The sequence below is a fragment of the Streptomyces azureus genome (assembly GCF_001270025.1).
GTDB classification, from domain to species: domain Bacteria; phylum Actinomycetota; class Actinomycetes; order Streptomycetales; family Streptomycetaceae; genus Streptomyces; species Streptomyces azureus.
On sequence record NZ_DF968218.1, the window covers coordinates 1 to 57,113 of the forward strand.

At 70.9% G+C, this 57,113-nt stretch carries 48 protein-coding genes and 2 pseudogenes (1 of these 50 running past the window's edge); 19 read left to right on the forward strand and 31 right to left on the reverse strand.

From position 1 onward, the window contains the following. A pseudogene (locus AOQ53_RS06375) lies at window positions 1–244 on the forward strand (lipopolysaccharide biosynthesis protein); the annotation flags it as partial. Next, window positions 241–1,365, forward strand: a complete 1,125-nt coding sequence (locus tag AOQ53_RS06380) for a GNAT family N-acetyltransferase (RefSeq protein WP_236711613.1) — start codon at window positions 241–243, stop codon at window positions 1,363–1,365. The pseudogene AOQ53_RS06375 and the gene AOQ53_RS06380, both read left to right, overlap by 4 nt. A 40-nt stretch (window positions 1,366–1,405) precedes the next feature. On the opposite strand, the gene AOQ53_RS06385 is transcribed toward AOQ53_RS06380, so the two are convergent. The 14 genes from AOQ53_RS06385 to iolC form a co-directional block, all read right to left on the reverse strand. Continuing rightward, window positions 1,406–2,659 (reverse strand): glycoside hydrolase family 26 protein, encoded by a 1,254-nt coding sequence (locus AOQ53_RS06385; RefSeq protein ID WP_059415740.1) that lies wholly within the window; start codon window positions 2,657–2,659, stop codon window positions 1,406–1,408. 242 nt (window positions 2,660–2,901) lie between these two features. Next, a complete protein-coding gene (locus AOQ53_RS06390; RefSeq protein WP_107084000.1) occupies window positions 2,902–3,696 on the reverse strand; it encodes an LPXTG cell wall anchor domain-containing protein in 795 nt (264 codons plus the stop codon). A gap of 657 nt (window positions 3,697–4,353) precedes the next feature. Next, on the reverse strand, window positions 4,354–4,605 hold the full coding sequence (locus AOQ53_RS06395; RefSeq protein ID WP_148640294.1) for a hypothetical protein: 252 nt from the start codon (window positions 4,603–4,605) through the stop codon (window positions 4,354–4,356). A gap of 92 nt (window positions 4,606–4,697) precedes the next feature. After that, on the reverse strand, window positions 4,698–4,958 hold the full coding sequence (locus AOQ53_RS06400) for a hypothetical protein (RefSeq protein ID WP_063888866.1): 261 nt from the start codon (window positions 4,956–4,958) through the stop codon (window positions 4,698–4,700). 201 nt (window positions 4,959–5,159) lie between these two features. Continuing rightward, complete coding sequence (locus AOQ53_RS06405) at window positions 5,160–5,420, reverse strand: hypothetical protein (RefSeq protein WP_063888867.1); 261 nt, start codon at window positions 5,418–5,420, stop codon at window positions 5,160–5,162. 274 nt (window positions 5,421–5,694) lie between these two features. After that, on the reverse strand, window positions 5,695–5,952 hold the full coding sequence (locus AOQ53_RS06410; protein WP_063888868.1) for a hypothetical protein: 258 nt from the start codon (window positions 5,950–5,952) through the stop codon (window positions 5,695–5,697). A gap of 205 nt (window positions 5,953–6,157) precedes the next feature. Next, complete coding sequence (locus AOQ53_RS06415; protein WP_148640295.1) at window positions 6,158–6,502, reverse strand: hypothetical protein; 345 nt, start codon at window positions 6,500–6,502, stop codon at window positions 6,158–6,160. 470 nt (window positions 6,503–6,972) lie between these two features. Continuing rightward, window positions 6,973–7,845: an ABC transporter permease gene (locus tag AOQ53_RS06420; RefSeq protein WP_059415747.1), complete on the reverse strand. Its 873-nt coding sequence runs from the start codon at window positions 7,843–7,845 to the stop codon at window positions 6,973–6,975. After that, on the reverse strand, window positions 7,842–10,496 hold the full coding sequence (locus AOQ53_RS06425) for an alpha/beta fold hydrolase (RefSeq protein ID WP_059415750.1): 2,655 nt from the start codon (window positions 10,494–10,496) through the stop codon (window positions 7,842–7,844). The genes AOQ53_RS06420 and AOQ53_RS06425 overlap by 4 nt, the downstream gene beginning before the upstream one ends. A 215-nt stretch (window positions 10,497–10,711) precedes the next feature. Next, window positions 10,712–12,214: a CoA-acylating methylmalonate-semialdehyde dehydrogenase gene (mmsA, locus tag AOQ53_RS06430; RefSeq protein ID WP_059415752.1), complete on the reverse strand. Its 1,503-nt coding sequence runs from the start codon at window positions 12,212–12,214 to the stop codon at window positions 10,712–10,714. A gap of 14 nt (window positions 12,215–12,228) precedes the next feature. Beyond that, complete coding sequence (gene iolD, locus AOQ53_RS06435) at window positions 12,229–14,106, reverse strand: 3D-(3,5/4)-trihydroxycyclohexane-1,2-dione acylhydrolase (decyclizing) (RefSeq protein WP_059415753.1); 1,878 nt, start codon at window positions 14,104–14,106, stop codon at window positions 12,229–12,231. Continuing rightward, window positions 14,103–14,924 carry a 5-deoxy-glucuronate isomerase gene (gene iolB, locus AOQ53_RS06440; protein WP_059415754.1) on the reverse strand — a complete coding sequence of 274 codons (822 nt, stop codon included), beginning with the start codon at window positions 14,922–14,924 and terminating at the stop codon, window positions 14,103–14,105. Before iolB ends, iolD begins: the two co-directional genes overlap by 4 nt. 10 nt (window positions 14,925–14,934) lie before the next feature. Further along, window positions 14,935–15,816: a Cgl0159 family (beta/alpha)8-fold protein gene (locus tag AOQ53_RS06445; RefSeq protein WP_059415756.1), complete on the reverse strand. Its 882-nt coding sequence runs from the start codon at window positions 15,814–15,816 to the stop codon at window positions 14,935–14,937. Continuing rightward, window positions 15,813–16,763 (reverse strand): 5-dehydro-2-deoxygluconokinase, encoded by a 951-nt coding sequence (gene iolC / locus AOQ53_RS06450; protein WP_059415757.1) that lies wholly within the window; start codon window positions 16,761–16,763, stop codon window positions 15,813–15,815. Before iolC ends, AOQ53_RS06445 begins: the two co-directional genes overlap by 4 nt. A 1,028-nt stretch (window positions 16,764–17,791) precedes the next feature. Here iolC and AOQ53_RS06465 point away from each other — a divergent pair. Next, complete coding sequence (locus tag AOQ53_RS06465) at window positions 17,792–17,992, forward strand: helix-turn-helix transcriptional regulator (protein ID WP_059415762.1); 201 nt, start codon at window positions 17,792–17,794, stop codon at window positions 17,990–17,992. Window positions 17,993–18,049: 57 nt separating this feature from the next. On the opposite strand, the gene AOQ53_RS06470 is transcribed toward AOQ53_RS06465, so the two are convergent. Next, window positions 18,050–19,093, reverse strand: coding sequence for a zinc-dependent alcohol dehydrogenase family protein (locus AOQ53_RS06470; RefSeq protein ID WP_059415764.1), 1,044 nt, complete (start codon window positions 19,091–19,093; stop codon window positions 18,050–18,052). Window positions 19,094–19,196: 103 nt separating this feature from the next. Continuing rightward, window positions 19,197–21,404, reverse strand: a complete 2,208-nt coding sequence (locus AOQ53_RS06475) for an MMPL family transporter (protein WP_059415765.1) — start codon at window positions 21,402–21,404, stop codon at window positions 19,197–19,199. A 163-nt stretch (window positions 21,405–21,567) separates the two neighbouring features. On the opposite strand from AOQ53_RS06475, the gene AOQ53_RS06480 reads away from it, so the two are divergent. The 3 genes from AOQ53_RS06480 (at window position 21,568) to AOQ53_RS06490 (ending at window position 24,971) form a co-directional block, all read left to right on the forward strand. After that, complete coding sequence (locus AOQ53_RS06480) at window positions 21,568–22,233, forward strand: TetR/AcrR family transcriptional regulator (protein ID WP_059415766.1); 666 nt, start codon at window positions 21,568–21,570, stop codon at window positions 22,231–22,233. 78 nt (window positions 22,234–22,311) lie between these two features. Continuing rightward, window positions 22,312–22,551, forward strand: a complete 240-nt coding sequence (locus tag AOQ53_RS06485) for a heavy-metal-associated domain-containing protein (protein WP_059415768.1) — start codon at window positions 22,312–22,314, stop codon at window positions 22,549–22,551. A gap of 164 nt (window positions 22,552–22,715) precedes the next feature. After that, a complete protein-coding gene (locus tag AOQ53_RS06490; protein ID WP_059415771.1) occupies window positions 22,716–24,971 on the forward strand; it encodes a heavy metal translocating P-type ATPase in 2,256 nt (751 codons plus the stop codon). A gap of 620 nt (window positions 24,972–25,591) precedes the next feature. Here AOQ53_RS06490 and AOQ53_RS06495 read toward each other — a convergent pair. From AOQ53_RS06495 to AOQ53_RS06510, 4 genes are all read right to left on the reverse strand, one after another. Further along, window positions 25,592–26,881 (reverse strand): citrate synthase, encoded by a 1,290-nt coding sequence (locus AOQ53_RS06495; RefSeq protein ID WP_059415773.1) that lies wholly within the window; start codon window positions 26,879–26,881, stop codon window positions 25,592–25,594. 178 nt (window positions 26,882–27,059) lie between these two features. Then, complete coding sequence (gene recD2 / locus AOQ53_RS06500; protein WP_059415774.1) at window positions 27,060–29,336, reverse strand: SF1B family DNA helicase RecD2; 2,277 nt, start codon at window positions 29,334–29,336, stop codon at window positions 27,060–27,062. A gap of 29 nt (window positions 29,337–29,365) precedes the next feature. Further along, window positions 29,366–29,566: a DUF397 domain-containing protein gene (locus tag AOQ53_RS06505; protein ID WP_059415775.1), complete on the reverse strand. Its 201-nt coding sequence runs from the start codon at window positions 29,564–29,566 to the stop codon at window positions 29,366–29,368. Beyond that, entirely contained in the window at window positions 29,556–30,377 is an 822-nt protein-coding gene (locus AOQ53_RS06510; protein ID WP_059415777.1) for a helix-turn-helix domain-containing protein, read from the reverse strand. The genes AOQ53_RS06505 and AOQ53_RS06510 overlap by 11 nt, the downstream gene beginning before the upstream one ends. Before the next feature lie 338 nt (window positions 30,378–30,715). On the opposite strand from AOQ53_RS06510, the gene AOQ53_RS06515 reads away from it, so the two are divergent. Next, entirely contained in the window at window positions 30,716–30,994 is a 279-nt protein-coding gene (locus AOQ53_RS06515) for a hypothetical protein (protein WP_059415779.1), read from the forward strand. 19 nt (window positions 30,995–31,013) lie between these two features. Here AOQ53_RS06515 and AOQ53_RS06520 read toward each other — a convergent pair whose 3' ends face one another. Together AOQ53_RS06520 and AOQ53_RS06525 are read right to left on the reverse strand one after the other, a co-directional pair. After that, on the reverse strand, window positions 31,014–31,274 hold the full coding sequence (locus AOQ53_RS06520) for a hypothetical protein (protein WP_059415780.1): 261 nt from the start codon (window positions 31,272–31,274) through the stop codon (window positions 31,014–31,016). A gap of 34 nt (window positions 31,275–31,308) precedes the next feature. After that, window positions 31,309–31,910 (reverse strand): annotated as a pseudogene (locus AOQ53_RS06525) (CGNR zinc finger domain-containing protein). 79 nt (window positions 31,911–31,989) lie between these two features. Between AOQ53_RS06525 and AOQ53_RS06530 the strand changes: the two are divergent. Then, window positions 31,990–32,778, forward strand: a complete 789-nt coding sequence (locus AOQ53_RS06530; RefSeq protein WP_059415782.1) for an MBL fold metallo-hydrolase — start codon at window positions 31,990–31,992, stop codon at window positions 32,776–32,778. Window positions 32,779–32,785: 7 nt separating this feature from the next. Here AOQ53_RS06530 and AOQ53_RS06535 read toward each other — a convergent pair whose 3' ends face one another. Both AOQ53_RS06535 and AOQ53_RS06540 read right to left on the reverse strand, forming a co-directional pair. Next, window positions 32,786–33,433 carry a dihydrofolate reductase family protein gene (locus tag AOQ53_RS06535; RefSeq protein WP_059415784.1) on the reverse strand — a complete coding sequence of 216 codons (648 nt, stop codon included), beginning with the start codon at window positions 33,431–33,433 and terminating at the stop codon, window positions 32,786–32,788. Between the two features lie 207 nt (window positions 33,434–33,640). Further along, window positions 33,641–33,817, reverse strand: a complete 177-nt coding sequence (locus tag AOQ53_RS06540; RefSeq protein WP_236711614.1) for a hypothetical protein — start codon at window positions 33,815–33,817, stop codon at window positions 33,641–33,643. Window positions 33,818–34,129: 312 nt separating this feature from the next. Between AOQ53_RS06540 and AOQ53_RS06545 the strand changes: the two genes are divergently transcribed. From AOQ53_RS06545 to rbsD, 5 genes are all read left to right on the forward strand, one after another. Beyond that, on the forward strand, window positions 34,130–35,197 hold the full coding sequence (locus AOQ53_RS06545) for a LacI family DNA-binding transcriptional regulator (protein WP_059415785.1): 1,068 nt from the start codon (window positions 34,130–34,132) through the stop codon (window positions 35,195–35,197). Next, window positions 35,194–36,726: a sugar ABC transporter ATP-binding protein gene (locus tag AOQ53_RS06550; RefSeq protein WP_059415788.1), complete on the forward strand. Its 1,533-nt coding sequence runs from the start codon at window positions 35,194–35,196 to the stop codon at window positions 36,724–36,726. Before AOQ53_RS06545 ends, AOQ53_RS06550 begins: the two co-directional genes overlap by 4 nt. Beyond that, entirely contained in the window at window positions 36,716–38,665 is a 1,950-nt protein-coding gene (locus AOQ53_RS06555; protein ID WP_059415790.1) for an ABC transporter permease/substrate-binding protein, read from the forward strand. Before AOQ53_RS06550 ends, AOQ53_RS06555 begins: the two co-directional genes overlap by 11 nt. Before the next feature lie 75 nt (window positions 38,666–38,740). Next, window positions 38,741–39,643: a ribokinase gene (locus AOQ53_RS06560; protein ID WP_059415792.1), complete on the forward strand. Its 903-nt coding sequence runs from the start codon at window positions 38,741–38,743 to the stop codon at window positions 39,641–39,643. After that, window positions 39,640–40,029, forward strand: a complete 390-nt coding sequence (rbsD, locus tag AOQ53_RS06565) for a D-ribose pyranase (protein WP_059415793.1) — start codon at window positions 39,640–39,642, stop codon at window positions 40,027–40,029. Before AOQ53_RS06560 ends, rbsD begins: the two co-directional genes overlap by 4 nt. A 380-nt stretch (window positions 40,030–40,409) precedes the next feature. On the opposite strand, the gene AOQ53_RS06570 is transcribed toward rbsD, so the two are convergent. The 4 genes from AOQ53_RS06570 to AOQ53_RS06585 form a co-directional block, all read right to left on the reverse strand. Next, window positions 40,410–41,213: a sugar phosphate isomerase/epimerase family protein gene (locus tag AOQ53_RS06570; RefSeq protein WP_059415794.1), complete on the reverse strand. Its 804-nt coding sequence runs from the start codon at window positions 41,211–41,213 to the stop codon at window positions 40,410–40,412. Window positions 41,214–41,257: 44 nt separating this feature from the next. Then, entirely contained in the window at window positions 41,258–42,190 is a 933-nt protein-coding gene (locus AOQ53_RS06575) for a bifunctional helix-turn-helix transcriptional regulator/GNAT family N-acetyltransferase (protein WP_059415795.1), read from the reverse strand. 73 nt (window positions 42,191–42,263) lie between these two features. Then, window positions 42,264–42,860, reverse strand: coding sequence for a dihydrofolate reductase family protein (locus AOQ53_RS06580; RefSeq protein WP_059415796.1), 597 nt, complete (start codon window positions 42,858–42,860; stop codon window positions 42,264–42,266). Between the two features lie 180 nt (window positions 42,861–43,040). After that, a complete protein-coding gene (locus AOQ53_RS06585) occupies window positions 43,041–44,090 on the reverse strand; it encodes a LacI family DNA-binding transcriptional regulator (protein ID WP_059415797.1) in 1,050 nt (349 codons plus the stop codon). A 380-nt stretch (window positions 44,091–44,470) separates the two neighbouring features. On the opposite strand from AOQ53_RS06585, the gene AOQ53_RS06590 reads away from it, so the two are divergent. The 5 genes from AOQ53_RS06590 (at window position 44,471) to AOQ53_RS06610 (ending at window position 50,771) form a co-directional block, all read left to right on the forward strand. Then, window positions 44,471–45,622 (forward strand): Gfo/Idh/MocA family protein, encoded by a 1,152-nt coding sequence (locus AOQ53_RS06590; RefSeq protein WP_059415798.1) that lies wholly within the window; start codon window positions 44,471–44,473, stop codon window positions 45,620–45,622. After that, window positions 45,619–46,788, forward strand: coding sequence for a dihydrodipicolinate synthase family protein (locus tag AOQ53_RS06595; RefSeq protein ID WP_059415799.1), 1,170 nt, complete (start codon window positions 45,619–45,621; stop codon window positions 46,786–46,788). The genes AOQ53_RS06590 and AOQ53_RS06595 overlap by 4 nt, the downstream gene beginning before the upstream one ends. Next, window positions 46,785–47,621, forward strand: a complete 837-nt coding sequence (locus AOQ53_RS06600) for a sugar phosphate isomerase/epimerase family protein (RefSeq protein ID WP_059415800.1) — start codon at window positions 46,785–46,787, stop codon at window positions 47,619–47,621. The genes AOQ53_RS06595 and AOQ53_RS06600 overlap by 4 nt, the downstream gene beginning before the upstream one ends. A gap of 535 nt (window positions 47,622–48,156) precedes the next feature. Then, on the forward strand, window positions 48,157–50,001 hold the full coding sequence (locus AOQ53_RS06605) for a glycoside hydrolase family 3 protein (RefSeq protein WP_059415802.1): 1,845 nt from the start codon (window positions 48,157–48,159) through the stop codon (window positions 49,999–50,001). Between the two features lie 113 nt (window positions 50,002–50,114). Beyond that, entirely contained in the window at window positions 50,115–50,771 is a 657-nt protein-coding gene (locus tag AOQ53_RS06610) for a hypothetical protein (protein WP_059415803.1), read from the forward strand. Between the two features lie 43 nt (window positions 50,772–50,814). Here the strand turns inward: AOQ53_RS06610 and AOQ53_RS06615 are convergent, their stop codons facing one another. The 3 genes from AOQ53_RS06615 to AOQ53_RS06625 form a co-directional block, all read right to left on the reverse strand. Next, entirely contained in the window at window positions 50,815–52,251 is a 1,437-nt protein-coding gene (locus AOQ53_RS06615; protein WP_059415805.1) for a S28 family serine protease, read from the reverse strand. Window positions 52,252–52,347: 96 nt separating this feature from the next. Then, on the reverse strand, window positions 52,348–52,740 hold the full coding sequence (locus AOQ53_RS06620) for a hypothetical protein (RefSeq protein WP_059415808.1): 393 nt from the start codon (window positions 52,738–52,740) through the stop codon (window positions 52,348–52,350). Between the two features lie 111 nt (window positions 52,741–52,851). Beyond that, a complete protein-coding gene (locus AOQ53_RS06625) occupies window positions 52,852–56,571 on the reverse strand; it encodes an ABC transporter ATP-binding protein (RefSeq protein WP_059415809.1) in 3,720 nt (1,239 codons plus the stop codon). Window positions 56,572–56,746: 175 nt separating this feature from the next. Here AOQ53_RS06625 and AOQ53_RS06630 point away from each other — a divergent pair, with 175 nt between their 5' ends. After that, window positions 56,747–57,113, forward strand: partial view of an acyl-CoA dehydrogenase family protein gene (locus AOQ53_RS06630; RefSeq protein ID WP_059415810.1) — the 5' portion only. The gene runs 791 nt beyond the window's last position; 367 of the gene's 1,158 nt are visible here — the first part of the coding sequence; the start codon lies at window positions 56,747–56,749; the stop codon falls past the right edge of the window.

Genomic DNA, 57,113 nt, shown 5'->3' on the forward strand with positions numbered 1-57,113 from the left:
CCGGCACGCCAACGACGCCAAGCGCGCCACGCACGTCGAACTCCTGCCGTTCTCCCGGGCCGTCAGGCCCACCGAGCCGTCCTCGGCGTCCCCGGCGCTGACCGGCCTGGTGGGCGCGAGCGCGGGCGGCCTGCTGGGCGGTCTCGCGCTGCTGGTCCGTCCCCGGCGCGTCGCCGCCGAGGGCGCGCGCCCGGCCACCGTGCCCGGTCCGGCCCCCGCCGCCGACGCGCAGGGGCAGCTGTGAGCGCGGTGCTGGGGACCGACGTCGGCACGCTGCGGGCCGAACTGTGCACCGACGAGCGAGAGTTCGCCGAGCTGGGCCCCGCCTGGGAGCGCCTGTACCGCAGGTGTGCCGCGGCGACTCCGTTCCAGAGCCACGCCTGGCTGCACTCGTGGTGGACGTCGTACGGAAGCCCCGGTCGCCTGCGGCTGGTGCTGGTGCGCGACGGCGGCGAACTGCGCGCGGCGGCGCCGCTGATGCGGGTCGGGCGGACGCTGCCCCGGCTCGTCCCGCTGGGCGGGGCGATCTCCGACTACGGAGACGTCCTGCTCGACGACGAGCACGCCGACCGGGCGGCACCCGCGCTCGCCGGAGCGCTGTCGGCGGCCGCCCGCACCGCACTGATCGACTTCCGCGAGGTGCGTCCGGGCGGCGCGGCCGAAAGCGTCTACGCGCACTGGCGCGGACCGCGCCGCCGGGTGCGCGACTCACTCTGCCTGGAACTGCCCGCCGTGCCGGTGGAGGAGCTGGCGGCCCGGCTGCCCGGGGCGAAGGCCCGGCGGGCGCGGGCCCACCTGCGCAAACTGACCGCGCTGGGCGTGACGCGCCGGACCGCGCCCCCCGACGAGGTGGGCGCGGCACTCGGGCGGCTCCTCGCACTGCACCGGCTGCAGTGGCAGAGCCGCGGGGTGACGCCGGAGCACCTCCGGGAACGGTTCGCCGCGCACCTCGTGCGCGCGGCCGGGTCGCTGGTGCGCTCAGGAGATGCCGTGATCACCGAGTTCCTGCTGGACGGCGAGGTGGTGGCCGTCGACCTGACGCTGCTGTCGCCACGCCTGGCGGGCTGCTATCTGTACGGCGTCCATCCGCGGCTGCGGGAGCGGAAGGCGGACATCGCCGTGATGCTGCTGGACGCGGGTACCCGGCACGCCGTCGCCGGGGAGCGCGGCACGCTCAGCCTGCTGCGCGGCGACGAACCGTACAAGCGCCGCTGGCGACCCGAGCCCGTGGTCAACCAGCGGCTGCTCCTGGCCCGGCGGCGCACCACCCCGCTGCTCTGGGCGGTCGTCTGCGAGGTCGCCGCGCGCGACCGGGGCAGGGAACTGGTGCGCGGGTGGAAGGAACGGAGCGGCGGCAGGGCCTGAGCCTTCCGCCGCCCCCGTCCGGCCGGTGGGGGCACCGGGGTCACCGGAAGCGCGACCACCAGTCGAAGCGGACGCAGAACCTTCCGCCGAGCCAGTGCTCGACCCAGTCCCCCAGGTTCAGCGGCGAGCAGTCCGGGTGGGGCGGCGCCGTCGGCACCGGCCGGGGCGTCGGCACGGGACTGGGCAACGGCACCGGCACCGGCACGGGCTCGGGCTCGGAGCGACCGGAGAGCACGGTCCGGTACACCTCGGCCGCCTTCGGGTTCTGCCGGCACTGCCACACGCCGTGCGGGCAGTAGTCGGTGATCGTGTGGTACAGCGGCTTGTGTACGTCCATCCAGGCGAGCATGCCCCGCATGTACTCCGGGTTGTCGCCGTTGCGGAACAGACCCCACTCCGGATACGAGATGGGTTTGCCGTGTTCCTTCGCGAACTCCACGTGCTTTTGCAGGCCGTACGGCTCCGTCACCTGTCCGTCGAAGGACAGCCCCTGCGGCTGGTCGTACGCGTCCATGCCGATGATGTCGACCGTGGCGTCCCCCGGGTAGCAGTCGGTCCAGGGGACGGCGTCACGCCCGCGGCTCGGTGTGAAGTCGAACCGGAACCTCTGACCCGGCACCGAGCGCATGGTGGTGACGATTCTGTTCCAGTACCTCTTCCAGGCCTCCGGGTCCGGCCCGCATCGGTGGGTGTACGTGATGCCGTTCATCTCCCAGCCGAGCACGAGGATGGTGTCCGGCACCCCCGACTCGACCAGCCGCTCGGCCAGACGGCGGTAGTGCGGGTCGAACTCCCCGGCCGCGCCTCGGCGCAGCAGGGCACGGACCTCGGCGTCGGAGAGGCCCTCCTCGTTGCGCTCCAGCATGGGCACGTTGAGGACGAACATCCGGTCGGCCCTCTCCCGGCGCCAGTTCGCCCAGGCGTCGAGGAAGCCGGGGGCGCCTTCGATGTTGCTCCAGCGGTCACCCGGCAGATAGGAGCGCCCCACGCGCGGTTGAGGGCCGTCCAGCCACCGGCTGATCTCGGCCATACGGAGCACGCCGAGAGGGCCGTAGTGGAGGTAGGCGCCGAAGGCGGGCTGTGGGTCGGGGGGTGCGGGCAGTGCGGGTGGGACGACGGGGGCCGTCGGCACCGGGACTGCCGGGACCGGCGTCGTCGCAACAGGCGTCTCGGCGGCCTCTCCCACCCCGGCGCCCACGGCGAGTCCGGGTACCTGTGTCAGGGCGGCCGACACGAGAAGACCGGCCGCGACGTACACGGCCCATCTTCTGCGGCGCCGTTGCTGAGCGGCCATGGCTGCTCCTTTTCTCCGCTCACCGGCAGCAGCCGGAGGGTGCGCTGCCACTGGTTCATCCGTATTCGCCCCGTTGACCAGTCATATGTATGCCCACTCCGTCGACTTGGTTCTCTGCCTTCACACACTCCGATCACCCGCACGAGTGAGCCACGGCCGAGGAAGTCAAGGCGGACTACGGGAAGGAGGCCGGAACGCACCAGGGTGCCGGACGCGGTACGTCCGGCACCCTGAGCGCTCTACTACCGGCGGGACGCGGCTCGGCCTCGTCGGTACAGGACGGCGCCGCTCGTCAGCAGCAGCGCGGCGACGCCGGAAGCCGCGAGCACCTGCTGGTCACTGCCGGTCTCGGCAAGAGAGGGCGGCTCGGTCGAGGGCTCGGCGTGCGGTGGGGATGACGCAGGCGGCTTTGTCGGCGGCTTCGACTCCGCCGGCGGCGTGGTGGGCGGTGACGTCGGCGGCTTAGTCTTCGCCGGCGGCTTCGTGGTCGGCGTGTCGCCGTAGCCGTCCTCCTCCTCGCCGTAGCCGCCTTCCTCGTCGCCGTGGCCACCTTCGTCATGGCCGTAGCCACTTTCGTCATGGTCGTAACCGACGTCGCCGCCATCGCCGTCGCCGACGTCACCGTCTCCGTAGCCACTTTCGTCGCGGCCATGGTCGGCGTCGTCGTCGCCGTATCCGCTCTCTTCGCCCGTGGTGGCCCGTGACGTCGACGATGCCGTCTTCACCGACGACGTGGCCGAGGACTGCGTGGCGGAGGCGACGCCAGAGCCGCCGGCGTCGCCGTAACCGGCCCCGTCGGCATCATCGCTGCCGTGGCCGTAACCGTCGTGCTCGCGGTCGTCACCGGAGTCGGAGGCCGGGCCGCTCGTGCACGAGGCCCCGGAGGACGAATCCACCTCGGTCTGCACGCCGATGGATTCGCCGCAGGCCGCGGAAACCTCGGAGTGCGATGCCGCGAACGCCTGGATACCGTACATGGGCAGGATGCTCGTCGCGGCGGCGGCCACGACCATCCCCCTGCTCAGTTTTTTGCGCATTTTCGTCGTCTTCCTGCTTGAAGGGGAAACGCCTGCCCCCGTGCCGGTGCCCACTGCGGGATGGGGGGAGGACTGGCTCTCGTCAGCCCTTGCCCCTTTTCTTACGGCTGTGTCCCGAGACGGCTTCCCGCCTCCCGTAATTCCGCCTCCACCTGATCTTCTGGCTGGTCCAGTGGTGGGATCCGGTGAAGTGCCAGTACCGACAGTCCGAGCATCGGTAGATACGGTCCGGAATCTTCCTCAGCAGTGGCTGCTTGATCAGCCAGCGCCTCGCCTCGGATTCAGTACGGAACGACGCTTTTCCTGTCTCCGGACAACGCGGCAGGATGATCACATCGGCCATCTTTCCTCCGAGGCGGGATTCAACTCACATGTCTCTTCGGCGCCAGCGAGAACCGATACTGCATCAGCAGGAAATCCCCCGGCAAGCAGGTGACACCCTTACGAACGAGTAGTCATCCAACTTCACCCGCATGGCCCTGTATACAGAAAAGAGGCAGCGGCCATCGGGAGGATGGCCGCTGCCGATACCGGGGTGAATGCGCAACACGCGTGGAAGAATCATGGCTCCGCCGACGGTTGTCTCGGCCGGCCCAGTCAAGCCGTGTCCAGATCACCGGACTCGCCCCCTGGACCAACCGCCGGACGATCAGCCTCTCATTGACGTGGACCGACATACGAGCAGAAATTGCCGAACTTCACGACGTTGTCGCCCGATGCGGTGATCGGCGCGTTGATCACGACCAAAGAGGCATTGAATGTCTGTTCACACTTCAGAAGCTGCGTGTTGCCGATGCCCGCGCCGGACGGGTCCTCACCGGCGTCGCCGACCTGAGATGTTCCGGCACCCGTGACACCGGTACTGCCGATAGCAGCGGCCATCAGCACGGCTTTCCTGAACCTGCGCATGTGTATCTCCACGGGCTGACCACAGGCGATTACGAGAGGAAACGGGCCGCGCGCCGAAGGCCCGAGGCCCGGTCCTTCACAGTGCTGCGGAATCAGTCCTCGACAGGCCCGACCACCGTGCAGAAGTTGCCGATCGCCTGGGTGTTGTCCCCGAGAACCGCAATCTGAACGGGCGCAAAGGCAAGGCCGCCGTTGAAGTCCTGGTCGCACTCCACGACCTGCAGGTTGTCGATGGCGACGCCAGACGGCTTGTCGTCCGACTTGTCCTTGTCGCAGGCGTGGGCGACTCCGCCACTGAGAGCCATGCCACCCACCATGACCGCTACGGCCGTGGCCTTCTGGAACTTGTTCATCACTTCTCCGATTTTCTTGACGCGCCCGGATCCATTACGGACCGTGCCCGGACAGATACAGACGATAACACGGGGTTCACTCAACGCCGCATTTTCGATACGCCATATGGGGTAATGACATCGAGGCAGCCGGCACGGCCAGGACGAGAAGCGGGTCTCGCGCCAAAGGGCGCGAGACCCGAACTTCGCAACGCCTTGGAATCAGTCCTCGACAGGCCCGACCACCGTGCAGAAGTTGCCGATCAGCTGGGTGTTGTCGCCGGTACCCGTAACCTGAGCGGGCGTAAAGAGGGCGCCACCGTTGAAGTCCTGGTCGCACTCCACGATCTGCACGTTGCCGAGGACGATGTCAGCCGCGTCCTTGTAGTAGTCGTGGCCGTCATCGGCGTGGGCGACCCCGCCACCGAGAGCCATGCCGCCGACCATGACCGCTACGGCCGCGGCCTTCTTGAGCTTGTCCATCACTTCTCCGATTTCTTCGTGCTCGGGCCAATTACGGACCGTGCTCGGACAGTTACAAAACATAGCACGCGGCTCGCCCGACGCGGCATTTTCCGATGCGCCATATGGGTAATGATTAGTGCTCACACCCTTCCCCTCCCTCCGGGCGCGCTCACCGGGCTACGCAGAAATACCGATCAGCCAGCAAAGCCGCGACAATAAGAGTGTCGGGAGCCAACGCAAAGCGGGTCTCGCGCCGAAGGCGCGAGACCCGACTCTTCACAGTGCCGCGGAATCAGTCCTCGACAGGACCGACCACCGTGCAGAAGTTGCCGATCACCTGGGTGTTGTCGCCGGTGACCGTGGTCTGAATAGGCGCAAAGGCCAGCCCGGCGTCGAACTCCTGCTCACACTCAACGGCCTGCAGGTTGCCGATGATGATGTCAGCCGCGTCCTTGTAGTCGTGGCCGCCGTCGGCGTGGGCGACCCCGCCACCGAGAGCCATGCCGCCGACCATGACCGCTACGGCCGCGGCCTTCTTCAGCTTGTCCATCACTTCTCCGATTTCTTCGCGCGCTCGGGCCAATTACGGACCGTGCTCGGACAGTCACAGACGATAACACGCGAGAGGCGTACCGCTGCATTTCCGGCACACCCAATGGAGTACGACTAATTGATTTATATGTGTTTATTGGATGTTGGCAGGGATGGATGGCAGGCCGACCGCGCCCGCGAGACGCCGTCGGCCTGAGGACTCGTCAGGGGGTGCAGAGCGTGGTGCTCTCACCGTCGGTCTGCAGCGTGGCGCAGGCCTGCTGAACTCTGGGCACGGTGACGGTGACGCTCTGCTGGACGCCGGCCTGCACGGTCTGCTGCAGGCTCACGAGTTCGGTGTCGCCCGCGGTGATGCGCACACCGACGGTTCGCGTGTGGCCGCATGCGATGTTGACGCTGATCGTGCTGGTCACGGCGTTGCTGACGTTCTGGATACCAACGGCACAGGGGAAGGCGTGCTGCGGAGCGGCCTGCGCGGGCGCGGCGGCCACGATCGGTGCGGAAGCCAGCAGCGCGGTGGCCGCCGAACGGAGCATGCGACGAGGCATGGGTCCTCCAACTGTCGACGAGGGCCGACCATCACCGGCCGTCGCCCCTCGATTGAGTCCCAAATGTTCCTTTGGGGGTGCTTTTCGAGGAGATGTGATCACGGGTACACCGTGTGCGCAACATTCGGCGCCGCCCAGTCGATCGTCCGGCGTTGGTGGCAAGGTGCTCCCCGCGCAGGCGTTGTCGTACGCCGTCGGCGTGGCGCCCGGAGTCCAGGGCGAGTGGAGGACAGGCGCACAGCCGATACGACAGCGGCTCGCGGACGCTCCGTTGAGCGGGTCCCGATGGTCCGGCGTGACGTCATGGTGGCTCTGGTCGGCCAGTCCGCCCCTGCACGGGTCAGCCTCACGCTCCAGCCGGGCGGCAACATCCTTGTTTCATGGGCCGGTTGCGCACTCCCGCACGCCCCGGCACCGCAGGGCCGGCGCCTGTGACGCCGAAGCACGCAGCGGATGCCCGGCTCAGGACGCTAGGACACCACGTCCTTGCGGGCGAAACCGCGGAAGGCCAGGGCGAACAGCACGAGCGCGTACGTCACGGAGATCGACGTGCCCTGGATCATGTCCGTCCACTGCAACTGCGGTTGGACGGCGTCGAGCCAGGCGTACTGCCAGTGCGCGGGCAGGAAGTGGCGCCAGTCGCCGAGGGCCGTCACCTCGTCGAGGACGCTGCCGATGATGGTCAGGAACACCGCGCCGCCGACCGCGCCGAGCGGGGCGTCCGTCCGGGTCGACAGCCAGAACGCGAGGGCCGCGGTGACCAGTTGGGACACCATGATGTAGACCACGACGATCAGCAGGCGCTGGGCGGCGGTGCCGGTGGGCAGGGTGCCGCCGGTGGGCAGCTGGAGCGGGCCCCAGCCGTAGGCGGCCGTGCCGACGACGAGGGCGACGATCGGGAGCAGGACCAGCGCGGCCAGGCTCAGGCTGAGTCCGACGGCGAGCTTGGACCACAGCAGCCGGGCCCGGGGTACGGGCGCCGCGAGCAGGTAGCGCAGGGACGACCAGCTGGCCTCCGAGGCGACCGTGTCGCCGCAGAACAGGGCGACGGGGATGACGAGGAGGAAGCCGGCGGCGGAGAAGAGGTTGACGGCGGCGAAGTTGGCTCCGGAGGCCGTCGCCGTGTCCATGAGGTTGACGCGGTTGTTGTTGCCGCCCGGGTCGCCGCCGACCTGGAAGGCGATGAGCAGGATGATCGGCAGGGCGAACAGCACGCCGCCCATGACCATCGTGCGGCGCCGCTTCAGCTGCCGGACCAGCTCCACCCGGAAGGGCAGGGTGCGGCCCGCTCGGTAGCCCTCGGCGACCTCGACGGGCTCGGCCCGGTCGGCGAGCTTGCTCATGCTTCGGCTCCGATCAGGGTGAGGAAGGCGTCCTCCAGGCGGCGGTGCGGGCCGACCGACCGTACGGGCACGTCCAGCCGTACGAGTTCGGCGACCAGGCGCTGCGGGGTGCCGTCGGCGTCGAGCTGGACCAGCAGCCCCTCGTCGACGGGCACGGCCGAGGCGACGCCCGGCAGGGCGGCGACCTTCTCGACGATCGGCTCGTCGACGGGCGTGGCCGTGCCCACCAGAAGGGTGTCGCCCGAGCCGACGATGTCCTCGACCGGGCCCGCCTGGACGAGCTTCCCGTGGTCCATCACGACCAGGTGGGTGCAGGTCTGCTCGACCTCCGCGAGGAGGTGGCTGGAGACGATGACCGTCCGTCCCGCGGCGGCGTAGCGGATCATCACCTCGCGCATCTCGCGGATCTGGGGCGGGTCGAGGCCGTTGGTCGGTTCGTCGAGGATGAGCAGGTCCGGCATGCCGAGCATGGCTTGGGCGATGGCGAGGCGCTGGCGCATGCCCTGGGAGTAGGTGCGCACCGCGCGGGCGAGCGCGTCGCCGAGGCCCGCGATCTCCAGGGCCTCCTCCATGTGCGCGTCCTCGGCCGGACGGCCGGTGGCGCGCCAGTACAGCTCCAGGTTCTCCCGGCCGGACAGGTGCGGCAGGAAGCCCGCGCCCTCGACGAAGGCGCCGACCCGGGACAGGACCGGGGCGCCGGGGGCGATGGCGTGTCCGAAGACGCGGATGTCGCCACCGTCCGGCTTGATCAGGCCCATCAGCATGCGCAGGGTCGTGGTCTTGCCGGCGCCGTTCGGGCCGAGCAGGCCGAGGACCTGGCCCTTCTCCACGCGGAAGGACAGGTCCTTGACGGCGTACCGGTCGGAGGACTTGGCGTACCGCTTGGTCAGGTCCGTGATCTGGAGGGGCACTTCGGCGAGTTCGGGGTCCGGCGGGGCGGGTGCAGCCGTGCGGCGGCGTCCCGTGATGATCAGCGCCAGGGCGATCGCGGCGCCGGCGAGCGGCATCCACCACACCCAGGCGGGCAGCGGGCCCTGTGCGTTACTCTCGCCGAGCGCCGAGGGGACCTTGAGGTCGCCCTTGAGGGAGACGGTGTACGTGGCCGGGGTCGTCGGGGAGGCATAGCCGAGGTCCGTCGAGGCGAGGACCAGGCGCAGCCGGTGGCCGTCGTCGACCTCGTGGTCGATCGCCGGGAGGGTGATGGTGACGTCCTTGCCGGCCTTGGCGCCCTCGACCCTGACGGGTGTGACCAGCTGGGAGGGCAGCACCGGCTGGGTGCGGCCCGGGCCGACGTCGTAGACCTTGGCAAAGAGCACGGCGTCGTCGCTGGTGGACTTCACGTGGACCGTGGCCGTCGGGGAGCCGGTGATCTGGACGTCGTCCCGGAACGGGGCCGACTCGAACGCGGCGAACTGGCCGGGGAAGTCGAGGGAGACCCCGACGCCGAGCGTGGAGAGCTGGCTGAGGCCGCCCGCGCCGCCGAGGCCGGGCAGGGCGGAGACGCCGGGCGGGCTGGCGCCGGGCGGGTTGTCGAAGCTCTGCTCGCGGCCGGCCAGGGCGATGGAGCGCTGCTTGCTCTCCAGGCCGGGGTAGCGGTCCGAGGTCACGCCGGTCAGGCGGGGTTCGCCGTCGCCGGAGCCGAGGCCGAGGGTGCGGGTGACGCGGAAGGCGGGGCCGGTGTCGACGCCCTTGTCGTCCTTCAGGTAGCGGTCGAACCAGCTCTGCACGCGGCCCTGGACGCGGCTCGTCTCCATGTCGCCGCCGTCGTGGCCCCCGGCGATCCAGTCGACGTCGACGGGGGCGCCGCCCGCACGGATGGCCTTCGCGGCCTGGTCGGCCTGGCCGAGCGGGAAGAGGGAGTCGGACTGACCCTGCATCAGCAGCGTCGGCACCTTGATGTTCTTGCCGACCGCGGAGGGCGAACGCTCGTCGAGCATCCTGCGTGCCTCGGCGTCCGGCTTGCCCGACTCGGCGACCCGCTCGTACATCCGGCACAGCGCGGGCTCGAACCGCTCGCAGCCGCCGCCGGAGTTGACGAAGATGCCGGCCCACAGCTTCTTGAACACGCCGTTCGGGAACAGCGCGTCGGCGAGGTTCCAGTACGTGATGGCCGGGGCGATGGCGTCCACCCGGTCGTCGTGTCCCGCCGTGAGCAGCGCGATCGCGCCGCCGTAGGAGGCACCGGCCATACCCACGCGGGGGTCGCCGGGCTTGTCGAGTTCGACCTCGGGCTGCTTGGCGAGCCAGTCGATGAGCTTCGAGACGTCGGCGACCTCGCCCTTGGGGTCGTTCAGCCCGATCTTCCCGGTCGACTTCCCGAAGCTGCGCGCCGACCAGGTCAGGACCGCGTAGCCGTCTCTGGCGAGATCCTCGGCCTGCTGCCGCACGTCGTTCTTGCTGCCGCCGAAGCCGTGGCCGAGCAGGACGGCGGGGCGGCGGCCGTCACCGCCGGAGGTGAAGTACGAGGTGTCGATACGCACCCCGTTCCCCGTGTCCAGGACCCGGTCGGCGCGGTCGACCGGGGGCACCTCGTCGGACGCGACGGCCGTCCACGTCCCCGCTCCCGCGAGCACGACGACGGCGGCCCCGGCGGCGAGGAGCCTCCGGGGCCTCCGAAGCAGCCCGTTCAGTCCGGGCAGTCGAAGATCCATGCGTCAACGGTACGGGGTCAACCTGTCGATGAGTTGTCGACCGGAGACCGAAGCGCAAGGCCTTCCAGGGGTGTACACGGAGTTTTCGGCGTACTGCGGGTGGTGTACGGGGTGGAGCTCGGGCCGTCCGGTGAGTGGCCGTCTGGGGGTCCGTTGCGGCTTGTCGCGCCCACGCGGCGGAGCTGCATATCGATTCAGCCCCGCGCCCCTGAGCCTCAGTGGTTGCGCGGGAAGCCCAGGTCCACGCCCGCCGGGGCGTCGGCCGGGTCGGGCCAGCGGGTGGTGACGACCTTGCCGCGGGTGTAGAAGTGCGTGCCGTCGTTGCCGTAGATGTGGTGGTCGCCGAAGAGCGAGTCCTTCCAGCCGCCGAAGGAGTGGTAGCCCACGGGGACCGGGATCGGGACGTTCACGCCGACCATGCCGGCCTCGACCTCCAGCTGGAAGCGGCGGGCCGCGCCGCCGTCCCGGGTGAAGATCGCGGTGCCGTTGCCGAACGGCGAGGCGTTGACGATGTCCAGGGCCTCCTCGTAGGTCTCCGTGCGCAGCACGCACAGGACCGGGCCGAAGATCTCGTCCTGGTAGGCCTTCGCGGACGTGGGCACCTTGTCGAGCAGCGAGATGCCGATCCAGTGGCCGTTCTCGAAGCCGTCGACGGTGTAGCCCGTGCCGTCCAGGACCACTTCGGCGCCCTCGGCCGCCGCGCCCTCGACGTAGGAGGCCACCTTGTCGCGGTGGACCTTCGTGATCAGCGGGCCCATCTCGGAGGAGGAGTCGTTGCCGGGGCCGATCTTGATCTTCTCGGCGCGCTCGCGGATCTTCTCTACCAGTTCGTCGCCGATCGCGCCGACCGCGACGACCGCCGAGATGGCCATGCAGCGCTCGCCCGCCGAGCCGTAGGCGGCGGACACGGCGGCGTCGGCGGCGGCGTCCAGGTCGGCGTCCGGGAGGACCAGCATGTGGTTCTTGGCTCCGCCGAGCGCCTGGACGCGCTTGCCGTTGGCCGAGGCGGTGGTGTGGATGTAGCGGGCGATCGGGGTCGAGCCGACGAAGGAGACCGCCTTGACGTCGGGGTGCTCCAGCAGGCGGTCGACGGCCACCTTGTCGCCGTGGACGACGTTGAAGACGCCGTCCGGCAGGCCGGCCTCGGCGAGCAGCTCGGCGAGCCTGACCGACGCCGACGGGTCCTTCTCGGACGGCTTCAGCACGAACGTGTTGCCGCACGCGATGGCGAGGGGGAACATCCACATCGGCACCATCGCCGGGAAGTTGAACGGCGTGATGCCGGCGACGACGCCGAGGGGCTGGCGGATCGAGGACACGTCCACGCGGCTCGCCACCTGCGTGGACAGCTCGCCCTTCAGCTGGACGCTGATGCCGCAGGCCAGGTCGACGATCTCCAGGCCGCGCGCCACCTCGCCGAGCGCGTCGGAGTGCACCTTGCCGTGCTCGGCGGTGATCAGCTCGGCGATCTCGTCGCGGTGGGCGTCCAGCAGCGCCCGGAACCTGAAGAGGATCGAGGTCCGCTGGGCCAGCGAGGACTGGCCCCAGGTGACGAAGGCCTGCTTGGCGGCGGCGACCGCCGCGTCCACCTCGTCGACCGAGGCGAACGGGACCTTCGTGGTCACCTCACCGGTCGCCGGGTCGGTCACCGGCCCGTGCGTGCCCGAGGCGCCTTCGACGGTCTTGCCGCCGATCCAGTGGTTGACGATCTTCGTCATGGCCGGGAACTCCTTCACAGATGGCGGCGTCGAGTGGAGACGTGCCGTTCGTACAGCTCACGTGCCTTGACCGCGGACGGCCGTGTCGCGGTCTCGGCCACGGGTACATCCCACCAGGCCTGCGCGGGAGGCGCGCCCGACACTGTGTCTGCCGTTTGGGTCTCCACATAGACACATGTGGGAGTGTCGGCGGCCCGGGCCTCGGCGAGCGCCTCCCGCAGGTCCCGTACGGACTTCGCGCGCAGGACGCGCATGCCGAGGCTGGCCGCGTTGGCGGCGAGGTCCACCGGCAGCGGCGGCCCCGTGTACGTGCCGTCCTCGGACGGGAAGCGGTAGGCGGTGCCGAACCGCTCGCCGCCGACCGACTCGGACAGTCCGCCGATGGACGCGTAGCCGTGGTTCTGGATGATCAACACCTTGATCGCGACGCCCTCCTGCACGGCCGTCACGATCTCCGTCGGCATCATCAGGTACGTGCCGTCGCCGACCAGCGCCCACACGGGCCGGTCGGGGGCGGCCATCCTGACGCCGATGGCGGCCGGGATCTCGTAGCCCATGCAGGAGTAGCCGTACTCCAGGTGGTACTGGTCGTACGAGCGAGTCCGCCACAGTTTGTGCAGGTCGCCCGGGAGGGAACCGGCGGCGTTGATGAGGATGTCCGACTCGTCGACCAGGGCGTCCAGGACGCCGAGGACCTGCGGCTGCGTCGGGCGGGTGTCCGGCTCGTCCACCTCGTAGCAGGCGTCGACGCGCTGCTCCCAGCGCTCCTTGTCCTCGGTGTACTCGGTGGCGTACGACGGCGGGACCCGGTGGCCGTGCATCTCCAGCCGCTCGGTCAGCTCCTCCAGACCGGTGCGGGCGTCCGCGATCAGGGGCTGGCCGGCGAGCTTGTGGCCGTCGAAGGGGGCGATGTTGAGGTTGAGGAACCGGACGTTCTCGCCGGTGAAGAGGGTGCCGGAGGCGGTGGTGAAGTCGGTGTAGCGGGTGCCGACGCCGATCACCAGGTCGGCGGTGCGGGCGAGTTCGTCCGCGGTGGCCGTGCCGGTGTGGCCGATGCCGCCGACGTCCTGGGGATGGTCGTGGCGCAGGGAGCCCTTGCCGGCCTGGGTGGAGGCGACCGGGATGCCGGTGATCTCGGCGAACTCGGCGAGCGCCTCCTCGGCGCGGCTGTGGTGTACGCCGCCGCCGGCGACGACCAGGGGCCTCTTCGCCGCGCGGATGAGCCGTACCGCCTCGGCGAGTTCCGTCGGGTCGGCACCGGGACGCCGTACGGTCCAGGTGCGCTCGGCGAAGAAGTCGTCGGGCCAGTCGTACGCCTCGGCCTGCACGTCCTGGGGCAGGGCGAGGGTGACGGCGCCGGTCTCGACGGGGTCGGTGAGCACGCGCATCGCGTTCAGCGCCGAGGGGATCAGGGCCTCCGGCCGCGTGATCCGGTCGAAGTACCTCGACACCGGGCGCAGACAGTCGTTGACCGACACGTCGCCCGCGTACGGCACCTCGAGCTGCTGGAGGACCGGGTCGGCTGGGCGGGTGGCGAAGATGTCGCCGGGCAGGAGCAGCACCGGCAGGTGGTTGATGGTCGCCAGGGCCGCGCCGGTGACGAGGTTGGTGGCGCCCGGGCCGATGGAGGTCGTCACCGCGTGCGTGGAGAGGCGGTTGGACTGGCGCGCGTAACCGACCGCCGCGTGCACCATGGCCTGTTCGTTGCGGCCCTGGTGGTACGGCATCGCGTCGGTGTGCTCCAGGAGCGCCTGGCCGATGCCGGCGACGTTGCCGTGGCCGAAGATGCCCCAGGTGGCGCCGATGAGCCGCTGCCGTACGCCGTCGCGTTCGGTGTACTGGGCGGCGAGGAAACGGACCAGCGCTTGCGCGACGGTCAGCCGGGTCGTCATCGGTAACCCCCTGTGCTCTCTGCGTGGTCCGGGTGGAAGCAGATCCGCCACTCCCGCGTCTCACCCGGACCGGCCATGACATTCAGGTAGTACATGTCGTGGCCGGGCTGGGCGATCGACGGGCCGTGCCATCCGTCGGGGACGAGGACGGCGTCGCCGGAGCGGACCTCCGTGAGGACGTCGGATCCGCCCTCACGCGAGGGGAATACGCGCTGGTAGCCGAAACCGTTCGGGCCGTCGATCTCGAAGTAGTAGATCTCCTCCAGCTCGGCCTCCTCGCCGGGCCGGTGCTCATCGTGCTTGTGCGGCGGGTACGAGGACCAGTTGCCGCCGGGTGTGATCACCTCGACCGCGATGAGCTTGTCGCAGTCGAAGGCGTCCGCCGAGGCGAAGTTGCGGACGTGGCGCAGGCAGGTGCCGCTGCCGCGCTGTTCGACGGGGACCTCCGGCGCGGGGCCGTAGCGGGCGGGGAGTTGTCGCTCGCACTTCGCTCCTGCCAAAGCAAAGCGGCCTCCCGCGCCGGAGGCGATCTGGGCCCGGGCGTCACGGGGCGCGTACGCGAAGTCGGTGACCGACGCGAACACGCTCTGTCTGCCCGAGAGGTGGAACTCTTCGTTCTCGACGCGCACGGTGCACGCGCCCGTCAGGGGCAGCACGATCCACTCGCTGTCCCCGGTGGTGAAGGTGTGGGTGCCACCCGGCGCGAGCTCCACGATCCGCAGGCTGCTGTGCGTCCAGCCGGCCCGCTTGGGGTCGATGTCCAGGACGTAGTTCACGTCGGCGGTGGTGCCCTTGGGGACGTGGAGCTCACTGGTCATGAAACGGCCCTCACAGCAGTCCTACGGCGGTGTCCACGGCGGCGGCCACGTCGCCGTCCACCGGGTACAGCAGCGACCGGCCGACCACCAGCCCGCGCACGGTGGGCAGTTGCAGGGCGCCACGCCACTTCTCGTACGCCCCGTCCTGGTCGTCGCCCACCTCGCCGCCCAGCAGTACGGCGGGCAGCGTGGAGGCGGCCATGACCTCGGCCATGTCGTCGGGGTTGTCGGTGACCGGCACCTTCAGCCAGGTGTAGGCCGAACTGCCGCCCAGGCCGGAGGCGATGGCGATCGACCGGGTGACGGCCTCGGCGGACAGGTCGTTGCGCAGCCGGCCCGCCTCGTCGCGGCGGGAGATGAACGGCTCGACGAAGACGGGGAGCCGTCGGGCGGCCATGTCGTCGATGGCGCGGGCGGTGGACTCCAGGGTGGTGAGGGAGCCCGGGTCGTCGTAGTCGATGCGCAGGAGCAGCTTGCCCGCGTCGAAGCCGAGGCGCTCGATGTCCTCGGGGCGGTGGCCGGTGAAGCGGTCGTCGAGTTCGAAGCGCGCGCCCTGGAGGCCGCCGCGGTTCATCGAGCCCAGGACGACCTTGCCGTCGAGGGCGCCGAGCAGGAGCAGGTCGTCGAGGATGTCGGCCGTGGCGAGGACGCCGTCCACGCCCGGGCGGGACAAGGCCAGGCAGAGGCGTTCAAGCAGGTCGGCGCGGTTGGCCATGGCCATGCTGCGGCCGCCGACGCCCAGGGCGCCGCGGGCCGGGTGGTCGGCGGCGACGATCATCAGCCGGCCGCTGTCGTTCAGCAGGGGCCGGCGGGGGCGGCGGGCGGCGGCCTCGGCGATCGCCTCCGGGCGGTGACTGCGGAGGTGGACGAGTTCGGAGACGTCGACGGTCACTTGACGGCCCCCGCGGTGACGGCCGCCTCGATCTCGTCCGGGGTGGGCATCGCGGACGAGCACTCCAGGCGGGAGGCGACGATGGCGCCGGCGGCGTTGGCGTGCCGCATGGTCTTCTCCAGGTCCCAGCCGGCCAGCAGGCCGTGGACGAGACAGCCGCCGAAGGCGTCGCCGGCGCCGAGGCCGTTGAGGACGTTCACGGGCAGCGGCGGGACCTCGGCGCTCTCACCGGCGCGGTTCACGGCCAGGACGCCCTTGGGGCCCTGCTTGACGACGGCCAGCTCGACACCGGCGTCCAGGAGGGACCGGGCGGCGGCGTGGGGCTCGCGCACACCCGTGGCGACCTCCACCTCGTCGAGGTTGCCGACGGCGACGGTGGTGTGGCGCAGGGCCTCCTGGTAGAAGGGGCGGGCCGCGTCGGGGTCGGTCCAGAACACGGGGCGCCAGTCGAGGTCGAAGACCGTCGTGCCGGACTTGGCGCGGTGGGCGAGGGCCGCGAGGGTCGCCGTCCGGCTCGGCTCCTCGCTCAGGCCCGTGCCCGTGACCCAGAAGACGCGCGCGTCACGGACGGCGTCGAGGTCGAGATCGTGGGCGTCGATCTCCAGGTCGGGGGCCTTGGGCTGCCGGTAGAAGTACAGCGGGAAGTCGTCCGGCGGGAAGACCTCGCAGAAGGTGACCGGGGTGGGCAGGCCGGGGACCGGGGTGACCCAGCGGTCGTCCACGCCGAAGCCCTGGAGGGCCTCGTGCAGGTAGGTGCCGAAGGGGTCGTCGCCGGTGCGGGTGATCACCGCGGTCCGCCGTCCCAGGCGGGCCGCGGCGACCGCGACGTTCGTGGCAGAGCCGCCGAGGAACTTGCCGAAGGACGTGACCTGCGGCAGCGGGACGCCCGTCTGGAGCGGATACAGATCTACTCCGATACGCCCCATGGTGATCAGGTCGTACGCCATCGGCTTCCCCTAGGTGTCGGCTCTCCCCGGCTTTGTAGTCCCCTTCCCGAAGCCCTGTCAATGTTTTGTCCGGACATTCGGACCAGATTATGACAGCGCTTTCGGCATGCCCTGGTCCGTGTCCGCCTCTTTCGGTAAGTCTTCGGCCCGAGAGGAGTGTCCGCAAAGTCCCGTCATCTTCCCGGAGGGCGGGCCCTGCGGCGTTCGGTGCGTGCTCTTGGGATACCCCCTGGCGGTGGGGGTCCCCTGCTCGAAGAGCTTGGGGGAGCGTGCCGGGCGCCGCGGGGCAGGCGGCAATTTGCGGACACCCCTGGCTGTCGGTCCGCCTCTCCAGACGGCTGCCGCGCGACAACATGTCCGTCACCCTGCCGCGCGGCAGGGTGACGGACATGTTGTCGCTGGGGGCGTCCAGGGCGATGCGGTGCCAGCGGCCGCGCGGCACGATGACGGCGGTGCCCGGCGTCAGGCCGGCCACCTCCTCCTGATCGCCCGGCCACTCCGGGCGGAGGTGGAGGCGCATCCCGCCGGCGAGGCAGGAGACGACCTCGTCCGCCTCGGTGTGGATCTCCCAGTGCCCTCGGCACACTGGAGGCCTACTGCGCCACAGGGTCTCTGCGCCGGGCCGCCGACCTGCTCCATCTGCACCACAGCAGCGTGGCGCGGCGGCTGGAACTGATCGGCAGGACGGGCTTCGAACTCACGGAGCCCGCCGGTCCGCTGCGCGCCGGTCCCGCTCTCACGGCCTGGCGACTGGTCGACGGCTGACGACCCCGCCCGGGTGCCGCGTCAAGGCGCCCCGCCGGAGCTCCGGCGAGTGCCTTTGCCCCAGCTGGGTCACAAACGTCCCCTTCCTGTCACACGTGTCGCATGTACGCGGGTCTTCCGTCACACCCCGCGCACAGGCCCTGCCCCATGTCACCGGAGCGTCGTTGTCCGGACACAGGCTTGTTGATCGCCAGCGCAGCGCCCGGCTCCCACGGACGGCCGTCCCCGGTCGCCGCCGTGGTGCGCGCGGGGAGGTGCACGTCATGACCGACCGAAGGCTCTGGTCCTACAAGGAGATCGCGGCACACATCCGGGTGCAGCCGGACACCGTGCGGTCCTACCGCAAGCACGGCCTGCTGCCTCCGCCCGACCACGTCGAGAGCGGCAAGCCCTACTGGTACGCCGACACGGTCCGCGCCTGGGTGGCTTCCAGGCCCGGCAACCGTGCCCGAAGAGGCGACTGACCTTCCCGGGCCGATCTCCTGCCCACCGTCGCGTGGGGCACGGGTGTCTTCGGGGGGTCAGCGCCACGGCTCGATGACCGTCGCGCCCGCCGGTGGCGCCGTCCCCATCGCCGCCAGCGCGGACGGCGCCTCGTCCAGCGGGATCGTGGACGTCACCAGCAGGTCGGGGCGCAGGACGCCGCCGCGGACCAGCTCCAGCATCGGCGGGTAGCCGTGCGCGGCCATGCCGTGGCTGCCGAGGAGTTCGAGCTCCAGAGCGATCGCGCGGGCCATCGGCACGGGTGTCGTGCCGGTCGGCGAGGGCAGCAGGCCGACCTGGACGTGCCGGCCGCGGCGGCGCAGGCCGTTCACAGAGGCGGCGCAGGTGGCAGGTGAGCCGAGGGCGTCGAGGGAGAGATGGGCACCGCCGCCGGTGAGGTCACGGACCGCCGCCGCCGGATCCGGCACGGCCGACGCGTCCAGGCAGTGCGCCGCCCCGAACTTCCGCGCCAGGTCCAGGGCACCGGCCACCACGTCCACGGCCACGACCCGCGCGCCCGAGGCCGCAGCGATCATCACCGCCGACAGCCCGACCCCGCCGCAGCCGTGCACCGCCACCCACTCCCCCGCCGCGACCCGGCCCTGCCGCACCACCGCCCGGTACGCCGTGGCGAACCGGCAGCCGAGGGAGGCCGCCGTCGCGAACGACAGCTCTCCGGGAATCGCCACGAGGTTGACGTCGGCGTGGTCCAGGGCCACGTACTGGGCGAAGGAACCCCAGTGCGAGAAGCCGGGCTGGGTCTGCCGCTCGCACACCTGGTGGTCACCCGCCGCACAGGACGGGCAGGTGCCGCAGGCGCAGATGAACGGCACGGTGACCCGGTCACCGGGCCGCCAGCGGGCCACCCGGTCGCCCACCGCCTCGACGACCCCGGCGAGTTCATGCCCCGGCACGTGCGGCAGCACGATGTCCGGGTCGTGGCCCTGCCAGCCGTGCCAGTCGCTGCGGCACAGCCCCGTGGCCTCGACCCGCACGACGACCCCGTGCTCCGCGGGCTCCGGATCAGCGACGTCCCGCACCTCGGCCGGCTCCCCGTACCGCTCGAACACCACGGCCCGCATGTTCTACCCGCCCTCCGTTCGCGTCCGGGGTCGCCGGGTGTCCTGGCACCCCGGGCAGTCAGCGTCTCGGGGAACGCTAGCCCGTGTCCTGCGGGCCTGTGCTTCAGCCCGGGGCTCCGACCTTGCCCCTGGCCGGTTGCGGTGCTCTGGCCGGTTCCTGGTCCGACTCGCTCAGGCCGAAGCGTTCGTGGAAGCGGCGCAGGGGGCCCGGGGCCCACCAGGTGGCGCGGCCGGTGAGGCGCATGACCGCGGGGACCAGGAGGCTGCGGACGATCATGGCGTCCATCAGGACCGCCAGGGCGATGCCCAGGCCGAGCATCTTGGTGTTGGTGACCCGGGACGTGCCGATCGCGACCATGACCACGGCCAGGATGACCGCCGCCGCCGTGATCAGCCCGCCGGTGCGCTGGAGTCCGTGGCGGACGGCCTGGTCGTGGTCGCCGGTGTGGTCGTACTCCTCCTTGATGCGGGAGAGCAGGAACACGCCGTAGTCCATGGACAGGCCGAAGGCCACGCAGAACATCAGGACCGGGAGGGTCGTCTCGATGGAGCCGGGGCTGGTGAAGCCGAGCAGGCCGGAGAGGTGGCCGTCCTGGAAGATCCAGACGACCGCGCCGAACATGGCCGTCAGACTGAGCGCGTTGAGCACGACCGCCTGAATCGGTACCAGCACGCTGCCCGTGAGGAGGAAGACCAGGAGCAGTGTGACGATCGTGATGAAGACAGCCGCGAGCGGCAGGCGTTCGCCTATGGCGTCCTTGGAGTCGACCAGGACGGCCGCCGTGCCGGTCACCTTGGTGTCGAAGGGGGCCCGGACCTCGCGCAGTTCGCCGACCAGGCGCTGGGCCGGTTCGTCGACCGCCTCACCCTTCGGCAGCACCGTGAAGTACGCCGAGTCGCCCTTCACCAGCGGCCCGTCGACCCGCAGCACATCGGGCAGTCCGGCGACCCGCTCCTTGTAGGCGCCGTACTGCGCCTCGGTCGCACGGCCCTCGGCGAGCACGTCCAGGCCGCCGCCGGGGCTGCCCGGGAAACCCTCCCTGATGTGCTGCTGCACGACATGGGACTCCGACGTCGAGGGCAGCTGGCGGTCGTCGGCGGTGCCGAACTTGACGCCCAGGAAGGGCAGTCCGAGCAGGACGAGGACGGCTGTGGTGCCCAGGGCGAAGAAGGGGGCGCGGCGCATGACGAGCGACGCCGAGCGCGCCCAGGCCCTGCCCTCCTCCCCGGCGGGCTTCGGCCGCTGTCCGCGCCGGAACACGCGGCGCAGGTCCAGGGAGTTGACCCGGTGTCCCAGCAGCATCAGCGCCGCCGGGAGCAGGATCAGGGCGGCGGCCGCGGCCAGCAGCACCACGGCGATCCCGGCGTAGGCGAAGGACCGCAGGAAGTACTGCGGGAAGACCAGCATCGCCGCCAGGGACACCGCGACCGTGAGGGCGGAGAACAGCACCGTGCGGCCGGCGGTGCGCAGCGTCGTGCCGATCGCGGTCAGGGGCTCGGCCCCGGTGGACAGCTCCTCGCGGAAGCGACGGACGATGAACAGCGCGTAGTCGACGGCGAGGCCGAGGCCGAGGGCCGTGGTCAGGTTGATCGCGAACACGGACACGTCGGTGAGCTCAGTGAGGCCGCGCAGGATCGCGTTCGTCCCGAGGATGGCGACGATGCCGATGCCGAGTGGCAGCAGGGCCGCGACGGCGCTGCCGAAGACCATCACCAGCAGCACGAGCGTCACCGGCAGGGCGATGAGCTCGGCCCGCGTCAGGTCCTCCTGGATGATCGCCTGCATCTCGTGCCGCACGGCGACCGGGCCGCCGACGGTGACCTCCACCGGGCCGTGCACGCCGCGGTAGTGGGGCGCGATGCGCTCCAGGGTCTCGCCGGCGGTCTTCTCGTCGCCCGTGATGCGGGCGGCTATCAGCGCCTCATGACCGTCTTCGGCGCGCAGGGCCGGGGTGCCGGACTGCCAGTAGGAGCCGACGCCGGTGACGCCCTTCTCGTTCGCCAGTCGCTCGGCGAGACGCTCGGCCCGGGCGGCGACGGCCGGGTCGTCGACCGAGGCGTCGCCCGCGTCGAGCAGGAGCAGCAGGTTGGGCTGGGAGCCGGGGAACTCGCGCTCCAGGGCCTTGGTCGCGTATGTGGACTCGGCGGCCGGGTCCTCCCAGCCGCCGGCGCCGAGCCGGTCGGCGACGCCGCCGCCGGCCAGCACCGCGAGGGCGGTGAGGACCAGCGCCACGAGCAGCGACCGTCTGGGCCGGGCCGTCACGAAGCGGGTCCAGGCTCCGACGCGTGGTGGTGTGTTGACTTCGGTCATCGTGCGGTGTCCCCTTCACCGTGACCCGTGTCCAGGCGCAGCCCGACAGCACGGGGCTGCCGTAAACTGGCAAACACGAGAGATCGCTCGCATTTCTGCCGACTCCAGAATGCGAGCGACCGCTCGCGTTTGTCAATCGCGTTCTGAGACCTGGGGATAACGCGTGCCCGAGAAGACCGAGAAACCCGGAACAGAGACGACGGCGGCGGCCGAGGACCGGCCACGCCGCCGCCAGGCGCGCGGCGAGCGCCGGATCGCCCAGCTCCTCGACGCCGCCGCCACCGTCTTCTCCACGACCGGCTACACGGCCGCCAGCACCAACGCCATCGCCCGCGAGGCAGGCGTCTCACCGGGGACGCTGTACCAGTTCTTCCCGAACAAGGAAGCGATCGCGATCGAGCTGGGCAGTCGGCTCATGCACGAGATGCGGCAGTCCTACGACGAGGTCCTCGCCCCGATCGACCCGGCGGCGACCCCGATCGAGGACGTGATCGCCGGGACCGTCGACCGCTTCATCGAGTTCAACTGCCGGCACCCGGCCTTCTTCGCGCTGATGCACGGCTCCGACATCCCGGGACGCATCGCCGAGGAGCACGACGCGCTGCACCGCACGCTGGCCGCCCGGGTCGAGGCGCTCCTCGCCCCGTTCACCCCCGGCGTCCCCGCCCCGGCCGTCGCCCGCACCGCCCAGATGTGCGTCGGCATCTACAAGGCGGGCCTGGAGTTGGTCCTGGCCCACGAGGGCGCCGAACGCGAGGCCTACGTCCAGGAGCTGAAGGACGCCCTCCTGCGCTACCTGCGACCGGTGGTCGGGGACGTCGTGGACTGATACCCCCTAGGGGTACAGTTGGTGTGTGCGGGCCTCACAGGTCCCCATTGCCCCACGGCCTCGACGAGGAGTAACGACATGACCGCCCAGACCGACACCACGGGCCCCGTCACCACCGTCTACAAGGTGAGCGGCATGAGCTGCGGACACTGCGAGGGCGCCGTCTCCGGCGAGATCTCCCAGATCTCCGGCGTCAGTTCGGTGACGGCCGTCGCCTCGACCGGCGAGGTCACCGTCGTCTCAGCCACCCCGCTCGACGACGAGGCCGTACGCGCCGCCGTCGACGAGGCCGGCTACGAGCTGGCCGGGAAGGCCTGAGCCGGCTCCAAGAGCCCCACCCGGCTCCAAGAGTCCGAGACGCACAGACCTGAGACGTCCCAGTCCTGGCACTCGTACCGACGTACGGGCCGTACGTCACCGGGGCCCCGGCCCGTACGGCCCGTTCCGCTTCCCGGGCGTCCCGCATCACCTGGAGTACGGACATGACCAGCACCACCGCCAAGGCGCCGACGGACCGCGAGCCGGCGCTCGCCGAGGTCGAGCTGCTCATCGGCGGGATGACCTGCGCCTCCTGCGCGGCCCGCGTGGAGAAGAAGCTCAACCGCATGGACGGCGTCACCGCCACGGTGAACTACGCGACGGAGAAGGCCCGGGTCACCTATCCCGCGGACATCGAGGTCGCCGACCTGATCGCGACCGTGGTGAAGACCGGGTACACCGCCGAGGAGCCCGCGCCCGCGCGCGAGGAGGAGCCCGCCGCCGAGGGGACGCGCGCCGCCGAGGAGGGCCCCGAGCTGCCGGTTCTCCGCCGCCGCCTCGTCGTCTCCGCCGCCCTCGCCGTCCCGGTCGTCCTGCTGGCGATGGTCCCGGCGCTCCAGTTCGACAACTGGCAGTGGCTCTCGCTCACCCTCGCCGCCCCGGTCGTCGTCTGGGGCGGGCTGCCGTTCCACCGGGCGGCCTGGACGAACGCCCGGCACGGTGCCGCCACCATGGACACGCTGGTCTCCCTCGGCACGCTGGCCGCGTTCGGCTGGTCCCTGTGGGCCCTGTTCCTCGGCGACGCGGGCATGCCCGGCATGCGGCACCCCTTCGAGTTCACGGTCTCGCGTGGCGACGGCGCCTCCTCGATCTACCTGGAGGTCGCCTCCGGCGTCACCGCCTTCATTCTGCTGGGCCGCTATCTGGAGGCCCGCTCCAAGCGCCGTGCGGGAGCCGCCCTGCGCGCGCTCATGGAGCTGGGCGCCAAGGACGTCGCCGTGCTCCGGGACGGGCGCGAGGTGCGGATCCCGGCACAGCGGCTGGCCGTCGGCGACCGGTTCGTCGTACGGCCCGGCGAGAAGATCGCCACCGACGGCACGGTCGTCGAGGGCGCCTCGGCGGTGGACGCCTCGATGCTGACCGGCGAGTCGGCGCCGGTGGACGTGACGGCCGGGGACGCGGTCACCGGCGCGACGGTCAACGCGGGCGGGCGGCTCGTCGTCGAGGCGACCCGGATCGGCGCCGACACCCGGCTCGCGCGGATGGCGAAGCTGGTGGAGGACGCGCAGAACGGCAAGGCCGAGGTGCAGCGGCTCGCCGACCGGATCTCCGGGATCTTCGTGCCGGTGGTCCTGCTGATCGCCGCCGCCACGGCCGGGGCGTGGCTGGGGACGACCGGCGACGGCGTCGCCGCGTTCACCGCCGCGGTCGCGGTCCTGATCATCGCCTGTCCGTGCGCGCTGGGCCTGGCCACCCCGACCGCGCTGATGGTCGGCACGGGCCGTGGTGCCCAGCTCGGCATCCTCATCAAGGGCCCGGAGGTCCTGGAGTCCACGCGCCGGATCGACACCGTCGTCCTGGACAAGACCGGCACGGTCACCACGGGCCGGATGACCCTCCAGGAAGTCCACGTCGCCGAGGCCGCCGACGAGAAGGAGGTACTGCGGCTGGCGGGCGCCGTCGAGCACGCCTCCGAGCACCCGGTGGCCCGTGCGATCGCGCTGGGCGCCGAGGAGAGGGCCGGACGGCTCCCGGACGTCGAGGGCTTCGAGAACGTCCCCGGGCGGGGCGTACGGGGGTGTGTGGAGGGCCGTGAGGTCGCCGTGGGGCGGCTCTTCGACGACGTACCGCCCGAACTGGCCCGCGCGCGGGACGAGGCCGAGCGGGCGGGCCGTACGGCCGTCCTGGCCGGCTGGGACGGGACGGCGCGGGCCGTGCTGGCCGTGGCGGACGCGGTCAAGGAGACCAGCGCCGAGGCGGTGCGCAAGCTGCGCGCGCTGGGGCTCACACCGGTGCTGCTGACCGGGGACAACCGGGCGGTGGCCGAAACGGTGGCCGAGGCCGTCGGGATCGACCAGGTCATCGCGGAGGTCCTGCCCGAGGACAAGGTCGACGCCGTACGGCGGTTGCAGGCCGAGGGGCGGGTCGTCGCCATGGTGGGCGACGGCGTCAACGACGCGGCCGCGCTCGCCACCGCCGACCTGGGCCTGGCCATGGGCACCGGCACGGACGCGGCGATCGAGGCGGGCGATCTGACGTTGGTCCGCGGCGACCTGCGGGTGGCCGCGGACGCGATCCGGCTGTCGCGCCGGACGCTGGCCACGATCAAGGGCAACCTCGTCTGGGCCTTCGGCTACAACGTGGCCGCGCTGCCGCTGGCCGCCGCGGGACTGCTGAACCCGATGATCGCCGGGGCCGCGATGGCCTTTTCGTCGGTCTTCGTCGTCACGAACAGTCTCCGACTGCGGACATTCCGGTGAAGTCACCCGAATTCGCCCTAAGTTCACGGCGAACGTGATATGAGCCCCTCTGGAGTCCCGGGCCCGGCTCACATAAGCTCTTCACAAGGCTCGCGCATCATCCTTACGCTGGAGCCCCAAGCGGCATACCCGGGCTCTTGCGCACCTTACGGACATACGCAAGAGACGCAGATCACAGTGATGTGAACGTAACCATCGAAGGGGTTCGAAGGTCTAAGTTGACGATGTCGGGGAGCGTCTTGGGGGGCGCCACCTGGCATCTGGAGATGTCTTGGGGGACTTCTCCAGAGATGCGTTGCCGGGGCACGTACACCGGGAAGCTTTGAGCGGCCCTCCCGGTCGTGCGCTGTCCCGGCAGACCGCACACCGTAGTACGGCGAGTTTTGCTCGTTGTGCTCAACAGCGATTCAGGCGCTGTCCTCACAGACGCCCGGCCGGATCCCGTGGGGGGAATCCGTACCGGGACTGGGAAGGCGCCCTGGTCGTCGGCCCGTGGGGGGACCGGCGACAGGGCGCCTTCTTTTCTGCTTCTCTGCCTCTCGGGCCTTCCCGCCCCGCACGTACGCAAGAGCCCCCGCACCCGCACAAGCGCGGATACGAGGGCCGAGCGGTACTGCGCCTCAGCGCTCCTCGACGGGCACGAAGTCGCGCTCGACGACGCCCGTGTAGATCTGGCGCGGGCGGCCGATGCGGGAGCCCGGCTCCTTGATCATCTCGTGCCACTGGGCGATCCAGCCCGGCAGCCGGCCGAGGGCGAACAGGACCGTGAACATCTCGGTCGGGAAGCCCATGGCCCGGTAGATCAGGCCGGTGTAGAAGTCGACGTTCGGGTAGAGGCTGCGCGAGACGAAGTAATCGTCGGAGAGCGCGTGCTCCTCCAGCTTCAGCGCGATGTCCAGCAGCTCGTCGGACTTGCCGAGGGCGGACAGCACGTCGTGCGCGGCGGCCTTGATGATCTTGGCGCGCGGGTCGAAGTTCTTGTAGACCCGGTGGCCGAAGCCCATCAGGCGGACGCCGTCCTCCTTGTTCTTCACCTTGCGGATGAAGGAGTCGACGTCACCGCCGGAGTCGCGGATGCCCTCCAGCATCTCCAGCACGGACTGATTGGCGCCGCCGTGCAGCGGGCCCCACAGCGCGTTGATGCCGGCGGAGATCGAGGCGAACATGTTCGCCTGCGAGGAGCCGACCAGGCGGACCGTCGAGGTCGAACAGTTCTGCTCGTGGTCCGCGTGCAGGATCAGCAGCTTGTCGAGCGCGGAGACCACGGTCGGGTCCAGCTCGTACTCCTGCGCCGGGACGGAGAAGGTCATGCGGAGGAAGTTCTCGACGTAGCCGAGGTCGTTGCGCGGGTAGACGAACGGGTGACCGATCGACTTCTTGTACGCGTACGCCGCGATCGTCGGGAGCTTGGCGAGCAGGCGGATCGTGGAGAGGTTGCGCTGGCGCTCGTCGAACGGGTTGTGGCTGTCCTGGTAGAACGTGGACAGCGCCGAGACGACCGAGGACAGCATGGCCATCGGGTGGGCGTCGCGCGGGAAGCCCTTGTAGAAGTTCTTGACGTCCTCGTGCAGCAGGGTGTGCTGCGTGATGTCGTTCTTGAACGTCGAGAGCTCGTCGACGGTCGGCAGCTCGCCGTTGATCAGCAGGTAGGCGACCTCCAGGAAGGTGGAGCGCTCGGCCAGCTGCTCGATCGGGTAGCCGCGGTACCGCAGGATGCCCGCTTCGCCGTCCAGGTAGGTAATGGCGGATTTGTAGGCGGCGGTATTGCCGTAACCGCTGTCCAGCGTCACCAGACCGGTCTGGGCGCGGAGCTTGCCGATGTCGAAGCCCTTGTCACCGACGGTGCTGTCGATCACCGGGTAGGTGTACTCGCCGTCGCCGTACCGCAGTACTACAGAGTTGTCGCTCACGTCATCCCTCACCGACGTTGTGCCTCTTCTTCGAGGTGCCCTGACTGTCTCTACCATCCCCCACTCGGCTCAGGAGAGTGCACTCGGGGTCGACCATCGGGCCTACTGACGGCACTGAGTGCCGCCAACTTCCTCATCCTGCCCCCTGTGTTCCCCTTCTGGAAGTGCTCTGTGACCTTCACGACTCATTTGATCGATCATTTTTCTGCGAACCGAGCCGGAAGTCGAGTGCCGTGCACCGGCGGCCCGCGGACACGGAGCGCACCGCCTGGCCGATCGCCCTGCGCGAACCGACGAGGACGACCAGCTGTTTGGCCCGGGTGACCGCCGTGTAGAGCAGGTTCCGCTGGAGCATCATCCAGGCGCTCGTGGTGACCGGGATGACGACCGCCGGGTACTCGCTGCCCTGGGAGCGGTGGATGGTCACGGCGTAGGCGTGAGCCAGCTCGTCGAGCTCGTCGAACTCGTACGGAACCTCCTCGTCCTCGTCCGTCAGCACCGTCAGACGCTGGTCGACCGGGTCGAGCGAGGTGACCACACCGACGGTGCCGTTGAAGACACCGTTCTTGCCCTTCTCGTAATTGTTGCGAATCTGGGTGACCTTGTCGCCGACACGGAACACCCGTCCGCCGAATCTCTTCTCGGGCAGATCGGGGCGGCCCGGGGTGATGGCCTGCTGAAGCAGGCCGTTGAGGGTGCCCGCGCCCGCCGGGCCCCGGTGCATGGGGGCGAGGACCTGCACGTCCCGGCGCGGATCCAGCCCGAACCTGGCCGGGATGCGACGCGCCGCCACATCCACCGTGAGCCGCCCGGCGGCCTCCGTGTCGTCCTCGACGAAGAGGAAGAAGTCCTTCATGCCGTCGGTGAGCGGGTGTTGGCCGGCGTTGATCCGGTGCGCGTTCGTCACCACGCCCGACTGCTGGGCCTGGCGGAAGACCCGGGTGAGGCGGACGGCGGGGATGGGACCCCCGTCGGCCAGGAGGTCGCGCAGCACCTCCCCCGCGCCGACACTCGGCAGCTGGTCCACATCCCCGACGAAGAGGAGATGGGCTCCCGGCGGCACGGCCTTGACGAGCTTGTTGGCGAGGAGCAGGTCCAGCATGGACGCCTCGTCGACCACGACCAGGTCGGCGTCCAGCGGGCGGTCCCGGTCGTAGGCCGCGTCGCCGCCGGGCTTCAGCTCCAGCAGACGGTGGACCGTCGAGGCCTCGGCGCCGGTGAGTTCGGACAGGCGCTTGGCGGCCCGGCCGGTCGGGGCGGCGAGCACGACCTTCGCCTTCTTCGCGCGTGCCAGCTCCACGATGGAGCGGACCGTGAAGGACTTGCCGCAGCCGGGGCCGCCGGTGAGGACGGCGACCTTCTCGGTCAGCGCGAGCCTGACGGCGGCCTCCTGCTCGGGGGCGAGGTCGACGCCGGTTCGTGTTTTCAGCCAGCCGAGGGCCTTGTCCCAGGCCACCGCCTGGAAGCCCGGCATCCGGTCCTCCCCCGTGCGCAGGAGGCGCAGCAGCTGGGCGGAGAGGGAGAGTTCGGCTCGGTGGAAGGGCACGAGATAGATCGCGGTGACGGGCTCGCCGCCGTCAGGGCCCGGGACCTTCTCCCGTACGACGCCGGGGTCCTCGCCGTCCTCCGCGGGCTCGGCCAGCTCGGCGAGGCACTCGATGACCAGGCCCGTGTCGACCTGGAGGAGCTTGACCGCGTCCTTGATCAGCTGCTCCTCCGGGAGGAAGCAGTGGCCCTGGTCGGTGGACTGCGACAGCGCGTACTGGAGGCCCGCCTTGACGCGCTCCGGGCTGTCGTGCGGGATGCCGACGGACTGGGCGATCTTGTCGGCGGTGAGGAAGCCGATGCCCCAGACGTCGGCGGCGAGGCGGTAGGGCTGGTTCTTCACGACGGAGATGGACGCGTCGCCGTACTTCTTGTAGATGCGCACCGCGATGGACGTGGACACCTCGACGGTCTGGAGGAAGAGCATGACCTCCTTGATGGCCTTCTGTTCCTCCCAGGCGTCGGCGATCTTCTTCGTCCGCTTGGGCCCGAGACCCGGGACCTCGATGAGCCGCTTGGGCTCCTCCTCGATGATCTGGAGGGTGTCCAGCCCGAAGTGCTGTGTGATCCGGTCGGCGAAGACCGGCCCGATGCCCTTGACCAGGCCGGAGCCGAGGTAACGGCGGATGCCCTGGACGGTGGCCGGCAGGACGGTCGTGTAGTTCTCCACGTGGAACTGCTTGCCGTACTGGGGATGCGAGCCCCAGCGGCCCTCCATGCGCAGGGATTCCCCGACCTGGGCGCCGAGCAGCGCGCCCACGACCGTGAGCAGGTCGCCGCCGCCTCTGCCGGTGTCGACCCGGGCGACCGTGTAGCCGTTCTCCTCGTTGGCGTACGTGATCCGCTCGAGAACGCCTTCGAGCACGGCGAGTCGCCGTTCGCCGGCGGGGGTTCCCGTGTGGTTGGGCATGATCCGACCGTACCGCCGGGGTACGACAGTCAGGCCTCCAGGTGACCTTCCTTGACGGCCGTCACGAATGCCGTCCAGCCGTGGAGGGAGAAGACCAGGGCGGGGCCGTGGGCGGTCTTGCTGTCGCGGACGGGCACGTCTGGGTTGTTGCGGGACACTTCGAGGCACTCGGCTTGACTGCCGCCGCTGTAGCTCGACTTGTACCACCCGCTGTGTTCACTACTGATCATGCGCGTGTTCCTCCGCTGCCGACCTGACGAGGGCCAGTGACTCCTGCTGCGACAACGCGTCGCTCAGCGCCAGAGCGTAGGCGGTCTGGCAGGCGCTCACCAGCGCCGGATCGTCCATCAGACGTCCCGTCTCGAACGCGTCGACGTATGCCACCGGGACGGAGTCCTCGAAGGTCATCAGGGTGAGCAGGCTCTCCATGAGCGGATGCGCACCGACGCGGTACGGAAGGACGTGCAGTCGAATCCGTCGTGACGCGGCCAAGTCCGCGATCTTGTGCAGCTGTTCCGCCATGACCTGAGGGCCACCCACAGAGCGCCGCAGCACGGCCTCGTCGAGAAGCGTCCAGATGACAGGAGCCGACGGCCCGTCGAGGATTCGGGCACGCTCTGTTCGGATGACAACTTTCCTGTCAAGTTCCTGGTCTGTGGAGTTGGGGCGGTAAGCGGCGAACACCGCCCGCGCGTAGTCGGGTGTCTGGAGCAGGCCGGGAACCAGTGAGAGCGCGAACTGCTGGATCACGGTTGCGTGTCGCTCCAGTTCGGCGGCGGCAGCGAAGCGGGGATCGTACTTGTTCTCCAGGTCCTCCAGCCACCGCGTGAAGAATCCGTCCGTTCCCAGCGCACGGTCGATCCGCTGGGCGTCGTCGGGCTTCGGCAGCCGCCTCCCGGCCTCGAAGTGGCTGATCAGCGTGGGCGAGCACACGACCTGGTCGCTCAGTTCCTCCTGAGTGAGGCCCGCCGCCGTCCGCCGTAGCCTCAGCTCCTCCCCGTACTTCTCCCGCAGCGTTCGAGGCGTGCGGCGTTCGTCCATACGGCCAACTCCCCTTCTTGACAGGTGCGATGTCAAGCCCCAGCCCCTGGAAGCGTAGCCACCACCGACCCCACTCTGTGAGTGATTCACCACAGAACGCAGTCACCACAGGTCGGAAGGCAAGCAGACATGACAGACCTCATCGCTCGAGCCCTCGAACCGCTCCTCCGCGTCCTGTTCCCTCCACGCGGACGGCGACGGCGATCCCCGGCACCGCCCCCGTGCCCGTACTGCTGCGACGGCGTCAACGGCGCGGTGGGCCGCCGGGCGGAGGAGCGTCCGTTGCGCGGAGAGGACAACCGACTGGTCCGCCCCTACCTGGCGGCGGAGGTGAGCGCGTGACGGCCGGGCGACTCCTGCCCTGGACGACTGCCGAGGGAAGGCCGTGCTACCTCGTGGGCGACGGGACGGGCTACGTCTCACGCTTGGCCGACGACATCGAAGCCGTACAGCTGGACATGGCGGACGATCTTCTCGGCCACGCCGCCGCACTCCTCGCGGAACGCCGCGTGACGAGCGCGGAGCTGCGCTACCTGGCCCTGCGGCTCACTGAGTCCCTGCGGGACGTCAAGCGGGTGGCGGAGAGCAGAGGGGCACGGCTCGACCCGTCACCATGACTCTGACCAAGGATCAGAGTCACTCTTCGGACCGCCGCTCGTGTCGGTGGGTGCCGCGGGCCAGTTCCTGGAGCAGCTCGTGCTCGGTCTTCCCGACATCCCGGGCTATCTTGCGCAGCAACAGGGCACAGAGGGCCGCGGCCCCGTCCATGAGGGCCTCGGTCGCCATGGGATCCTCGCGCCGTCGCTCTGCCACGTAGGCCGTCAGCAGGTCGTTGCCGGAGACGTAAGCGGTCATGAACTCGATGCCGTTACGAAGACGGTCGTAGTCGCTGGTCATGGTCGAACCGTCCCACACGGGTGAAGCGATCGAGTCATCGCGAGTTGCTGCGGCGAGCATACGCCCGGGCCGCGCGGGCGCGGTCGCCGCAGCGGGTGGAGCACCACTGGCGGCGACCGTGGCGGAGCAGGTAGCGGTTGCAGGCGGGGAGCCGCAGGCGGTGAGGCGTTCGGCGTCGGATGAGGTGAGCAAGTCGGCGGCGTCGGCGGCGAGGGTGGCCAGAGCGAGGTCGACGATCGCGGTGGTGGGGTGAGGGGCCGTGCGATAAGGGCCGGTCTTGTCGTCCCACCGCAGCAGCGGGGCGGTGGGGACCCGGGTCATCGCGTCGTTGACGGCCGTGACTGCCGCGGGGAGGGCGGGCAGGCCTCCGGCGCGGGCGGCGAACAGCGACCTGATCTGTTCGCGCAGTGAGCGCAGTTGAGTCGCGCACATCTCCCGCATGCCGGCGTCGACCGGGGCGAGTCCGCGGTGTGTCAGCCAGTGGTTCGCCTGCGCGGGGGTGCCCAGGAGGTCGACCGTGTGCCCGCCGGGCACCGCGATCGCGCTGTTGGCGAGGGCGAGCGAGGGGTGCTCCTCCTCGCCCCGAGCGGGCGGCGGGGTGGGCTGTTCGATCACGGACTCCTCCACGATTCTCATGGTACGACTTGCCTGTAACCGTGAGAAGCGGCTACGGTCACCTCACGGTTCGAACACATCTATCCGTGAGGTTTCTTTCATGTCTGCGCTTCCCGCGACGACCGCCCCCTTCCCCGTCCGCGTCTTCGGCGGCCCGACCGCGCTCTTCGAGTACGGCGGTCTGCGTTTCCTGACCGACCCGACCTTCGACGGTCCCGGCGACTTCCAGGCGCCCGCCGTGGTCCTGACCAAGACCGCCCCGTCCGCCGGCTCGCCCGCCGAACTCGGCCCCATCGACGTGGTGCTCCTCTCGCACGACGAGCACGCCGACAACCTCGACACCTCGGGCCGGGCCCTGCTCGCGGACGTGCCCCTCACCCTCACCACGCCCGGGGGCGGGCAGCGCCTCGGTGAGAAGGCCACGGGCCTCGCGGACTGGCAGTCCATCGAGCTCGACCGCCCCGACGGAGGCACGGTCACCGTCACGGGCGTCCCCGCCATCCACGGCCCGGGCCCGCGCGAGGAGGTCGAGCCGATCTGCGGCGAGGTCGTCGGCTTCGTCCTGACCGGGGAAGGTCTGCCCACCGTCTACGTCAGCGGCGACAACGCCTCCCTCGACGCGGTCAAGGAGATCGCCGAGCGCTTCGCCCCGGTGGACACCGCCATCCTCTTCGCCGGAGCCCCCCGCTTCGCGGAAGTCTTCGACGGAAAGGTCGTCGTCCTGGACAGCGCCATGGCCGCCGAGGCCGCGCGGATCCTCGGCGCCCGCCGCGTGGTCCCCGTCCACTACGACAGCTGGGCCCACTTCACCGAGGGCCGCGACCAGTTGGAGGCCGCTTTCACCGCCGCGGGACTGGCCGACCGTCTGGACTGGGGCGGACGCAGCTGACCTGCCGTCACTTCCGCCAGAACAGGTGGTGCGTCACCCCGTTCGGGCTCGGCACGACATCGCAGTGGAACCGGTCGAACAGCTCCTCGGGAGACTCCCAGAGCCGTGAACCGGATCCGAGTTCCACCGGCGAGACAGCCACGTGCAGCGTGTCCACCAGGTCGGCGTCGAGGAACTCCCGGATGGTCATGGCCCCGCCGCCGAGCCGGACGTCCTTGCCCTGTGCCGCCTCCCGGGCCTGTTCGAGGACCGCGGCCGGGTCGCCGCCGACGAAGTGGAACGTCGTGTCGGAGAGGGTGAACGAAGGGCGCTCGTGGTGGGTCATGACGAACACCGGCGTGTGGAACGGGGGCTCGTCACCCCACCAGCCCTTCCACTCGCAGTCCTGCCAGGGGCCGCGCTGGGGGCCGAACTTGTTGCGGCCCATGATCTCGGCGCCGATGTTGTTCGCGAAGTCGCGCGTGAAGTAGTCGTCGAGACCGCGGCTACCGCCGGGGTCGGTGCGGTTGGGCCAGCTCGCCGTGGCGCCCGCCCAGGCGAACATCTGTCCCGGGTCGGCGTGGCCGAACGGGCGCTCCAGACTCTGGTGCTCGCCGGCACCGAACCCGTCGCTCGAGACGTTGAAGTTCTGGACGCGCAGTAGCTGGTGGGGCACGGTGATCCTCCTGTGGTCGACGAGGGGTAGACCGCCCGGGCCGCCGAAACTCATCGGCGGCCCGGGGGTTCCCCCGACTTACCGGCCCGGGGGACCCTCAGCTCACCGGCCCCCCGGCCCCTCGGTCCCCCGGTTCTCCGGGCCTGCCGGCACCCCGGCCCGTCGGCACCCCGGCCCGTCGGCACCCCGGCCCGCCGGTCCCCCGTCTCACCCGGCCTGCGCGACCACGTGCTCGATCACCTGTTGGAAGTCCTCGCTCGGGGAGAACTCCACGAACTCGCTGTCCTCCAGGGCGACCGGGACGTGCCCCGGGCCCCAGTAGTACGCCTGGCCCGCCTCGTACTCCTCCTCGCCGGAGGCCGTGCGCATCCTGACCCGGCCCAAGCAGATAACCCCAGTGGGGGCACTGGCACGCGTCGTCGGGCAGGCCCTCGAGGGCAACGGGTACGTCGTTCCGGGTCGCCGCCGCCATGGCTCCTCCGCTCCGGCCCCACCGGGCCTCGCGACAACGGGCCTTTCTCCTTCCACCCTGAACCGCCGGAGAGCAGCCCGCGACATCACGATCCGGTCAAGAGGTGCCCTCGGGGTCTTGATTTACCGGCGTGTAATCGATTCCATCCACCCGTCGATGTAATCGATTCCACGAGCGCTTCAGCAAGTGCTCCCACGACTGATCCACAAGGAGGTGGAGCGGCGGTGGCCAGCATCAAGGACGTCGCTGCCGAGGCGGGCGTATCGGTCGCCACGGTCTCGCGCGTCCTGAACGACCACCCGTCGGTCAGCGCCGACGCACGCACGCGCGTGCTGGCCGCCGTCGAGTCCCTGGGCTACCGCCCGAACGCCGTCGCCCGCTCCCTGCGCACCGACCAGACCCACACCCTCGGCCTGGTCATCAGCGACGTACTGAACCCGTACTTCACCGAACTGGCCCGCTCCGTCGAGGAGGAGGCCCGCGCGCTCGGCTACAGCGTCATCATCGGCAACGCCGACGAGCGGCCCGACCTCCAGGACCACCACGTACGCAACCTGCTGGACCGGCGGATCGACGGGCTGCTCGTCTCCCCGACGGACGGCGGTTCGCCGCTGATGCTGGACGCCGCGCGGTCGGGAACGCCCATGGTGTTCGTGGACCGGTGGATCCCGGGCGTGGACGTGCCGGTGGTCCGGTCGGACGGACGGGCCGCCGTACGGGATCTCGTGGAGCATCTGCATGGGCTCGGGCACCGGCGGGTCGCGATCATCGCGGGTCCGGCGGCGACCACGACCGGACGCGAGCGTGTGGAGGCCTTCCGGGAGGCCCTCCAGGAGCACGGGCTCGGCCTCCCCGAGGCCTACATAGGGCAGGGCGACTTCCAGGCCGAGAGCGGGCGCCGGGTCACCGAGGGGTTCCTCGACCTGGCCGAACCGCCCGAGGCCGTGTTCGCGGCCGACAACCTGATGGCGCTCGGCGCGCTGGATGCCGTACGCGCGCGTGGACTACGCGTGCCGGACGACATCGCGCTGGCCGCGTTCGACGACATCCCGTGGTTCGTGCACACCGATCCGCCGGTCACCGCTATCGCCCAGCCGACCGGCGAGCTGGGGCGTGCCGCCGTGCGCGCGCTGGTCGACCGGATCGAGGGGCGGCCCGGCGAGTCCGTCACCCTCCCCGCCCGGCTCGTCGTACGCCGCTCGTGCGGCGAGCCGTATCCGGACTCCCCGGAGCCGGACTCTGCACAGGACCCCGCTGTGCAGCCCTCCGCTGAGAACAGGAGCCACACGTGAGCAACGCGGACGAGTTGCTGCGCATCGAGGGCATACGGAAGACCTTCCCGGGAGTGGTCGCGCTCGACGGCGTCGACTTCGACCTGCGCCGGGGCGAGGTGCATGTGCTGCTCGGTGAGAACGGCGCGGGCAAGAGCACCCTCATCAAGATGCTCTCCGGCGCCTACACGCCCGACGCCGGGCGGATCCTGGCCGGCGGCGAGGAGGTGCGCATCCACGGTGCGCAGGACTCCGAGCGGCTCGGGATCGCCACTATCTACCAGGAGTTCAACCTCGTCCCGGATCTGACGGTCGCCGAGAACATCTTCCTGGGGAGGCAGCCGCGCCGGTTCGGGGTGATCGACCGGAAGCGGATGGAGGCCGACGCCGAGGTACTCCTCGCGCGCGTGGGCGTGAAGGTCTCGCCGCGCGCGCGTGTCCGCGAACTCGGCATCGCACGCCTCCAGATGGTCGAGATCGCCAAGGCGCTCAGCCTCGACGCGCGCGTGCTCATCATGGACGAGCCGACCGCCGTGCTCACCTCCGAGGAGGTCGACAAGCTCTTCGCGATCGTGCGCACGCTGCGCGAGGACGGCGTCGGGATCGTGTTCATCACGCATCACCTGGAGGAGATCGCCGCCCTCGGTGACCGGGTGACGGTCATCCGGGACGGCAGGAGCGTCGGGCAGGTGCCCGCCTCCACGCCCGAGGACGAGCTCGTGCGGCTCATGGTGGGGCGGTCGATCGAGCAGCAGTATCCGCGCGAGCGGGCCGATCGCGGCGCCGCGTTGCTGACCGTCGAGGGACTCACCCGCGACGGCGTCTTCCACGACGTCAGCTTCGAGGTGCACGCCGGTGAGGTCGTCGGCATCGCGGGACTGGTCGGCGCCGGCCGTACGGAGGTCGTACGGGCCGTGTTCGGGGCGGACCCGTACGACAGGGGGGCCGTGAAGGTCGCCGGGGCCGCCGTCCCCAAGTACGACGTCAACGCGGCGATGACCGCGGGCATCGGGCTCATCCCCGAGGACCGCAAGGGCCAGGGTCTGGTGCTGGACGCGTCGGTCGAGGAGAACCTCGGGCTGGTGACGCTGCGCTCGGCCACCCGGGTGGGGCTCGTCGACCTCAAGGGGCAGCGCGAGGCCGCCGAGCGGATCGCGGGGCAGCTCGGTGTACGGATGGCGGGCCTCGGCCAGCACGTGCGCACGCTCTCCGGCGGCAACCAGCAGAAGGTCGTCATCGGCAAGTGGCTGCTCGCCGACACCAAGGTGCTGATCCTCGACGAGCCGACGCGCGGCATCGACGTCGGCGCCAAGGTCGAGATCTACCAGCTCATCAACGAACTGACGGCCGCCGGCGCCGCCGTCCTGATGATCTCCAGTGACCTGCCCGAGGTGCTCGGCATGAGCGACCGGGTGCTGGTCATGGCGCAGGGCCGGATCGCCGGCGAACTCTCCGCCGACGAGGCGACCCAGGACACCGTGATGGCACTCGCCGTCAGCACTCCGACGACCACGATCACGACCGGAACGGAGGCCTCCCGTGGCCACTGACACGCTCAAGAGCACGACGGGCGCGGGTGGCGCCTCGGGCGGCCTGCGCCGTCTCCTGCTCGACAACGGCGCGCTCACCGCGCTCATCGTCCTCGTCATCGCGATGTCGGCGCTGTCCGGCGACTTCCTGACGACGGACAACCTCCTGAACGTCGGCGTCCAGGCAGCCGTCACCGCCATCCTCGCCTTCGGTGTCACCTTCGTGATCGTCTCGGCCGGCATCGACCTGTCGGTCGGCTCGGTCGCCGCGCTGTCGGCCACGGTCCTCGCGTGGAGCGCCACGTCGGCGGGCGTCCCCGTGTTCCTCGCCGTCCTGCTGGCCATAGCGACCGGTATCGCGTGCGGCCTGATCAACGGCATCCTGATCTCCTACGGCAAGCTGCCGCCGTTCATCGCGACGCTGGCCATGCTGTCGGTGGCCCGCGGTCTGTCGCTGGTGATCTCCGAGGGCTCGCCGATCGCCCTCCCCGACTCCGTCTCCCACCTCGGGGACGCGCTCGGCGGCTGGCTGCCGGTGCCGGTGCTCGTCATGGTCGTGATGGGCCTGATCGCCGCGTTCGTGCTCGGCCGGACCTACATCGGCCGCTCGATGTACGCGATCGGCGGCAACGAGGAGGCCGCGCGGCTGTCCGGTCTGCGCGTGAAGAAGCAGAAGCTCGCTATCTACGCCTTCTCGGGCGTCTTCGCCGCCGTCGCCGGTGTCGTGCTCGCCGCCCGGCTGTCCTCCGCGCAGCCGCAGGCCGCCGACGGCTACGAGCTGGACGCGATCGCCGCGGTCGTCATCGGCGGGGCGTCCCTGGCCGGCGGCACGGGCAAGGCGTCCGGCACGCTGATCGGCGCGCTGATCCTGGCCGTGCTGCGCAACGGGCTGAACCTGCTGAACGTGTCGGCGTTCTGGCAGCAGGTCGTCATCGGCGTCGTCATCGCGCTGGCCGTGCTGTTCGACACCGCGCGCCGCAAGGCCGGGGCGACCCCGGTGGCGGCCGGCACCGGCGGCGACAGGGGCAAGCAGGCGGTGACGTACGCGCTCGCGGCCGTCGTCACCGTCGCGATCGTCGGCGCCACGTCCTTCCTGCACAACGGCTCCTCCGCCGCGAACACCCCGAAGATGGGCCTGTCGCTGTCCACTCTGAACAACCCCTTCTTCGTGCAGATCCGGGCGGGCGCCCAGGCCGAGGCGAAGAAGCTGGGCGTGGACCTGACCGTCACGGACGCGCAGAACGACGCCTCCCAGCAGGCCAACCAGCTCCAGAACTTCACCAGTTCCGGTTTGGGCGCGATCATCGTCAACCCGGTCGACTCGGACGCGGCGAGCAACTCGGTGAAGGCCGCCGACAAGGCGAAGATCCCGGTCATCGCCGTCGACCGCGGCGTCAACAACGCGAAGACGGACACCCTCGTCGCCTCCGACAACGTCACCGGCGGTGAACTCGCCGCGAAGACCATCGCCGACAAGCTGGGCGGCAAGGGCAAGATCGTGATCCTCCAGGGCCAGGCGGGCACCTCCGCCGCCCGCGAGCGCGCCCAGGGCTTCGCCGACGGCCTCAAGGCCTACCCGGGCATCCAGGTCGTCGCCCAGCAGCCCGCGGACTTCGACCGCACCAAGGGCCTCGACGTGATGTCGAACCTGCTCCAGGCCCACCCGGACGTCCAGGGCGTCATCGCCGCCAACGACGAGATGGCGCTCGGCGCGATCAAGGCCCTGGGCACCAAGGCCGGCAAGTCGGTCTCCGTCGTCGGCTTCGACGGCACGCCTGACGGACTGAAGGCGGTCGAGGGCGGCACGCTGTACGCGTCCGTGGCGCAGCAGCCCTCCCAGCTCGGGAAGATCGCCGTGGACAACGCGCTGAAGGCACTCCAGGGCAAGAAGGTCGAGGAGACGGTGAAGGTGCCGGTGAAGGTGGTCACGAAGGAGAACGTGGCCGGCTTCAGCGGCTGACATCGGGGAACGGCGGGCGGTCACCCACGGCAGGTGGGGCCGCCCGTCCATGTCACTCATGTGGGGAGACAACTCATGTACGACTACGACCTCCTGGTCGTGGGGTCGGCCAACGCCGACCTGGTGATCGGTGTCGAGCGCCGGCCCGGTGCCGGCGAGACCGTGCTCGGCTCCGACCTGGCCGTCCATCCGGGCGGCAAGGGCGCGAACCAGGCGGCCGCGGCCGCCCGGCTCGGGGCCCGTACGGCTCTGCTCGCCCGGGTCGGCGACGACGCGTACGGCCGGCTGCTGCTCGACTCGCAGCGCTCGGCCGGCGTCGACACGGTGGGTGTCCTGGTGGGCGGCGCGCCGACCGGGGTCGCGCTGATCACGGTCGACCCGTCCGGGGACAACAGCATCGTGGTCTCACCGGGCGCGAACGGTCGGCTGGCCCCGGAGGACGTCAGCGCCGCCGGGAGCCTCTTCCACGCCTCGCGGGTGGTCTCGGCGCAGCTGGAGATCCCGCTGGAGACGGTGGTGGAGGTCGTACGGAACCTGGCGCCGGAGAGCCGTTTCGTGCTGAACCCCTCGCCGCCGCGCCCCCTTCCGCGGGAGGTGCTGGCGGCGTGCGACCCGCTGATCGTCAACGAGCACGAGGCGAAGGTGATCCTGGGCTCGGCCGCCGTGGGGGACAGCCCGGAGGACTGGGCGCGGATCCTGCTCGCGAAGGGCCCGCGGTCGGTGGTGGTGACGCTGGGCGCGGAGGGTGCGCTGGTCGCCTCGGCGGAGGGTGTCTCCCGGGTTCCGTCCGTGAAGGTGAGCGCCGTGGACACGACCGGCGCGGGTGACGCGTTCACCGCCGCGCTGGCCTGCCGGCTGGGGGCCGGTGAGTCCCTCGCGGAGGCGGCCGCGTATGCGGCGCGGGTCGGGGCGGTGACCGTGACGAGGGAGGGCGCGCAGGCGTCCTTCCCGACGGCGGCGGAGGTCGCCGAGCTGTGAAGCGCAACGGAATACTGAACCGTCACCTCGCCGGTGCGGTGGCCGAGCTGGGCCACGGGGACGGGGTGCTGGTGTGCGACGCTGGCATGCCCATTCCCGACGGCCCCCGGGTGGTGGACCTCGCCTTCCGGGCCGGGGTGCCGACGTTCGCCGAGGTGCTGGAAGGGCTGCTGGCCGAGCTGGTGGTCGAGGGGGCGACGGCGGCGACGGAGGTACGGGAAGCGAACCAGGAGGCTTCGGACCTCCTGGACGGGCACTTCCCGTCACTGGACCTCGTGTCGCACGAGCGGCTCAAGGAGCTGTCGGCCGGGGCCCGGCTGGTGGTCCGCACGGGCGAGGCACGGCCGTACGCGAACGTGCTGCTGAGGTGCGGCGTCTTCTTCTGATCGCCTCCCGCGCGCGTGCCCGCGCGTGCCCGGTGACGCTTCGAGGGGGCCCGGTCCGTCGACCGGGCCCCCTCGGCTTTCCCCTCCCGTCAGAACCCCCGCGATCCCCCCAGATCCCCCTCCAGAAAGCCCTGACGCCATGTACGACCCGCGCGGGGCAGAAAGGGTTGCACGGTCAGGTAAGAATTTCTTGCCGGATTCTTGCCGGACCTGAGGAAGTCGAAGACCACGTCCACACCGCCGCCGACCTGTTCCGTGTGATCTGACCGCACAGGGAGGGCGCCGGGCCGGGTCGTCGTCCTTCCTCCGGCCCCGCGGGGCAGCCGAGCCGCAGACGCCCGAGCCCGGTCAGGTGTCCCGGGCCGGCGCCCCGTGCCCCGTCAGGCCGATTCGTTCAGCAGCCGGTTCAGATGCTCGTGGCCCGCCTTCAGCAGGCCGGGCAGTTCGGGAGCCGACTCGTACCAGCGCTTCTCGTACTCCCAGCACAGCCAGCCGTCCCAGCCGTGCCGGGAGAGGACCTCCACGCACTCGGCCAGCGGCAGGACGCCCGCGCCGAGCGGCAGCGGGGTGGTGTCCTCGGCGGAGGCGATGTCCTTGACCTGGACGTAGCCGAGGTGCGGGGAGAGCGCCGCGTAGGTCTCCGAGGGCTGTTCGCCGCCCAGCCAGGTGTGCATCACGTCCCACAGCGCGCCCACCTGACGGTGGCCGACCAACCCGAGGACACGCATCGCGTCGGCGGCGGTGCGGTGCGAGTCGTGGGTCTCCAGGAGGATGCGGACGCCCAGGTCGTTCGCGTACTCGGCGGCCGTGCCCAGCCGCCGGGCGGCCGTGGCGTCGGCCTCCTCGGGGGTCTGGACGTCCAGATCGCCGCCGGGGAAGACCCGGATGTACGGGGCGCCGAGGTCACGGGCCAGGTCGATGAGGGAGCGGATCTCGGCCAGGACGGGTTCGTCGTCGCCCGGCGCGGCGACCCGCGCATAGCCCGCCAGGCCCAGGATCTCTACGCCCGACCCCTTGAACTCGGCCGCGACATCGGCCCGTTCGGCGGGGCCGAGGCCGGGGTGGACCGGTTCCTCGGGGTGGGCGCGCAGTTCCACGCCGTGGTAGCCGTGGGCGGTCGCGAGCCGCAGGACATCGGGCAGGGGCAGGCCGGGGACACCGAGGGTGGAGAACGCCAGCTTCATGTGGACGGACCCTACCCGGCACCCACGCCCGCGACTCCCCTTCATCACTCGGGCGTTGCGTGAAGATCCAGTCGCCAGTCCTGCCCGACCAGCTCCTGGCCGAAGGAGCGGTGCGGTTTCTCCGCGACGAGGACGAAGCCGTGGCGCTGGTAGATGCGGCGGGCCGCGGCGAGGACGTCGTTGGTCCACAGGACCACCTCGCGGTAGCCGGCCTCGCGCGCGAAGGCGACGACGGCCCCGACCAGCCGGTCCCCGATGCCCAGGCCGCGGGCGTCCGGCTCGACGAGCAGCAGCCGGAGCCGGGCGGCACCCGGCGCGTCGTCCCGTACGCACATCACGCACCCCACCGGGCGGCCGTCCAGCTCGGCGATCCACGTCCGCTCCAGATGCGGGTCGTGGTCCTCGCCGTAGTCGGCGACGATCCGGGCGACCAGGCCCTCGTAGTCGGCGTTCCACCCGTACTCGGCGGCGTACAGGGCGGCGTTGCGCTGCACGATCCAGCCGAGATCGCCGGGGGCGGGATCGCGCAGGACGACGTCCTCGGGGCGTGGCGCCCGGCCGTCGCCCAGGATCTCCCGGACGGTCCGCATCGCCTCGGCCAGCCGCGGCCGGTCCTCGGCGCGCACGGTGTCCAGCATCGCCCCGACCGTCTCGCGCGCCCGCTCGTCGAGGAGCGCGGCGGCCTCCCGGCCGCGCCCCGTGAGGGTGACACTGCGGCGGCGCGGATCCGTCTCGGACGGTCCGCGCTCGACCAGCCCGTCCTCCTCGAACCTGTTCAGGATGCGGCTCAGGTACCCGGCGTCCAGGTGCAGCTGGGCCCGCAGGTCGGCGGCGTCCGTGCGCGGCGCGTGGGCGAGCTCGTAGAGCACGCGGGACTCGGTGAGGGTGTAGGGCGCGTAGAGGTGACGGCCGTAGTCGAGCGCGCCGATGACGTTCGTGTAGAAGCGGTTGAAGGAGCGGATGTCCTGGACGGTCATGGCCACGACCCCCGATGCTTGACTCAGTCAGAGATTCCCGTGGGTCGAGCCTAGACGTCCAGGACAGCCGGGGCTAGCCCGCGGTGGCCGGCCGGTAGACGCACACCTGCGCGCCGGTCTTGGCGGTGGTCGTCGAGACCAGCTCCATCGGGCGCTTGCCACCGTCGTCGGGAAAGATCGTCTTGCCGCCGCCCAGCAGCACCGGCATGACGACGAGCTGGAGCTCGTCGACCAGGCCCTCGGACAGGAGCGTGCGCACGAGCGTCGGGCTGCCCATCATCGCGAGGTCGCCGCCCTCGGCCTCGTGCAGCTCCCGGATGCGGGTGACGGCCTGGTCGCCGGGGATGAGCGAGGTGTTGTTCCAGGTGAGGTCGGCCTCGCCGAGGGTGCTGGAGACGACGTACTTCTTCAGGGCGTTCATCCGGTCGGCGAACGGGTCCCCGGCCCGCTCGGGCCAGGCGCCCGCCATCGTCTGCCATGTACGCCGCCCGAACAGCAGCGCCTCGGCTCCGGCCAGCCCCGCGTCGAAGGCGCCGCCCAGCACCTCCTCGTCGAAGTACGGATGCGACCACCCACCGTGCGCGAAGCCGCCGTCGGTGTCCTCCTGCGGCCCGCCCGGGGCCTGCACGACGCCGTCCAGGCTGATGAACTCGGTGATCACGATGCGCATGGGACTCACTCCGCTTTTCTCGTTCGTGCGATGACGGCACTACAGACCTGGGTACGACGCGAAACTCATCGCCGGTGGCGTCCGCATGTCACGTCACGCCCGCGGCGAACACCCCCGCACGGCCGGCGGAAGGGATGAGCATCCGGGACATGGTGTCCTCGAAGGCGACGGCCGCCGAGGTCAGGAAACCCGCGGCACCCCGGAAGAGCCCCGCACCATCAACTCCCCCCGCACCGACGCGATCCCGCCGGGCGGCGCCTCCTCCCGCCCCATCGCGATCCGCCCGGCCCGCGCCCCGGCCTCCGCCAACGGCAATCGCACGGTCGTCAGCGAAGGCACCGCGTCGATGCTGAACGGCAGATCGTCGAAACCGGCCACCGACACGTCCTCCGGAATCCGCAGCCCGGAGTCGCGCAGCGCCGCACACGCCCCCAGCGCGACGGAGTCGTTCGCGGCGACGACCGCCGTCAGCGACGGGTCGCGCCGCAGCAGTTCCAGCGTCGCCTCGTAGCCGGACCGCCGGTCGTACCGCCCGTGCACCGTCCACCGAGGGTCCTCCTCGATGCCGTGCGCGGCGAGCGCGGCCCGGTGCCCCTCCAGCCGGTGCCGGGTCGTCGTCCGTTCCTCCGGGCCCGCGATGTAGCCGAGCCGCCAGTGACCGAGCCCGATCAGGTGCTCGGTGAGTGCCTGCCCGCCGCCGCGGTTGTCGAAGGTCAGCGCGATCGCCCCGGTCTCCGGCGCCGGCGGGCGTCCGCACAGGACGACCCGCGTCCCGGCGTCGGTCAGCTTCCGCACCTTCGTGTCCATCGCCGCCTGGTGCGCCGCGTCCTCGATCGCCCCGCCGGTCAGCACCACGGCCGCCGCCCGCTGCCGCTGCAACAGCGTGAGATACGTCAGCTCCCGCTCGGGAGAGCCGCCCGTGTTGCAGACCACCGCGAGTCTCTCCCCGCCCGCGCGGCCGCCAGGACCGCCGATCTCGGCCTGGATCGCGCTCGCCATGATCCCGAAGAACGGGTCGGCGATGTCGTTCACCAGGATCCCGACCAGGTCGGAGGTGGCGGCGGCCAGGGCGCTCGCGGGCCCGTTGAGCACGTAGTCCAGCTCGTCCACGGCCTTCAGCACCCGCTCGCGGGTGGAGGCGGCCACGGGGTAGTTCCCGTTCAACACGCGCGACACCGTCGCGGGCGAGACCTGCGCGCGGGCCGCCACGTCCGCCAGGGTCACCGTCATCTCGTCGTCCTCCGGTCGCGCATCTCGTCGTCCGCCCTCGTCGCCCTCGTACACATAAAGACCTGCGGCCTTGGTTCCGATGGAACCGAGACCCTGGTTCCGATGGACCTGCGGCCTTGGTTCCGATGGAACCGAGACCGTGGTTCCGATGGACCTGCGGCCTTGGTTCCGAGCAGACCTTAAGCCCCCGACCCCGGGTTGTTCGCCCCCTCGAACAACTCGTCCTGGTCACGGTCTTGTCCGGACCGCGGTTCAGAGGCTAGCTTCTTCACTCATAGAAAGCGCTTGCTGTAACGCTCACCAGTCCACAGGCGGCTCACCGGTCCGCCAGGGAAGGGTGGGGCGTACGCGGCGCGACGACCGCGTACGAAGGGAACGACGTGACACGCAAGACGGTGCGTATCGCCATGAACGGCGTGACCGGGCGCATGGGCTACCGCCAGCACCTGGTCCGCTCCATCCTCGCCCTCCGTGAGCAGGGCGGCCTCGACCTCGGCGACGGCACCGTGCTGTGGCCCGAGCCGATCCTGGTCGGCCGCCGTGAGCACGCGCTGAAGGCGCTGGCCGAGCAGCACGGGCTGGAGCACGTCTCGACCGACCTGGACGCTGTCCTCGCCGACGAGACGGTGGACATCTACTTCGACTCCCAGGTCACCTCCGCCCGCGAGGAGGCACTCAAGAAGGCCATCGCGGCCGGCAAGCACATCTACACCGAGAAGCCCACGGCCACCGGCCTCGACGGCGCCCTGGACCTCGCCCGGCTGGCGAACGAGGCCGGCATCAAGCACGGCGTCGTCCAGGACAAGCTCTTCCTCCCCGGCCTGCTGAAGCTGAAGCGCCTCATCGACGGCGGCTTCTTCGGCCGGATCCTGTCCGTGCGCGGCGAGTTCGGCTACTGGGTCTTCGAGGGCGACTGGCAGGCCGCCCAGCGCCCGTCCTGGAACTACCGGGCCGAGGACGGCGGCGGCATCGTCGTCGACATGTTCCCGCACTGGGAGTACGTCCTGCACGAGCTGTTCGGCCGCGTGAAGTCCGTCCAGGCCATCGCCACCACGCACATCCCGCAGCGCTGGGACGAGAACGGCAAGCCCTACGACGCCACCGCCGACGACGCCGCGTACGGCATCTTCGAGCTGGAGGGCGGCGCCATCGCCCAGATCAACTCCAGCTGGGCCGTGCGCGTCAACCGCGACGAGCTCGTCGAGTTCCAGGTGGACGGCACCGAAGGGTCGGCCGTCGCCGGCCTGCGCAACTGCCGCGTCCAGCACCGCTCGGCCACGCCCAAGCCGGTCTGGAACCCGGACATTCCCGCCACCGAGGTCTTCCGCGACCAGTGGCAGGAGATCCCGGACAACGCCGAGTTCGACAACGGCTTCAAGGCACAGTGGGAGCTGTTCCTCAAGCACATCTACGCCGACGCCCCCTACCACTGGGACCTGCTGGCCGGCGCCCGCGGTGTCCAGCTCGCCGAGCTGGGCCTGAAGTCCTCGGCCGAGGGCCGCCGTATCGACGTACCGGAGATCCAGCCGTGACCATCCGACTCCCGGACAGCAACGGGGCGTCGCGGACGTACGAGCCGCGCACCGAACCGCTCCTGGTGACGCCCGGCACCCCCTTCACCTCCCGCACGGTCTACTCGGCGGCGCACGTCGTCGCCGACCCGTACGCGGACGTGTCGCCCGACTCGCCCGCCGCCGTCGACTGGGACGCCACCCTGGCCTTCCGCCGTCACCTGTGGTCGCACGGGCTGGGCGTCGCCGAGGCGATGGACACCGCCCAGCGCGGCATGGGTCTGGACTGGGCGGGCGCGGCGGAGCTGATCCGCCGGTCGGCGGCGGAGGCGAAGTCGGTCGGCGGTCTGATCGCCTGCGGTGTGGGCACGGACCAGCTGTCGGTCACCGAGGTCGGCTACCCGTACAGCCTGGCGGAGATCCGTGCCGCCTACGAGGAGCAGCTCGCGGTCGTCGAGGAGTCGGGCGCGCGGGCGATCCTGATGGCCTCCCGGGCCCTGGCGGCGGTCGCCAAGGGGCCGGAGGACTATCTGGAGGTCTACGGCCACCTGCTCCGGCAGGCGTCCGAGCCGGTGGTCCTGCACTGGCTCGGCCCGATGTTCGACCCGGCGCTGGAGGGCTACTGGGGCGCCACGGACCTGGACGCCGCCACCCGCACCTTCCTGGACGTCATCGCCGCCCACCCGGACAAGGTCGACGGCATCAAGGTCTCGCTGCTGGACGCGCAGCGCGAGATCGACATCCGCCGTCGCCTGCCGCAGGGCGTGCGCTGCTACACGGGCGACGACTTCAACTACCCCGAGCTGATCGCCGGCGACGAGCAGGGCTTCAGCCACGCGCTGCTCGGCATCTTCGACCCGCTGGGCCCGCTGGCCGCTGAGGCGGTCCGGGTCCTCGACACGGGGAACGTGCAGGGCTTCCGCGACCTGCTGGACCCCACGGTCGAACTCTCCCGCCACCTCTTCCAGACCCCGACCCGCTTCTACAAGACGGGCGTGGTGTTCCTGGCCTGGCTGGCCGGTCACCAGTCCCACTTCACGATGGTCGGCGGCCTCCAGTCGGCCCGCTCGCTCCCGCACTTCGCGAAGGCCTACGAACTCGCCGACGGGCTGGGCCTGTTCCCCGGCCCGAAGCTGGCGGAGGAGCGGATGAAGAACCTGCTGAGCGTGTACGGGGTGGACCAGTGAGCACCGCGGAGCTGGAGCGCTTCTCCATCAACCAGATGACGGTGAAGCAGCTGTCGATGCCGGAACTGGTCGAGGCGTGCGGGGAGTCGGGCGTCCGCAACGTCGGCCTGTGGCGCGAGCCGGTCCAGACGTACGGCTTGGAGGCCACGGCCAAGCTGGTCCGGGACGCGGGCCTGACGGTGACGACATTGTGCCGGGGCGGCTTCTTCACGGCGATCGACCCGACCGAGCGCGCTCAGGCCCTGGCCGACAACCGCCGGGCGATCGACGAGGCGGCGACGCTGGGCACCGACACCCTGGTCCTGGTCTCGGGCGGGCTCCCGGCCGGTTCCAAGGACCTGCACGGCGCGCGGGAACGCATCGCGGACGCCCTGTCGGAACTGGGCCCGTACGCGGAGCGGCACGGCGTCCGCCTGGCGATCGAGCCGCTCCACCCGATGTACGCCTCCGACCGCTGCGTGGTGTCGACGCTGGCCCAGGCCCTGGACCTGGCCGAACGCTTCCCGGCGCACCAGGTCGGGGTCACCGTCGACACGTACCACATCTGGTGGGACGACACGGCTCCCGCGCAGATCGCCCGGGCGGGCGCGGGCGGCCGTATCCACACCTTCCAGCTCGCCGACTGGACGACTCCGCTCCCTCAGGGCGTGCTGACCGGCCGTGGCCAGATCGGCGACGGGTCGATCGACATGCGGGAGTGGCAGGGTTACGTGGAGGCCGCCGGCTACACCGGCGCCATCGAGGTCGAGCTGTTCAACGACGGGCTGTGGGCGAGGGACGGACGGGAGGTGCTGGCCGAGACGGCGGCGAGGTTCGTCGAGCACACGCTGTGATCCGGCCCTGAAGCGCGCTCGCTGCCCTGCCCTGAAGGTCCGGGCGGGGCAGCGGCCGTATCGGGTCGTGGCCTACTACCGTGCGAGGTCGTGGCCTACTACCGTGCGAGGAACCCGTTCACCCGTTCCTCCAGCCGCTTGCGGCACCGTGGCCATTCCGGTGCCGAGCGATGGCCGGAAGTCGCTGCCCGTCCGCCCCGTTGAACCCCTGGTTCACCTCGCGTACCGACTTCCGGAAAACCGGCCCGCGTCGGGAACCCGGGCCGGACTCCCGTCGTCCAATCGCAGGCCGCCGGAGAGTCACCACGGTGCGGTGTCGGCCCTCGCTGCTGGCTGCGATCGCTGACCACCCTCTCCGCCGTACCGCGGCCGGCGGCACCGCCGCCATCGGCGCGCCCCCCTCCAACCGCGCCGGTGGCGGCCCCTGTGCGGTTAATGTGCATTCCCTTGACCGGCAGAAACTTCCCGGTTATTGCTGACTTCTTGGAAGTTTCCTTCAGCGGATCCGAGCGGATCACCTCCGGAAGGAGCGCACGTGCACGACACCGGCACGGAAAGCACCGGAAGCACGGGAAACACCGCACAGCCCTCCAGACGCACCGTCCTCGCCGCCACGGCCGGCGCCGCCGGCGCCCTCGTGGCCGTCGGGCCCTCGTACGCCGCCGGCGCCCCCGGCGACAAGGGACTCCGCGCCCTCGTCTCGCGTATGACGCTGGAGGAGAAGGTCGGCCAGCTCTTCGTGATGCGGGTGTACGGCCACTCCGCCACGGCCCCCGACCAGGCCGACATCGACGCCAACCTGAAGGAGATCGGGGTCCGTACGGCCGCCGAGCTGGTCGCGAAGTACCGGGTCGGCGGCATCATCTACTTCGCCTGGGCACACAACACCCGCGAGCCGCACCAGATCGCGGACCTGTCCAACGGCATCCAGCGGGCCTCCCTGGAACTGCCGCGCGGGCTGCCCGTGCTCATCTCCACCGACCAGGAGCACGGGATCGTCACCCGGGTGGGCAGGCCCGCGACGCTCTTCCCGGGGGCCATGGCCGTCGGCGCGGGCGGGTCGCGGTCCGATGCCCGGGCCCTCGGGCGGATCGCGGGGCGTGAGCTGCGGGCGATGGGCATCCGGCAGGACTACTCCCCCGTGGCCGACGTGAACGTCAACCCGGCCAACCCGGTCATCGGCGTACGGTCCTTCGGCGCCGACCCGCGGGCGGTGGCCGCGCTGGTGGCCGCCGAGGTCGCCGGGTACCAGGGGTCCGGGGTGGCGGCGACCGCCAAGCACTTCCCCGGGCACGGGGACACCAACGTCGACAGCCACACCGGCTTCCCGACCATCACGCACAGCCGGGAGCTGTGGGAGAAGCTGGACGCACCGCCGTTCCGGGCGGCGATCGCCGCGGGCATCGACTCGATCATGACCGCGCATCTGATGGTCCCGGCCCTGGACGACTCCGGCGACCCGACGACCCTCTCCCGCCCGATCCTCACCGGCATCCTGCGCGAGCGGCTCGGCTACGACGGGGTCGTGGTCACGGACTCCCTCGGTATGGAGGGCGTGCGGACCAAGTACGGCGACGACCGGGTGCCGGTGCTCGCGCTGAAGGCGGGCGTGGACCAGCTCCTCAACCCGCCGGATCTGGACCTCGCCTGGAACGCGGTCCTGGAGGCCGTACGGAACGGCGAACTGACCGAGGCACGGCTCGACGAGTCGGTCCTGCGGGTTCTGCGGCTGAAGGCGAAGCTGGGGCTGTTCCGCGCGCCGTACGTCAGTCAGGACGGTGTCGACCGCACCGTCGGCACCCGGGCGCACCTGGCGGCGGCCGACCGGATCGCCGAGCGGACGACCACCCTGCTCGTCAACGAGGGGCGGCTGCTGCCGCTGTCCCGGCGCCGGTACCCCAAGGTGCTGGTGGTCGGGGCCGATCCGGCCTCGCCCTCGGGGACGACCGGGCCCCCGACCGGAGTGCTCGCCGCCGCGCTGACCGGCCTCGGCTTCACCACCACCTCCCTGTCGACGGGCACGGCCCCGTCCCCGGCGGTCATCGCCAGGGCGGTCGCGGCGGCACGGGACGCGGACGCGGTGGTGGCGGCGACGTACAACGTCACGGCGGGCAGCGGTCAGAAGACGCTGGTCGAGCAGCTCGTTGCGACGGGGAGGCCGGTCGTGGCGGTCGCGATCCGCAACCCGTACGACGTGGCCCACCTGCCCTCCGTCCCGGCGTGCCTCGCGGCCTACTCCTGGACCGACGTCGAACTGCGTGCCGCCGCACGGGTGATCGCGGGACGGGTGGAGCCCCGCGGGAAACTCCCGGTGGCGGTGCGGCGGGCGGATGATCCGGAGCAGTTGCTGTACCCGATCGGGTACGGGCTGTCGTACTAGACGTACGCCACGGACCGGGCGCACCACCCCCAAGGTGCGCAAACCCTCCCATGTGCCTGGCGTGCGCCCCTGCGGCGGGCCACGCTGGCCTTGGGCACCGGGGGGGGACGGCAATGCGCGTGAGAAGTTCGGCGGGGGTGGTGTGGGCGCTGCTGGTGCTGCTCGGCGTGCTGCTGACCGGGTGCCAGAGCCCCTCGGCGGGTGTCGCGGAGGACGGCCGGCTGGGCGGGCCGGCGTCGGGGACCACCGCCGCCGGGTCGGCTCCGGTGACCCGGCCGTCCGGGTACGGGGCGGTGTTCCTCGCGGTCGACGAGTGCAGTTCGTTCGGCACGACGAGCTTCACCGAGGTGCCGTGCGCCGGTGAGCGTGCGGCGGCCCGGGTCGTGGCGCGGCACGACGGCACGGTCCGGGACGGGCCGCGCTGCCCGGCGACCACGGACTTCGTGCTGCACATCAGCGAGCAGCGGCCCGCTTCCGACGAGGACGGCGACGGGGCGGTGCCGCAGGGCTACGCCTGTATGCGCAACCTCCAGCCGCCGCACCCGGGCGACCCGGGCGGCGGGGGCGGGCCCCGCACCATCGTCGGCGACTGCGTCTACAGCTCCGGCGACGGTCAGGTCCGCGAGACCGGGTGCGACGGGAAGGACGAGCAGGAGCCGGAGTACAAGGTGACCGAGGCCGTCGCCAGGCGCGCCGACTGCCCTGCCTCGACCGCCCTGTACGTCCGGCTCGGCGGTGACCGGCCCGTGGGGTGCGCCCGGCCGCTGTGAGCAACGGCCGGGCGCGGTGAGAGCGTTACGGGCTCCTACGGGGTCACGGCCGCAGCATCTGCTCGCGGTGCATGTCCCGCTTGTCCAGCTTGGCATCGAACTTCGCCAGCGGCTTCGCCGCCTGCGGGTCCGCCTGCACCGCACTGGAGGCGACTCCGGCCCAGTCCAGGATGCGGGCGGTGGCGAGGGCCTTCTGCTCGGGCACGAGGCCGGCGACGTTGGCGCCGTGGTTCATGCCGGGGGCGGTCATGACGTAGGAGTCCTTCGCGCCCTTGCCGACCCGGAACGGCTCCGCGCCCCACGGGTCGTTCTGGCCGTTGACGAAGAGCATCTGGCGGGCGTTGTGCCGGACCCAGGTGTCGATGTCCCGCATCGCCTGCGGCTGGAACCGCATGGGGATGTCGCGCGGGACGAAGTTCCGCGGCGGCTGGTAGCCGTAGCGGATGTACTGCTTCTCGATGTGCGGGAACTGGATCGTCGGCGCGCCGAGCTGCGTGCCGGCCTGGTAGTAGTACGGCGTGTAGGTCCCCAGGCCCTGGTCGGCGTAGGCGGAGAAGCCGGAGATCGTGTCGACGGAGGACCAGATCTCCTCGTCGGTGGCCTTCTTCGCGTCGGCCGGGATCTGGTCGCAGTCCTTGAGCTGGCTGTACTGCCAGAAGCCCCAGACGTAGTCGAGGACGACGGCCTCGTAGGCCTTGTCCAGGCTGCCGATGGTCTTGAAGGTGAGGCCGTTTTCCTGCGCGTAGGCCGCGTACTTCTTCTCCAGCGGCTCGCGGCGCACCAGCGCCTCGCGCTGCACGCCGTTCAGCCGGTCGCGGCACTCCTCGGTGCCGACGCGCGCGAAGAAGCGGTCGTAGGCGGAATCCTCCTTGTTCACCACGTCGTTGGGGGCGACGTAGGCGACCACGCCGTCCATGTCACGCGGGTAGAAGCGCTCGTAGTAGGTGGCGGTCATGCCGCCCTTCGAGCCGCCCGTGGAGATCCACTTCTTGCCGTAGATGCCCTTCAGCGCCTTGAAGACGCGGTGCTGGTCGCTGGCCGCCTGCCAGATGTCCAGCTTGGACCAGTCGGCCGGGGCGGGCCGGGACGGGGTGAAGAAGCGGTACTCCAGGGAGACCTGGTTGCCGTCCACGATCTGGGTCGGCTCGCTGCGGCGGGGCGTCGTGGAGACGTTGTAGCCGCTGGTGAAGAAGACCGTCGGGCGCGCGACGTCCTTGTGCAGCACGGTGATGCGCTGCTGGAACGTGCCCTTCGACGGCTTCCGGTGGTCGACCGGCTGCGTGTAGTTCAGGACGAAGAAGCGGTAGCCGGTGTACGGCTTCTCCTCGACCAGGCTCATGCCCGGTATGGAGAGCAGCCTTTCCTTGATGTCGGTGGTGCCGTCGGTGCCGGTGGCGTCGGCGGCGGTGGCCGCTCCCGCCGTGCCCAGTGTGCCTATGAGCACCGTGAGCGCCAGCAGCCATCTGAGCGCCTTGCGCATGCGCACTCCCCTGTGAGACAGATGTGCGCCGGAAGCTAGCGGATCAACTCGCCCCAGCACCAGGGGACATAGGGGAAACCCTGTACGCGCCGGGCCTCAGCACAGGATCCAGCCGGAGCTGACCGAGCCCTGCCCCACCCTGCCCTTGAGCCATACGCAGCGGCGCCCGGCGTGCACCATCACCGGGCCGGCGTGGTAGGAGTACCGGCCTTCGTCGGCGACCGGGCGGTTGCCGCGCGCCTGCACGCTCACCGACATCTTCCGCTTCACGCCGGGCTTCTTGGTGAGGGTCACGGCGCAGACGTAGCCGCCGCGCTTGTAGACGAGCACGGTCCCGGTGGGGAACGGCAGGGTGCGGACCTTGCGGCCGGGACAGTGGGCGGAGGCGGCGGCCTGCGCCTCGCCCGGCGCGGCCACGGCGAGCAGGCCGGAGGCCGTCAGCACGGCCAGGCCGAGCGCGAGCCGCCGGCGTATCGCTCCACTGTCCACTGTCGTCCTCCCGTACCGCGTCGTGCGCGACCATCGACGTACAGGTGTACGGACGCATGACGTATGTCGGACGGTTGCACGGGCGTTACGAAAACGCCGGTCGCGCGGGCCTCACCGGGACGCGCCGACCGGCTCCTCCGGCTCCGCGGCGCCGATGAACGTCCGCCACAGCTCGGCGTACCGCCCGCCGCGCGCGAGCAGCTCCTCGTGCGTGCCGTCCTCGGTGACCCGGCCGTGGTCCATGACGACGACCCGGTCGGCGCGGGCGGCGGTGGTGAGGCGGTGGGCCACGACGAGGGTGGTGCGGCGGCCCGCCAGGCGGTCGGTGGCCTGGTTGACCTGGGCCTCGGTGGCCAGGTCCAGGGCGGCGGTCGCCTCGTCGAGGAGCAAGACGTCCGGGTCGACCAGCTCTGCGCGGGCCAGGGCGATCAGCTGGCGCTGCCCGGCGGAGAGGTTGCGGCCGCGCTCGGCGACCTCGTGGAGGTAGCCGCCCGTCAGCCCGGCGATCATCTCGTGCGCCCCGACCGCCCGGGCCGCCGCCTCGACCTCGGCGTCGGTGGCGTCGGGGCGGCCGTAGGCGATGGCGTCGCGGACGGTGCCCTGGAAGAGGTACGCCTCCTGCGGGACGACCCCCAGACGGTGCCGGTACGAGGTGAGGTCCAACGCGCGCAGATCGGTGCCATCCACGGTGACCCGGCCGCCGGTGGGGTCGTAGAAGCGGGCCACGAGCTTGACGAGCGTCGACTTCCCGGCGCCGGTCTCGCCGACGAACGCGACGGTCTGCCCGGCGGGAATGCGCAGGTCCACGCCACCGAGAGCCTCTTCGTCGTCGCCGTAGGCGAAGTGCACGTCCTCGAAGGCGATGTCGCCGCGCAGGGACAGCACCTCGCGGGGTTCGTCGGCGGACTTCGTCGACGTCGGCTCCTGGAGCAGTTCCTGGATGCGGCCCAGCGAGACGGACGCCTGCTGGTAGCCGTCGAAGACCTGGGACAGCTGCTGGACGGGTGCGAAGAACAGGTCGATGTAGAGCAGGTACGCCACCAGCGAGCCGATCGCCAGTGTCCCGTCGTCGACCCGCGCGCCGCCCACGATCAGCACGGCCGCGGCCGCCACCGACGACAGGAACTGCACGAAGGGGAAGTACACGGAGATCAGCCACTGGCCCCGGATGCGCGCCTGGCGGTAGCTGTCGCTGTGCCCGGCGAACCGCCGCCCGCCGTCCCGCTCGCGCCGGAAGGCCTGCACGATCCGCAGCCCTGACACCGACTCCTGGAGGTCGGCGTTGACCACCGACACGCGTTCGCGGGCCAGTTCGTACGCCTTCACGCTCGCCCGGCGGAAGAAGAACGTGGCGATGATCAGCGGCGGCAGCGTCGCGAAGACGACCAGCGCGAGCTCCACGTCGATGACCAGCAGGGCGACCATGATGCCGAAGAAGGTGACGACCGAGACGAAGGCGGTGACCAGGCCCGTCTGGAGGAACGTCGACAGCGCGTCGACGTCGGTCGTCATCCGGGTCATGATCCGGCCGGTCAGCTCCCGCTCGTAGTAGTCGAGCCCGAGGCGCTGGAGCTGGGAGAAGATCTTCAGCCGGAGCGAGTACAGGACCCTCTCGCCGGTGCGTCCGGTCATCCGGATCTCGCCGACCTGGGCCGCCCACTGCACGGCCACCGTCAGCAGCGCGAGCAGCGACGCCGCCCACACCGCGCCGAGCGCGGCCTGTGTGACGCCCGAGTCGATGCCGTGCCGGATCATGATCGGCAGCAGCAGGCCCATGCCCGCGTCGACGGCGACCAGACCGAGGCTGACCAGCAGCGGCAGGCCGAAGCCGCGCAGCAGCCGGCGCAGGCCGTAGGACTCCTCCGGCTGGACGGCCTGCTTCTCGTCGACGTCGGGGACGTCGGTGGCCGGGGGCAGCGCCTCCACCTGGGCGAGGAGCTCGGGGGTGGCGGGGCTCTCGGCGAGGGCGAGGTCCTTGCGCTCGCGGTCGCCGGTCCACAGCCGTGGGGTGACCCCGCGCTCGGCGTCGAACTCGGCGTCCAGCTCGTCCCGGACCGAGGTGTCCTCCTGGGGGGAGGCCGGCTGGGTGTGGCCCGGGGAGACCGCGCCCAGCTCGTCGGGGTCGGTGAGCAGGCGGCGGTAGAGGGCGGAGCGCCGCTGGAGTTCGTCGTGGGTGCCGATGTCGGCGAGGCGGCCGCCGTCCAGGACGGCGATGCGGTCGGCGAGGTTCAGGGTGGAGCGGCGGTGGGCGATCAGCAGGGTGGTGCGGCCCCGCATGACCTCCTTCAGGGCCTCGTGGATCTCGTGCTCGACCCGGGCGTCCACGGCGGAGGTGGCGTCGTCCAGAACCAGCAGGCGCGGGTCGCTGAGGATGGCGCGGGCGAGGGCGACGCGCTGGCGCTGGCCGCCGGAGAGGGTGAGGCCGTGCTCGCCGACGGTCGTCTCGTAGCCGTCGGGGAGCTCGGCGATGAACCGGTCGGCCTGGGCGGCGCGGGCGGCCTGCTCGATCTCCTCCTGGGTGGCGTCCGGGCGGCCGTAGGCGATGTTGTTGCGGACGGTGTCGGAGAAGAGGAAGGAGTCCTCCGGGACCAGCCCGATCGCGGCCCGGAGCGACTCCAGGGTCAGTTCGCGCACGTCGTGGCCGCCGACGAGGACGGCACCTCGTGTGACGTCGTAGAAGCGCGGCAGCAGCAGGGAGACCGTGGACTTGCCGGAGCCGGAGGAGCCGACGACGGCGAGGGTCTCGCCGGGGCGGATCTCGAAGGAGAGCCCGTCGAGGACGGGGCGGTCTTCGTCGTAGCCGAAGGAGACGTCGTCGAACTCGACGGTCGCGGGGGCGTCGGCGGGCAGGTCCTTCCGGCCGTCCTCGTAAGACGGCTCGGTGTCGATCAGCTCCAGCACGCGCTCGGTGCCCGCGCGGGCCTGCTGGCCGACGGTGAGCACCATGGCGAGCATGCGGACCGGGCCGACGAGCTGGGCGAGGTAGGTCGAGAAGGCGACGAACGTGCCGAGCGTGATGTGCCCGCCCACCGCGAGCCAGCCGCCGAGCGCCAGCATCGCGACCTGGCCGAGGGCGGGGACGGCCTGGAGGGCCGGGGTGTAGACGGAGTTCAGGCGGATGGTGCGCAGCCGCCCGGCGAAGAGCCTGCGGCTGACGTCCCTGAGCTTGCCGGTCTCCTGGTCCTCCTGCCCGAAGCCCTTCACCACGCGGACACCGCTGACGGCGCCGTCGACCACACCGGCGACGGCGGCGGCCTGGGCCTGGGCGTACCAGGTGGAGGGGTGCAGCCGGGTGCGGCTGCGCTTGGCGATCCACCACAGGGCGGGGGCGACGGCCAGGGCGACCAGGGTCAGCGGCAGCGACAGCCACGCCATGATCACCAGGGAGATCAGGAAGAGCAGGAAGTTCCCGATGGTCATCGGGAGCATGAACAGCAGGCCCTGGATCAGCTGGAGGTCGCTGGTGGCCCGGCCGACGACCTGGCCGGTGGACAGCTCGTCCTGGCGGCGGCCGTCGAGCCGGGTGATCGTCCCGTACATCTCCGTCCGCAGGTCGTGCTGAACGTCGAGGGCGAGGCGGCCGCCGTAGTAGCGGCGGATGTAGGTGAGGACGTAGACGATCAGCGCGGCGGCGATGAGGAGGCCGGCCCACATGGTCATCGAGCGGGTGTGGTCGCTGATGACGTCGTCGATGATCACCTTGGTGATCAGCGGGACGAGGGCCATGACCGCCATGCCGGCCAGCGAGGAGCCGAGGGCGAGTACGACGTCCTTCGGGTGGCGCCACGCATAGGCCCACAGTCGTCGTGCCCATCCCCGTTGCGGTGTCACTCGGGTGCCCTCCGATCGTCCTGGTCTGCCGGAAGGCACCAACGCCGTGGGAGTCTGTTTTCATCCCGCGGCGTGACGAGCGTTACCCCGCCCCCACCCTGGACGGTTGTTGATACTCGCCGGTATCTTAGTCTGAGCAAGCGCTTAGACAGCTGAGGTCCCTGGAGGTGGCGGCGTGCGCCGTACGGTGTTCAACGAGGATCACGAGGCGTTCCGGGAGACCCTGCGCGCCTTCATCGAGGCCGAGGTCGTACCGGTGTACGACGAGTGGTTCGCGGCGGGCCAGGCGCCCCGCGACTTCTACTACAAGCTCGGTGAGCTGGGCATCTTCGGGATCAACGTCCCCGAGGAGTTCGGCGGCGCGGGCCTGGACAGCCACAAGTTCGAGGCCGTGCTCTACGAGGAGACCGCTCGCGCGGGCGTCCAGTTCGGCGGCTCCGGTGTGCACGTGCTGCTCGCCCTGCCCTACATCAAGATGCTCGCCACCGACGAGCAGAAGAAGCGCTACCTGCCGAAGTTCGTCACCGGCGAGGAGATGTGGG

What these genes read in the sequence shown, in the direction of transcription:
- AOQ53_RS06385 (WP_059415740.1), bottom strand. Translation starts at nt 2,659, where the DNA reads ATGGCCGCTCAGCAACGGCGCCGCAGAAGATGGGCCGTGTACGTCGCG.
- AOQ53_RS06390 (WP_107084000.1), bottom strand. Translation starts at nt 3,696, where the DNA reads ATGCGCAAAAAACTGAGCAGGGGGATGGTCGTGGCCGCCGCCGCGACG.
- AOQ53_RS06395 (WP_148640294.1), bottom strand. Translation starts at nt 4,605, where the DNA reads ATGCGCAGGTTCAGGAAAGCCGTGCTGATGGCCGCTGCTATCGGCAGT.
- AOQ53_RS06400 (WP_063888866.1), bottom strand. Translation starts at nt 4,958, where the DNA reads ATGAACAAGTTCCAGAAGGCCACGGCCGTAGCGGTCATGGTGGGTGGC.
- AOQ53_RS06405 (WP_063888867.1), bottom strand. Translation starts at nt 5,420, where the DNA reads ATGGACAAGCTCAAGAAGGCCGCGGCCGTAGCGGTCATGGTCGGCGGC.
- AOQ53_RS06410 (WP_063888868.1), bottom strand. Translation starts at nt 5,952, where the DNA reads ATGGACAAGCTGAAGAAGGCCGCGGCCGTAGCGGTCATGGTCGGCGGC.
- AOQ53_RS06415 (WP_148640295.1), bottom strand. Translation starts at nt 6,502, where the DNA reads ATGCCTCGTCGCATGCTCCGTTCGGCGGCCACCGCGCTGCTGGCTTCC.
- AOQ53_RS06420 (WP_059415747.1), bottom strand. Translation starts at nt 7,845, where the DNA reads ATGAGCAAGCTCGCCGACCGGGCCGAGCCCGTCGAGGTCGCCGAGGGC.
- AOQ53_RS06425 (WP_059415750.1), bottom strand. Translation starts at nt 10,496, where the DNA reads ATGGATCTTCGACTGCCCGGACTGAACGGGCTGCTTCGGAGGCCCCGG.
- mmsA (WP_059415752.1), bottom strand. Translation starts at nt 12,214, where the DNA reads ATGACGAAGATCGTCAACCACTGGATCGGCGGCAAGACCGTCGAAGGC.
- iolD (WP_059415753.1), bottom strand. Translation starts at nt 14,106, where the DNA reads ATGACGACCCGGCTGACCGTCGCGCAAGCGCTGGTCCGTTTCCTCGCC.
- iolB (WP_059415754.1), bottom strand. Translation starts at nt 14,924, where the DNA reads ATGACCAGTGAGCTCCACGTCCCCAAGGGCACCACCGCCGACGTGAAC.
- iolC (WP_059415757.1), bottom strand. Translation starts at nt 16,763, where the DNA reads ATGGCGTACGACCTGATCACCATGGGGCGTATCGGAGTAGATCTGTAT.
- AOQ53_RS06465 (WP_059415762.1), top strand. Translation starts at nt 17,792, where the DNA reads ATGACCGACCGAAGGCTCTGGTCCTACAAGGAGATCGCGGCACACATC.
- AOQ53_RS06470 (WP_059415764.1), bottom strand. Translation starts at nt 19,093, where the DNA reads ATGCGGGCCGTGGTGTTCGAGCGGTACGGGGAGCCGGCCGAGGTGCGG.
- AOQ53_RS06475 (WP_059415765.1), bottom strand. Translation starts at nt 21,404, where the DNA reads ATGACCGAAGTCAACACACCACCACGCGTCGGAGCCTGGACCCGCTTC.
- AOQ53_RS06485 (WP_059415768.1), top strand. Translation starts at nt 22,312, where the DNA reads ATGACCGCCCAGACCGACACCACGGGCCCCGTCACCACCGTCTACAAG.
- AOQ53_RS06490 (WP_059415771.1), top strand. Translation starts at nt 22,716, where the DNA reads ATGACCAGCACCACCGCCAAGGCGCCGACGGACCGCGAGCCGGCGCTC.
- recD2 (WP_059415774.1), bottom strand. Translation starts at nt 29,336, where the DNA reads ATGCCCAACCACACGGGAACCCCCGCCGGCGAACGGCGACTCGCCGTG.
- AOQ53_RS06505 (WP_059415775.1), bottom strand. Translation starts at nt 29,566, where the DNA reads ATGATCAGTAGTGAACACAGCGGGTGGTACAAGTCGAGCTACAGCGGC.
- AOQ53_RS06510 (WP_059415777.1), bottom strand. Translation starts at nt 30,377, where the DNA reads ATGGACGAACGCCGCACGCCTCGAACGCTGCGGGAGAAGTACGGGGAG.
- AOQ53_RS06520 (WP_059415780.1), bottom strand. Translation starts at nt 31,274, where the DNA reads ATGACCAGCGACTACGACCGTCTTCGTAACGGCATCGAGTTCATGACC.
- AOQ53_RS06530 (WP_059415782.1), top strand. Translation starts at nt 31,990, where the DNA reads ATGTCTGCGCTTCCCGCGACGACCGCCCCCTTCCCCGTCCGCGTCTTC.
- AOQ53_RS06560 (WP_059415792.1), top strand. Translation starts at nt 38,741, where the DNA reads ATGTACGACTACGACCTCCTGGTCGTGGGGTCGGCCAACGCCGACCTG.
- AOQ53_RS06570 (WP_059415794.1), bottom strand. Translation starts at nt 41,213, where the DNA reads ATGAAGCTGGCGTTCTCCACCCTCGGTGTCCCCGGCCTGCCCCTGCCC.
- AOQ53_RS06575 (WP_059415795.1), bottom strand. Translation starts at nt 42,190, where the DNA reads ATGACCGTCCAGGACATCCGCTCCTTCAACCGCTTCTACACGAACGTC.
- AOQ53_RS06580 (WP_059415796.1), bottom strand. Translation starts at nt 42,860, where the DNA reads ATGCGCATCGTGATCACCGAGTTCATCAGCCTGGACGGCGTCGTGCAG.
- AOQ53_RS06585 (WP_059415797.1), bottom strand. Translation starts at nt 44,090, where the DNA reads ATGACGGTGACCCTGGCGGACGTGGCGGCCCGCGCGCAGGTCTCGCCC.
- AOQ53_RS06610 (WP_059415803.1), top strand. Translation starts at nt 50,115, where the DNA reads ATGCGCGTGAGAAGTTCGGCGGGGGTGGTGTGGGCGCTGCTGGTGCTG.
- AOQ53_RS06615 (WP_059415805.1), bottom strand. Translation starts at nt 52,251, where the DNA reads ATGCGCAAGGCGCTCAGATGGCTGCTGGCGCTCACGGTGCTCATAGGC.